At 66.8% G+C, this 55,393-nt stretch carries 55 protein-coding genes (2 of these 55 cut by a window edge); 18 read left to right on the top strand and 37 right to left on the bottom strand.

The annotated features are described in order from the left end of the window. The 7 genes from BLU29_RS17500 to BLU29_RS17470 form a co-directional block, all read right to left on the bottom strand. Positions 1-82, bottom strand: partial view of an ATP-binding protein gene (locus tag BLU29_RS17500; RefSeq protein WP_091060688.1) — the beginning only. Its footprint begins 1,265 nt before the window's first position; 82 of the gene's 1,347 nt are visible here — the first part of the coding sequence; the start codon lies at positions 80-82; its stop codon lies beyond the left edge, outside the window. 17 nt (positions 83-99) lie between these two features. Further along, positions 100-453: a four helix bundle protein gene (locus BLU29_RS17495; RefSeq protein ID WP_091060686.1), complete on the bottom strand. Its 354-nt coding sequence runs from the start codon at positions 451-453 to the stop codon at positions 100-102. Positions 454-499: 46 nt separating this feature from the next. Beyond that, positions 500-1,867, bottom strand: a complete 1,368-nt coding sequence (locus BLU29_RS17490) for a sigma-54 dependent transcriptional regulator (protein ID WP_091060683.1) — start codon at positions 1,865-1,867, stop codon at positions 500-502. Positions 1,868-1,966: 99 nt separating this feature from the next. Next, positions 1,967-2,233 (bottom strand): hypothetical protein, encoded by a 267-nt coding sequence (locus BLU29_RS17485; protein WP_091060681.1) that lies wholly within the window; start codon positions 2,231-2,233, stop codon positions 1,967-1,969. Positions 2,234-2,422: 189 nt separating this feature from the next. Continuing rightward, positions 2,423-3,637 carry an ABC transporter permease gene (locus tag BLU29_RS17480; RefSeq protein ID WP_091060678.1) on the bottom strand — a complete coding sequence of 405 codons (1,215 nt, stop codon included), beginning with the start codon at positions 3,635-3,637 and terminating at the stop codon, positions 2,423-2,425. A 4-nt stretch (positions 3,638-3,641) separates the two neighbouring features. Beyond that, complete coding sequence (locus BLU29_RS17475; RefSeq protein WP_091060677.1) at positions 3,642-4,409, bottom strand: ABC transporter ATP-binding protein; 768 nt, start codon at positions 4,407-4,409, stop codon at positions 3,642-3,644. Positions 4,410-4,429: 20 nt separating this feature from the next. Further along, positions 4,430-5,803, bottom strand: coding sequence for an efflux RND transporter periplasmic adaptor subunit (locus BLU29_RS17470; protein WP_091060674.1), 1,374 nt, complete (start codon positions 5,801-5,803; stop codon positions 4,430-4,432). Positions 5,804-5,982: 179 nt separating this feature from the next. On the opposite strand from BLU29_RS17470, the gene BLU29_RS17465 reads away from it, so the two are divergent. After that, positions 5,983-7,545: a peptidase S10 gene (locus BLU29_RS17465; RefSeq protein WP_091060672.1), complete on the top strand. Its 1,563-nt coding sequence runs from the start codon at positions 5,983-5,985 to the stop codon at positions 7,543-7,545. A 637-nt stretch (positions 7,546-8,182) separates the two neighbouring features. Here BLU29_RS17465 and BLU29_RS17455 read toward each other — a convergent pair. The 6 genes from BLU29_RS17455 to coaD form a co-directional block, all read right to left on the bottom strand. Further along, positions 8,183-9,610, bottom strand: a complete 1,428-nt coding sequence (locus tag BLU29_RS17455) for an efflux transporter outer membrane subunit (protein WP_091060668.1) — start codon at positions 9,608-9,610, stop codon at positions 8,183-8,185. Continuing rightward, the gene (locus BLU29_RS17450) at positions 9,610-12,732 is read right to left on the bottom strand and encodes a multidrug efflux RND transporter permease subunit (protein WP_091060665.1); all 3,123 of its coding nucleotides are present in this window, start codon (positions 12,730-12,732) and stop codon (positions 9,610-9,612) included. The genes BLU29_RS17455 and BLU29_RS17450 overlap by 1 nt, the downstream gene beginning before the upstream one ends. After that, positions 12,729-15,815, bottom strand: a complete 3,087-nt coding sequence (locus tag BLU29_RS17445; RefSeq protein ID WP_091060663.1) for an MdtB/MuxB family multidrug efflux RND transporter permease subunit — start codon at positions 15,813-15,815, stop codon at positions 12,729-12,731. The genes BLU29_RS17450 and BLU29_RS17445 overlap by 4 nt, the downstream gene beginning before the upstream one ends. Before the next feature lie 21 nt (positions 15,816-15,836). Beyond that, positions 15,837-17,114, bottom strand: coding sequence for an MdtA/MuxA family multidrug efflux RND transporter periplasmic adaptor subunit (locus BLU29_RS17440; RefSeq protein WP_091060660.1), 1,278 nt, complete (start codon positions 17,112-17,114; stop codon positions 15,837-15,839). Between the two features lie 13 nt (positions 17,115-17,127). Next, the gene (locus BLU29_RS17435) at positions 17,128-17,775 is read right to left on the bottom strand and encodes a TetR/AcrR family transcriptional regulator (protein WP_091060659.1); all 648 of its coding nucleotides are present in this window, start codon (positions 17,773-17,775) and stop codon (positions 17,128-17,130) included. 79 nt (positions 17,776-17,854) lie between these two features. After that, positions 17,855-18,337: a pantetheine-phosphate adenylyltransferase gene (gene coaD / locus BLU29_RS17430; RefSeq protein WP_091060656.1), complete on the bottom strand. Its 483-nt coding sequence runs from the start codon at positions 18,335-18,337 to the stop codon at positions 17,855-17,857. Positions 18,338-18,536: 199 nt separating this feature from the next. Between coaD and pgsA the strand changes: the two genes are divergently transcribed. Both pgsA and BLU29_RS17420 read left to right on the top strand, forming a co-directional pair. Beyond that, positions 18,537-19,139 (top strand): CDP-diacylglycerol--glycerol-3-phosphate 3-phosphatidyltransferase, encoded by a 603-nt coding sequence (pgsA, locus tag BLU29_RS17425; RefSeq protein WP_091060655.1) that lies wholly within the window; start codon positions 18,537-18,539, stop codon positions 19,137-19,139. A gap of 2 nt (positions 19,140-19,141) precedes the next feature. After that, entirely contained in the window at positions 19,142-19,660 is a 519-nt protein-coding gene (locus tag BLU29_RS17420) for a phosphatidylglycerophosphatase A (RefSeq protein ID WP_091060653.1), read from the top strand. 1 nt (position 19,661) lies between these two features. Here the strand turns inward: BLU29_RS17420 and BLU29_RS17415 are convergent, their stop codons facing one another. The 4 genes from BLU29_RS17415 to BLU29_RS17400 all read right to left on the bottom strand — a co-directional run bounded on the left by BLU29_RS17415 (position 19,662) and on the right by BLU29_RS17400 (position 22,504). Continuing rightward, positions 19,662-20,558, bottom strand: coding sequence for a hypothetical protein (locus BLU29_RS17415; RefSeq protein ID WP_091060650.1), 897 nt, complete (start codon positions 20,556-20,558; stop codon positions 19,662-19,664). An 11-nt stretch (positions 20,559-20,569) separates the two neighbouring features. Beyond that, the gene (locus BLU29_RS17410) at positions 20,570-21,082 is read right to left on the bottom strand and encodes a transcription termination/antitermination NusG family protein (protein WP_091060648.1); all 513 of its coding nucleotides are present in this window, start codon (positions 21,080-21,082) and stop codon (positions 20,570-20,572) included. Positions 21,083-21,234: 152 nt separating this feature from the next. Further along, entirely contained in the window at positions 21,235-21,663 is a 429-nt protein-coding gene (locus BLU29_RS17405; RefSeq protein ID WP_091060646.1) for a type II 3-dehydroquinate dehydratase, read from the bottom strand. Positions 21,664-21,751: 88 nt separating this feature from the next. Continuing rightward, the gene (locus BLU29_RS17400; RefSeq protein WP_091060643.1) at positions 21,752-22,504 is read right to left on the bottom strand and encodes a Nif3-like dinuclear metal center hexameric protein; all 753 of its coding nucleotides are present in this window, start codon (positions 22,502-22,504) and stop codon (positions 21,752-21,754) included. A gap of 370 nt (positions 22,505-22,874) precedes the next feature. Here BLU29_RS17400 and BLU29_RS17395 point away from each other — a divergent pair, with 370 nt between their 5' ends. Together BLU29_RS17395 and BLU29_RS17390 are read left to right on the top strand one after the other, a co-directional pair. Beyond that, on the top strand, positions 22,875-23,354 hold the full coding sequence (locus BLU29_RS17395; RefSeq protein WP_091060641.1) for a cytidine/deoxycytidylate deaminase family protein: 480 nt from the start codon (positions 22,875-22,877) through the stop codon (positions 23,352-23,354). Positions 23,355-23,382: 28 nt separating this feature from the next. Beyond that, positions 23,383-23,946 (top strand): YqgE/AlgH family protein, encoded by a 564-nt coding sequence (locus BLU29_RS17390; RefSeq protein WP_091060639.1) that lies wholly within the window; start codon positions 23,383-23,385, stop codon positions 23,944-23,946. An 18-nt stretch (positions 23,947-23,964) separates the two neighbouring features. Here BLU29_RS17390 and BLU29_RS17385 read toward each other — a convergent pair whose 3' ends face one another. Continuing rightward, on the bottom strand, positions 23,965-25,260 hold the full coding sequence (locus BLU29_RS17385) for a Xaa-Pro peptidase family protein (RefSeq protein WP_091060636.1): 1,296 nt from the start codon (positions 25,258-25,260) through the stop codon (positions 23,965-23,967). A gap of 180 nt (positions 25,261-25,440) precedes the next feature. On the opposite strand from BLU29_RS17385, the gene ykgO reads away from it, so the two are divergent. The 5 genes from ykgO to BLU29_RS17360 all read left to right on the top strand — a co-directional run bounded on the left by ykgO (position 25,441) and on the right by BLU29_RS17360 (position 28,575). Continuing rightward, entirely contained in the window at positions 25,441-25,566 is a 126-nt protein-coding gene (gene ykgO, locus BLU29_RS17380) for a type B 50S ribosomal protein L36 (protein WP_091060633.1), read from the top strand. A gap of 19 nt (positions 25,567-25,585) precedes the next feature. Beyond that, the gene (locus BLU29_RS17375) at positions 25,586-25,840 is read left to right on the top strand and encodes a type B 50S ribosomal protein L31 (RefSeq protein WP_091060630.1); all 255 of its coding nucleotides are present in this window, start codon (positions 25,586-25,588) and stop codon (positions 25,838-25,840) included. A 169-nt stretch (positions 25,841-26,009) separates the two neighbouring features. After that, positions 26,010-26,660 (top strand): HAD-IB family phosphatase, encoded by a 651-nt coding sequence (locus tag BLU29_RS17370; protein ID WP_091060627.1) that lies wholly within the window; start codon positions 26,010-26,012, stop codon positions 26,658-26,660. Then, positions 26,657-27,997, top strand: coding sequence for a putative Na+/H+ antiporter (locus BLU29_RS17365; protein ID WP_091060624.1), 1,341 nt, complete (start codon positions 26,657-26,659; stop codon positions 27,995-27,997). Before BLU29_RS17370 ends, BLU29_RS17365 begins: the two co-directional genes overlap by 4 nt. A gap of 110 nt (positions 27,998-28,107) precedes the next feature. Then, a complete protein-coding gene (locus BLU29_RS17360; protein ID WP_091060621.1) occupies positions 28,108-28,575 on the top strand; it encodes a transposase in 468 nt (155 codons plus the stop codon). A gap of 101 nt (positions 28,576-28,676) precedes the next feature. On the opposite strand, the gene BLU29_RS17355 is transcribed toward BLU29_RS17360, so the two are convergent. After that, entirely contained in the window at positions 28,677-29,945 is a 1,269-nt protein-coding gene (locus tag BLU29_RS17355; protein ID WP_231962271.1) for a Glu/Leu/Phe/Val dehydrogenase, read from the bottom strand. A 148-nt stretch (positions 29,946-30,093) separates the two neighbouring features. Between BLU29_RS17355 and BLU29_RS17350 the strand changes: the two genes are divergently transcribed. Continuing rightward, the gene (locus BLU29_RS17350; RefSeq protein WP_157693971.1) at positions 30,094-31,473 is read left to right on the top strand and encodes a hypothetical protein; all 1,380 of its coding nucleotides are present in this window, start codon (positions 30,094-30,096) and stop codon (positions 31,471-31,473) included. A gap of 149 nt (positions 31,474-31,622) precedes the next feature. Further along, positions 31,623-33,641 carry an excinuclease ABC subunit UvrB gene (uvrB, locus tag BLU29_RS17345; protein ID WP_091060613.1) on the top strand — a complete coding sequence of 673 codons (2,019 nt, stop codon included), beginning with the start codon at positions 31,623-31,625 and terminating at the stop codon, positions 33,639-33,641. Positions 33,642-33,726: 85 nt separating this feature from the next. Here uvrB and BLU29_RS17340 read toward each other — a convergent pair whose 3' ends face one another. Then, a complete protein-coding gene (locus tag BLU29_RS17340) occupies positions 33,727-34,407 on the bottom strand; it encodes a hypothetical protein (RefSeq protein ID WP_091060612.1) in 681 nt (226 codons plus the stop codon). A gap of 189 nt (positions 34,408-34,596) precedes the next feature. Between BLU29_RS17340 and BLU29_RS17335 the strand changes: the two genes are divergently transcribed. The 6 genes from BLU29_RS17335 to BLU29_RS17310 all read left to right on the top strand — a co-directional run bounded on the left by BLU29_RS17335 (position 34,597) and on the right by BLU29_RS17310 (position 39,043). Continuing rightward, on the top strand, positions 34,597-34,872 hold the full coding sequence (locus BLU29_RS17335; RefSeq protein WP_091060609.1) for an acylphosphatase: 276 nt from the start codon (positions 34,597-34,599) through the stop codon (positions 34,870-34,872). Next, entirely contained in the window at positions 34,869-35,639 is a 771-nt protein-coding gene (locus BLU29_RS17330) for an ABC transporter ATP-binding protein (protein ID WP_091060608.1), read from the top strand. Before BLU29_RS17335 ends, BLU29_RS17330 begins: the two co-directional genes overlap by 4 nt. Beyond that, entirely contained in the window at positions 35,636-36,397 is a 762-nt protein-coding gene (locus BLU29_RS17325) for a hypothetical protein (protein ID WP_091060605.1), read from the top strand. Before BLU29_RS17330 ends, BLU29_RS17325 begins: the two co-directional genes overlap by 4 nt. Before the next feature lie 265 nt (positions 36,398-36,662). After that, complete coding sequence (locus tag BLU29_RS18775) at positions 36,663-37,301, top strand: hypothetical protein (protein WP_157693970.1); 639 nt, start codon at positions 36,663-36,665, stop codon at positions 37,299-37,301. Between the two features lie 186 nt (positions 37,302-37,487). Continuing rightward, entirely contained in the window at positions 37,488-38,156 is a 669-nt protein-coding gene (locus BLU29_RS17315) for a hypothetical protein (RefSeq protein WP_091060601.1), read from the top strand. Next, positions 38,156-39,043, top strand: a complete 888-nt coding sequence (locus BLU29_RS17310; RefSeq protein WP_091060599.1) for a 1,4-dihydroxy-2-naphthoate polyprenyltransferase — start codon at positions 38,156-38,158, stop codon at positions 39,041-39,043. Before BLU29_RS17315 ends, BLU29_RS17310 begins: the two co-directional genes overlap by 1 nt. 129 nt (positions 39,044-39,172) lie before the next feature. Here BLU29_RS17310 and trxA read toward each other — a convergent pair whose 3' ends face one another. The 17 genes from trxA to BLU29_RS17225 form a co-directional block, all read right to left on the bottom strand. Next, complete coding sequence (gene trxA, locus BLU29_RS17305; protein WP_091060596.1) at positions 39,173-39,496, bottom strand: thioredoxin; 324 nt, start codon at positions 39,494-39,496, stop codon at positions 39,173-39,175. 175 nt (positions 39,497-39,671) lie between these two features. Continuing rightward, complete coding sequence (locus BLU29_RS17300) at positions 39,672-39,926, bottom strand: hypothetical protein (RefSeq protein WP_091060594.1); 255 nt, start codon at positions 39,924-39,926, stop codon at positions 39,672-39,674. Then, complete coding sequence (locus BLU29_RS17295; RefSeq protein ID WP_091060591.1) at positions 39,895-40,704, bottom strand: segregation/condensation protein A; 810 nt, start codon at positions 40,702-40,704, stop codon at positions 39,895-39,897. The genes BLU29_RS17300 and BLU29_RS17295 overlap by 32 nt, the downstream gene beginning before the upstream one ends. A gap of 98 nt (positions 40,705-40,802) precedes the next feature. Further along, positions 40,803-42,188, bottom strand: a complete 1,386-nt coding sequence (locus tag BLU29_RS17290; RefSeq protein ID WP_091060590.1) for an NAD(P)/FAD-dependent oxidoreductase — start codon at positions 42,186-42,188, stop codon at positions 40,803-40,805. A gap of 93 nt (positions 42,189-42,281) precedes the next feature. Continuing rightward, the gene (locus tag BLU29_RS17285) at positions 42,282-43,655 is read right to left on the bottom strand and encodes an exopolysaccharide biosynthesis polyprenyl glycosylphosphotransferase (protein ID WP_091060587.1); all 1,374 of its coding nucleotides are present in this window, start codon (positions 43,653-43,655) and stop codon (positions 42,282-42,284) included. A 94-nt stretch (positions 43,656-43,749) separates the two neighbouring features. Continuing rightward, positions 43,750-44,943, bottom strand: a complete 1,194-nt coding sequence (locus BLU29_RS18230) for a glycosyltransferase family 4 protein (RefSeq protein ID WP_172830294.1) — start codon at positions 44,941-44,943, stop codon at positions 43,750-43,752. Beyond that, complete coding sequence (locus BLU29_RS18455; protein ID WP_091060585.1) at positions 44,936-45,769, bottom strand: glycosyltransferase family 2 protein; 834 nt, start codon at positions 45,767-45,769, stop codon at positions 44,936-44,938. The genes BLU29_RS18230 and BLU29_RS18455 overlap by 8 nt, the downstream gene beginning before the upstream one ends. After that, complete coding sequence (locus BLU29_RS17270) at positions 45,762-47,213, bottom strand: O-antigen ligase family protein (protein ID WP_172830293.1); 1,452 nt, start codon at positions 47,211-47,213, stop codon at positions 45,762-45,764. The genes BLU29_RS18455 and BLU29_RS17270 overlap by 8 nt, the downstream gene beginning before the upstream one ends. Beyond that, entirely contained in the window at positions 47,200-48,327 is a 1,128-nt protein-coding gene (locus tag BLU29_RS17265; protein WP_091060579.1) for a glycosyltransferase, read from the bottom strand. Before BLU29_RS17265 ends, BLU29_RS17270 begins: the two co-directional genes overlap by 14 nt. 37 nt (positions 48,328-48,364) lie before the next feature. After that, positions 48,365-48,760 (bottom strand): GxxExxY protein, encoded by a 396-nt coding sequence (locus BLU29_RS17260; RefSeq protein ID WP_091060578.1) that lies wholly within the window; start codon positions 48,758-48,760, stop codon positions 48,365-48,367. Between the two features lie 31 nt (positions 48,761-48,791). Continuing rightward, a complete protein-coding gene (locus BLU29_RS18635; protein WP_091060575.1) occupies positions 48,792-49,343 on the bottom strand; it encodes a hypothetical protein in 552 nt (183 codons plus the stop codon). Then, on the bottom strand, positions 49,340-50,527 hold the full coding sequence (locus BLU29_RS17250; protein WP_091060573.1) for a glycosyltransferase family 4 protein: 1,188 nt from the start codon (positions 50,525-50,527) through the stop codon (positions 49,340-49,342). The genes BLU29_RS18635 and BLU29_RS17250 overlap by 4 nt, the downstream gene beginning before the upstream one ends. A gap of 65 nt (positions 50,528-50,592) precedes the next feature. Continuing rightward, positions 50,593-51,768, bottom strand: a complete 1,176-nt coding sequence (locus tag BLU29_RS17245) for a glycosyltransferase family 4 protein (protein ID WP_091060570.1) — start codon at positions 51,766-51,768, stop codon at positions 50,593-50,595. A 7-nt stretch (positions 51,769-51,775) separates the two neighbouring features. Continuing rightward, positions 51,776-53,227, bottom strand: a complete 1,452-nt coding sequence (locus BLU29_RS17240) for a hypothetical protein (protein ID WP_091060568.1) — start codon at positions 53,225-53,227, stop codon at positions 51,776-51,778. Between the two features lie 9 nt (positions 53,228-53,236). After that, positions 53,237-54,559 (bottom strand): glycosyltransferase, encoded by a 1,323-nt coding sequence (locus BLU29_RS17235; RefSeq protein WP_091060566.1) that lies wholly within the window; start codon positions 54,557-54,559, stop codon positions 53,237-53,239. Then, positions 54,556-55,179 (bottom strand): class I SAM-dependent methyltransferase, encoded by a 624-nt coding sequence (locus BLU29_RS17230; protein ID WP_157693968.1) that lies wholly within the window; start codon positions 55,177-55,179, stop codon positions 54,556-54,558. The genes BLU29_RS17235 and BLU29_RS17230 overlap by 4 nt, the downstream gene beginning before the upstream one ends. Positions 55,180-55,186: 7 nt before the next feature. Further along, positions 55,187-55,393: the end of a PIG-L family deacetylase gene (locus tag BLU29_RS17225; protein ID WP_091060562.1), read on the bottom strand. 519 nt of this gene lie beyond the right edge of the window; only the last 207 of its 726 coding nucleotides appear in the window; its start codon lies beyond the right edge, outside the window; the stop codon is at positions 55,187-55,189.

Raw genomic sequence — 55,393 nt, 5'->3', positions numbered from 1 at the left:
CGACCGCCGGCAGGCCGCTGAGCAGCGTGTAGTAGAACACGCGTTGCTCGTGGGCGGTGCGGCGCTGGGATGGCTTTGCCATGCGATAAGCGGTAAGCTTTAAGCCTTAAGCTTCTGAATGAACCCCCCGAGCATGCGGCGGATCTCCAGAATCTCGCCGGTAACTTTCCTTGCCGACGATGGTTCAATGTAACCGAGCTCACCGCTCAACAGAATAAAATAGTCGAGTTCGGAGGCCGATCCGAGCGCGATGATCAAAAAGCGCTTCAACTCTGCGTCACCATCGCGACCGGCACCCTCGGCAATATTTGCCGGAATAGAGGAAGACGCGCGGCGCATCTGGCTGGTGAGCCCAAACATTTCGTCTTTGGGGAAAAGCTTGGTCAGCCGGTAGATTTCAAGAGTAAGCGCGTGACTTCGCTGCCAGGCCTGAATCTTGCGATAGTCTTTCACTTACACGCAAGTTGGCTCAGGAAGCTTACCGCTTAAAGCTTATAGCTTACAGCTTGTAGCGCTCCAGGCGCCGGTAGAACGCGCTGCGGCTGAGGCCGAGTTCCTCGGCGGCCTTGCGGGCGTTGCCGTCGCAGCGGGCGAGGGTTTTCTTGATCAGGAAGGACTCGACCTCCTCGAGGCTCATGTCCTCGAGGCGCGGGGCGGACTGGCCGGCGTTCAGGCCGAGATCGGGCGCGCGCACGACCTTGCCCTGCGCCATGAGCACGCCGCGCTCGACGGAATGGTCGAGCTCGCGGACGTTGCCGGGCCAGGAATAATTCTTCATCGCCTCGAGCGCCGCATCGTCGAAGCCGGTGATCGGCTTGCTGTAGCGGGCGACGTGGGCCTTCAGGAAATGCTGGGCGAGCAGCGGGATGTCCTCGCGGCGCTCGCGCAGCGGCGGCAGGTGGAGGTGGATCGTGTTGAGCCGGAAGAGGAGATCCTGGCGGAACTTGCCGGCGGCGACCTCGGCGTTGAGGTCGGAGTTGGTGGCGGAGATGAGGCGGACGTTGGTGCGGCTGGTGCGGGAGGAGCCGACGCGCTCGAACTCGCCGGTCTCGAGCGTGCGCAGGATCTTCGCCTGCTGGCTCATCGGGATGTTGCCGATCTCGTCCATGAACAGCGTGCCGCTGTCGGCGAGTTCGAAGCGGCCGGCGCGGTCGACCTTGGCGTCGGTGAACGCGCCGCGGACATGGCCGAAGAGTTCGCTCTCGAACACGCCCTCGGGCAGGCCGCCCATGTTGACGGCGATGAAAGCCTTGCCGGCGCGGACGGACACGGCGTGCAGCGCCTGGGCGACGACACCCTTGCCGGTGCCGTTTTCGCCGGTGATGAGAACGTTGGCATCGGACGGGCCGACCCGGGAAATGATCTCCAGCACCGGGCGCATGGCGGCGGACTGCGCGATGAGGTTGGGGCCGCCCTTGCCGCGGAGAATCTGGTTTTCCTGCTCGAGACGGCGGTAGGCGCGGACGGCGCCGGCCAGCTCGATCTGGGTCTTGACGATGGTCAGGAGGCGGGGGTTTTCCCAGGGCTTGGTGATGAAATCCTTGGCCCCGCGGCGCATGGCCTCGACGGCGATCTCGACGCTGGCCCAGGCCGTCATGACCACGACCGGCAGGGTGACATCGGCCGCCTGCAGCTTGGCGAGCAGGTCCAGGCCTTCCTGGCCTGACGTCGTATCCCGCGCGTAATTAAGATCGATGATGGCGAGGCTGAAATCACGGGCCTCGATCGCCTTCAGCACGGCGGCGGGTGACTTGACGGTCTCGATCTGGTAGCCTTCGGCCTTCAGGAGGAGGCGCAGGGCTTCGAGCACGTCGGGCTGGTCGTCCGCAACCAGGATGCGGTGGGGTGCAGGATCGTTGGCGGCCATTGCAGGAAGTGACAAGTGACGGGTGGTAAGTGTCAAGAGGGCATCAGCCTTCGCCGCGCCTGCGGCGGTCAAGGCTGTATCCACTCATGATGCTGCGCTTCAAGCGGCGACACGCCCGACGCAGGCCGACGCGCGCACCGTGCGGCGCGGCACCGGACGCAGAACCGTGGCCGGCAAGGGCAGCGGTTTCGGGCGGCGCGCGTAGTCGGAAAACGCGAAGCGGATCAGGGCGAGGGAGGCAAGCACCGCAAGAAAAGGTTCGAACGGGAAACGCGCGGCGAGTTCGGTGTTGGCGAGAACGAAGACAGCGAGGCCGGCGGTGCCGGTGAGCAGGACGATCGGGAGAAACTGTTGATGGCTCTTCATGGAGGAAGTTGGGTTGAGGCCGCGATCATTGCTCGCGCCGTGCCAACTTTCCCGGGCGACGCCTAACCACCAAGCTCGCAGGCAGATAAACCGTCCGGGCTGGTCGCCTGCGTCGTTTGGCCAATCCCGGATTCCACCAATCGCGGGAGTCCTGAATCCCGCGATTGGGAAAAGACCGCGGCCCCGCGCCTATTCGTAGCGCAGGGCGTCGATTGGATCGAGCTGGGAGGCCTTGCGCGCCGGATAGAAGCCGAAGAACACGCCGACCGCGGCGCTGAACACAAAGGCGACAATGATCGAGCTGGTCGACACCAGCACCGGCCAGCCGTTGAATTTGGAAACGAGCTGCGAAGAAGCGATGCCGAGCAGGATGCCGATGATGCCGCCCATCGAGCTGAGGATGACCGCCTCGATGAGGAATTGCAGCAGCACGTCGCTGCCGTGCGCCCCGACGGCCATGCGGATGCCGATCTCCCGCGTGCGCTCGGTCACCGACACGAGCATGATGTTCATGATGCCGATGCCGCCGACGACGAGGGACACGCCGGCGATGGCGGCAAGCAGCAGCGTGAGCGTCTGGGAGGTGGCGGTGGCGGCCGCCGCGATCTCCTGCTGGTTGCGGACGGTGAAGTCGTCGGTCTGCTCCGTCGTGCGGTGGCGCTGGCGGAGCAGCGCGGTGATGTAATTCTGGACGTCGTCGATGGTGTCGGCCGTGGCCGCCTGCACGTTGATCGAGCGCAGCATGGTCTGCTTGGTGACGCGCTTCATGGCGCTCGTGTAGGGAATGATGACCACGTCGTCCTGGTCGGAACCCTGCACCGAGAGGCCCTTGCCCAGCAGGACACCGATCACGCGGAACGGCTGGTTGCGGATGCGCAGGGTCTGCCCGATGGGGTCGCCGTCGGGATAGAGCTGCTTGACGATGGTCTGGCCGATGACGGCCACCTTGCCGACGCTGCGGATGTCCTGGTCGGAGAACATGGCCCCTTCCGTGAGCGGCCACTGGCGGATGTTCAGGTAGTCGGCGCTTTCGCCGAAAATGTTGGTGGACCAGTTGAGGCCGTTGGCGAGCACCTGGGCGTTGGCGCGGACCTCGGGGCTGATGCCGGCGAGATTGGGCGTCTCCCGGGCGATGGCCTCGGCGTCCTCGATGGTCAGCGTGCCGGCCCCGAAGGCGCCGCTGCGCGCGCCGCCCTGGTTGAAGCTGCCGGAGAAGATCAGGAGCACGTTCTGGCCGAGGCTGGCGATCTGCGCCTCGACGGTGGACTTCGCGCCGTTGCCGATGCTGACCATGGCGATGACGGCGCCGACGCCGATGATGATGCCCAGCGCGGTAAGGATGGAGCGCATGGTGTTGCGCCGGAGGGCCCGGAGGGAAACGGTGACGGTGGAGCCGATGCGCATGGGGTCAGTCGGAGCCGGTGAGCTTCGCGGCGGCCTCGGCCTCGAGGATCTTCTTCAGCTCGACGTCGGCGATGAAGCGATTGGCGACCTGGATGTCGTTCACGACCTTGCCGTCGCGGACGATGAGGTTGCGCCGGCAGTAGTGGGCGATGTCGAGCTCGTGCGTGACCATGACGATGGTGATGCCCTGGTCGTTGAGTTGCTGAAAGACGCCCAGCACCTCGATGGAGGTCTTGGAATCGAGGTTGCCGGTGGGCTCGTCAGCGAGGAGCACCTGGGGTTCGTTGACCAGGGCGCGGGCGATGGCCACGCGCTGCTGCTGGCCGCCCGAGAGCTGGCTGGGGAAGTGGTCGGCGCGGTTCGCGAGGCCGACGATGTCGAGGCAGTGCATGGCCCGCTCGCGCAGCTTGGCGGAAGAGCCGCGGTGCTTGCCGTAAAGCATCGGCAGCTCGACGTTTTCCAGGGCGGTGGTGCGGGCGAGCAGGTTGAAGCCCTGGAACACGAACCCGAGCTTCTCGTTGCGCAGGTCGGCGAGCTGGTTGCGGTCGAGGCCGCTGACGTCGACCCCGTCGAGCAGATAGGTGCCTTTCGTCGGCCGGTCGAGGCAGCCGAGCGTGTTCATGAGGGTGGACTTGCCGGAGCCGGAGGCGCCCATGATCGCCATGAACTCGCCGCGCTGGAGCTCGAGCGAGATGCCGCGCACGGCGTGCACCTTCACCTCGCCGGAGTCGTAGATCTTATGGATGTCCTTGAGCTGAACGACGGGGGCCATCGGTCGGGGGAGGCTGGGGATCAGAAACGCCGGCCGCCGCTGAAGGGGTTGTTGCCCTGCGGGGCCTGTGCCTTGGCGCTGGGCAGACTCACGCCGGTGACAACGACGTCCTTTTCCTGCAGGCCGTCGAGCACCTCGGTGACGATGCTGTCGGTGATGCCCAGCTTCACGTTCACGGCCTGGAGCCGGCCGTCCTTCGGGTCGCCCACGAGCTTGTAGAGGGTGCGCGTGACGGGCGCGTTGCTGCTGGCATCGCGATTGCCGCCGCCGCGTCCGCCGAAGGCGGGCAACTCGAGCCCGCGTTCCTTGGCCAGCTGGGCGATCCTGGCGATGACCTCGGGGGAGGGCGGGCCGTTGCCGCGGACGAAGCCCGCGTCGGCCATCAGCTTGCGGCGCTCCTCGTCGGTCGCGGGCCGCGTGGCGCCCTCGACCGGGGTGGCGCCGGGCTTGACGGCGTCGGCCACCGGCAGCGCGGTCACGCCGTCGGGCAGGCGGACGCGCAGCGCGCTGTTGGCGATGCGGAACGCGTTCGGGCGGCTGGCGACGACGATGGAGGCGTTGGCGGTCATGCCCGGCCGCAACTTCAGGTCGTCATTGCGGACGTCGATCATGGTGTCGTAGATGACGACGTTCTGCGAGGTCTTCGGCGAATTGCGGATCTGGGAAACGGTGCCGCGGAACTGCCGGTTGGGATAGGCGTCGACGGTGAAGTTCACCGCCTGGCCGACCTCAATGTTGCCGATGTCCGCCTCGGAGACGGCGGCGTCGATCTGCATGTTGCGAAGGTCATTGGCGATGATGAAGAGCGTGGGCGCGCTGAGGCTGGCGGCGACGGTGTTGCCGACGTCGACCTGGCGCGAAATCACCGTGCCGTCGATCGGCGAGTAGATGGTGCAACGGCTCAGGTTGACCTTGGCCGTCTCGTTGTTCGCGTTCTGGATCTGGACCTGGGCGTCGGCCTGGGCGAGCTGGGCCTCCACGGTGTCGAGGTCGCTCTGCGCGATGAGATTCTTCGCGAAAAGCTCCCGCGAGCGCCTGGCGTTGGCGAGCATGAGCTGATAGTTGGCCTTGGCGTTGGCGAGCTGGCCCTCCGACTGGAGCAGGGCGGTCTTGTAGCTCGAGGGGTCGAGTTCGGCGAGTACCTGGCCCTGCTTCACGGGCGAGTTCCAATCCACGTAGAGTTTGAGGATGTTGCCGGAAATCTGGCTGCTGACATTGACGTTCAGCACCGGGGCGAGGTCGCCCGTCGCGGTGACCGTCTGCGTGAGGGCGCCCTTGGACACCGTCGTCGTGGAAAACTCAGGTGCCTTCGCCTCCTCGACGTAGCGGATGTAATAGAAATAGCCGGCCGCGACCAGACCGAGGAGGATGAGGGCAAAGAGGACTTTTTTCATGCAGCGGAGAATCAAGGGAGCGCATCCGTCGGGCGAAGGCAATCACGCCCGCCCGCAGACAGTCAGTGTCCCGAAGAGACGCCGTTTTTCCCGGAAGGTTTCACGCCTGTTCTTCCGGCCGCAGGATTTCCTGTTGCCTCCTGCGCGGGCGCGGCATTCGCTCGGGTGTCATATCCCCTATGAAAACACTACGCCTGCTACCGTGTCTGTTGCTGCTGTCGTTGGTCCTCACCGCCCGGGCGGAGGACGAACCGAAGGAAAAGGAAAAGGGCGGCGACAAACCCGCTGCGCCCGCCGAGGTGAAGGAACCCAAGCTCTCGGTGACCGAGCACGAGATCACGATCAACGGCAAGGTCATCAAATACAAGGCCACCGCCGGCTACCTCGTCCTCAAGGACGACAAGGACAAGCCCCGCGCCAACATTTTCTTCGTCGCTTACACCAAGTCCGACGAGCCCGACGCCGCGAAGCGCCCGCTCATGTTCTCCTTCAACGGCGGCCCCGGTTCCGCGTCCATCTGGCTGCACATGGGCGCCCTCGGGCCGAAGCGCGTTGTCATGACCGACAAGGGCGAGTCGCTGCCGCCGCCCTACAAGTGGCAGGACAACGAGTTCTCCTGGCTCGACGAGACCGACCTCGTGTTCATCGACCCGGTCACGACCGGCTACAGCCGCCCCGCGAAGGACGTTGACGCGAAACAATTCCACGGCTTCACCGGTGATATCGAGTCGGTGGCCGACTTCATCCGGCTCTGGACGACGCGCAACGAGCGCTGGACCTCGCCGAAGTTCCTCGTCGGCGAAAGCTACGGCACGACGCGCGCCGCCGGCCTTTCCGACTACCTGCAGCAGAAATACACCCTCTACCTCAACGGCATCATCCTGATCTCCTCGATCATGAACTTCGAGACGGCGAGCTTCGCCCCGGGCAACGACCTGCCGTATCAGCTCTTCCTGCCGACCTACAGCGCCGCCGCCTTCTACCACGGCAAGCTCAAGGGCGACTACGCGAAGGACCTGCAGGCCACCCTGGCCCGCGCGAAGGAATTCGCCGCCAAGGACTACACGCTCGCGCTCATGCAGGGCGACGGCCTGTCCGCCGCCGACCGCGACAAGACGGCCAAGGAACTGGCCTCCCTCACCGGCCTCCCGCTCGACTACATCACGAAGCAGAACCTCCGGGTGAACATCTTCCAGTTCGTCACCGAGCTGCGGAAGGACGAAAACCGCACGATCGGCCGGCTCGACAGCCGCATCAGCGGCATCGCGCCCGGCGCGGGCGGCGATGGCGGCATCGGCGGGGCGGCCGGCTTCTTCGACCCGAGCCTCGAGGCCATCAACGGCGGCTACACGAACGCGTTCAACGACTACGCCCGCCGCGAGCTGAAATACGAGAACGACCTGCCCTACGACATCCTCACGGGCAACGTGCAGCCGTGGAGCTACGCCAACGCGCAGAACCAATACCTCAATGTCGCCCAGACCCTGAAGGCCGCGATGACGAAGAACACGTTTCTGAAGGTCTGGATCGCCAACGGCTATTACGACCTCGCCACGCCGTTCTTTGCCACGGAATACACCGTGAAGCACATGGGCCTCGACCCGGCGGTGCGGAACAACATCAAGCTGACCTACTATGAGGCCGGCCACATGATGTATATCCACCTCGACTCGATAAAAAAGCTGAAGGCCGATTTCAGCGCCTACATGGCCGACACGCTCAAGTCCGCCGGGGTGAAGTAAACTGCGGCGCAACGCGGTGGATTTCCCCACGATATGGCCGGCGCCAACGCGCCGGCCTTTTTATTCGCGGTGGATCCAATACCCCGGAGCTGGCCTCGGCTTGGTCGGAGTGTAGGAGCCTGCTTGCAGGCGAACTTGTTTACGGTCCGTCGATGAGCACTCGGAATCGCCTGCAAGCAGGCTCCTACAAGGAATGGAATGGATGGGGATGGGCACGATGAGTTGGCGGCGGTCTTCATCAAATGCCCCGGAGCTTGCTCCGGCTTGGTCTTGAGATTCCACGGCGAGGTCGCCGTGGCTCCAGGACGGAAGAGCTGGAGCGCGGGCGACCTCGCCCGCGTGGGATTGGGCCAATGCCTCGGGACTTGCTCCAAGGGTTGGCTGTAGGAGCGTGCTTGCACGCGATCGCTGACTCATATCAATCGCCTCAAGCTACTACACTCCACACCAAGGTCGCCAAGACCGCGAAGCAGATCCTGCGATGAGAAATATCTCTGCGTTCTTTGCGGCCTTCGTGTAAAAGCTTTGGGTGTTTGGTATCAGAGCGATCGCGCCCAAGGTCGCTTTCGCGAAAATCCGGCAGGGAAGGTCGCCTGCAAGCAGGCTCCTCCAGTCGGTCGCGGCGGACCGCCCGGGATCACTTCGCCGCGGGCGCCACGCCCGCGGCATCGTGCCAGTCCCCGCCGGCGGCCTTGAGGAGCGTGACACCCGCGTTCAAGCGACGGCCGAGCAATTGCACCGCGGTGCGCTCGGCGGTGAGCTGGGTGGACTGGGCCGTCACGACCTCGAGATAGCTGATGGCGCCCGCCTTGTATTGATTGAGCGTGATGGCTGTGGACTGCCGGGCGGCGGCGACCGCCTCGTCCTGCACCGCGGCCTCGCGGGCGAGGAGGTTGGTGGCGGCGAGATTGTCCTCCACCTCCTGGAAGGCCGTGAGCACGGTCTGGCGGTAGGTGGCGAGGCTTGCCTCGTAGGCGGCATGGGCGGCAGCGACCTGCGCGCGGGTCTTGCCGGCGTTGAAGAGCGGGGCGAGCGCGGAGCCCCCGACCGACCAGATCTCGTTCGGCGTGGAGAAAAGCCCGGCCAGCTTCGAGCCCGAGTAGCCGGCCGAGCCGGTGAGGGAGATGACCGGGAAGTAGCCGCCCTGGGCGATGCCGATGCCGGCGCTGGCGGCGGCGAGGCGGCGCTCCGCCGCGGCGATGTCGGGCCGGCGCTCCAGCTGCTGCGAGGGAATCAGCGCCGGCACGGCCGGCGGCGCCACGCTCAGGTCGGCGGGCGCCAGCGAGAAACCCGCCGGGGGCTGGCCGAGCAACACGGCGATGGCGTGCTCGAGCTGCGCGCGGGTCAGGCTGAGATCGATGGCCTGGGCCTGGGCCGTCTTGAGCTGGGCCTCGGCGGTCGCGACGTCGGCGCGGGTGTCGACGCCGGCGGCGTAGCGGTTATGGGTCATCTGCAGCGAGCGCGCGTATTCGGCGACCGTGCGGTCATAAAGCCGCTGTTGCGTGTCGGCGACCCGCAGCGAAAAATAGGTCTGGGCCAGGGTGGCGTGCAGGCTGAGGCGGACGGATTCCAGGTCGGCAGCGCTCGCGGCGGCGGTGGCGCGGCCGGCTTCCAGGCCGCGGCGCACCGTGCCCCAGAGATCGAGTTCCCAGCTTGCGGCGAGGCCGGCGCCGAAGGAATTCTGGATCTGGGCGGGCGTGGCGTTCTTGGCGGCGGACCGGTCGCGGGTGGCCGAGCCGGTGGCGTTGACCGCCGGATAAAGCGCGGAATAGGCGACCGTCACGGCGTCCAGCACCTGCCGATACTGCGCCTGGGCGGCGAGCAGGGTGTTGCTGTTCGCCTCGAGTTTGTCCTGCAGGTCGTTGAGCACGGGATCGCCGAAGGCCTCCCACCATTTGCCGCGCGGCTGTTCCGCCGCCGGCGCGGCGGGCTGCCAGTCGCCGGATTCCTTGAAGGCCGGCGCGGTCACCGCCGGACGCCGGTAGTCGGGTCCGAGGGCGCAGCCGGCGAGGGCGAGCAGCGCGAGCGGCAGGGCAAGGCGGGGAAAAAGAAGTCGGGCTTTCATCAAGAGGGCTGGTTGGCGGGCAAGGCCGGGGAAGCGGGGGAGACGGCCGGGTGCCGGCGGCGCCACAGGCTGCGGCCCCACTCGCCCAGGCGGTCCATGTAGAGATAGACCACCGGCGTGGTGTAGAGGGTGAGGATCTGGCTGACGACCAGTCCGCCGACAATGGCGACGCCGAGCGGCTGCCGCATCTCCGCGCCGTTGCCGTGGCCGAGGGCCAGCGGCACGGCGCCGAACAGGGCCGCCATGGTGGTCATCATGATCGGGCGGAAGCGCAGCAGGCAGGCGCGGAAGATCGCGTCGCGGGCCGAGGCGCCGGTCGCACGCCGCTCGGCGAGGGCGAAGTCGATCATGAGGATCGCGTTCTTCTTCACGATGCCGACGAGCAGGAGCACGCCGATCAGGGCGATGATGGTGAACTGCTGGCCGAAGAAGATCAGCGCGAGCAGCGCGCCGCCGCCGGCCGAGGGCAGCGTCGAGATGATGGTCAGGGGATGGATCAGGCTTTCGTAGAGCATGCCGAGCACGAGATAGACCGTGACGAGGGCCGCGAGGATGAGGAGGGGCTGGTTGCCGATGGCGTCCTGATAGGCCTGGGCCGTGCCTTGGAAGCTGCCGTGGATGGTCGAGGGGACGCCGATCCGGGCGAGGGCGTTTTCCACGGCCTTGGCGGCGGCGGAGAGCGAGCCGCCCGGCGGGAGGTTGAACGAGACGGTGGTCGACACGAACTGGCTCACATGGTTGACCGCGAGGGAGGTGTTGGTCGGCTGCCAGTGAGCCAGGGCCGAGAGCGGCACGAGCTTGCCGGTGGTGGAGGCGACGTAGGTGTTGTCCAGTTCGGTGGGGCTCTGCCAATACTCCGGGGACACCTCCATCACCACATGGTATTGGTTGAGCGGGTTGTAGATGGTCGAGACCTGCCGCTGGCCGAAGAGGTCGTTGAGGGTGGAGTCGAGCGTGGCGATGCTGACCCCGAGGCGCGCCGCGGCGTTGCGGTCGATCACGAGCGAGGTTTGCAGGCCGAGGTCCTGGGCGTCGGTGCTGACGTCGACGATCTCGGGCAGCGCGCTCAGGGCGGTCCGGATGCGCGGCTCCCAGTCACGGAGTTCCGCCAGGTCATCGGCGCTGAGCGTGTATTGATACTGGGCGTTCGTGCGGTGGGAGCCGATGCGCACATCCTGGTTGGCCTGCAGGAAGAGCGTGGCGCCGGGCATGTGCGCCAGCTTGCGTCGCAGCCGGGCGATGACGAGGTCGGCGGAGAGCAGGCGGATGCCCAGCGGCTTCAGGTTCACGAAGAAGAAGGCGTTGTTGCGCTGGCCGCCGCCCGTGAAGGCGACGACGTGCTCCACGTCGGGGTCGGCCTTCACGATGGCCACGTAATCGGACAGCTTGGCCTTCATCGCCTGGAAGGAGATGCTCTGGTCGGCGATGAGGCTGCCCGAGATGCGGCCGGTGTCCTGCTGGGGCATCAGGCCCTTGGGAATGATGACATAGAGCCAGACATTCAGGCCGACGGTGACGAGCAGGCTAAAGAGCATGAGGCGGTGATGCCGCAGCGACCACCGGAGGGTGCGTTCATAAAAGCCCAGCAGGCGGTTGAAAAGCTCCTCGATGTAACGGGAGAAGCGGCCCGGTGGGTTTTCGCCCGCCGGCTGCAGCACCCGGGCGCACATCATGGGCGTGGTGGAAAGGGAGACCACGAGGGAGACGAGGATGGCGGTCGAGAGCGTCACGGCGAATTCGCGGAACAGCCGGCCGATGATGCCGCCCATCAGGAGGATCGGCACGAACACGGCGCAGAGCGAGATGCTCATCGACAGCACGGTGAAGCCGACCTCGCGTGCGCCCTGCAGCGCGGCGGCGAGGGGCTTCATGCCCGCTTCGATGTGGCGGGAGACGTTTTCCAGCACAACCACGGCGTCGTCGACGACGAAGCCGGTGGCGATGGTCAGCGCCATGAGCGAGAGGTTGTCCAGGCTGTAGCCGCACAGATACATGATGCCGAAGGTGCCGATCAGGGACACGGGCACAGCCACGGCGGGGATGACCGCCGCGCGCCAGCGGCGGAGGAAGAGAAACACGACCAGGATCACAAGGGACACCGAGATGAGGAGCGTGCGCTCCACGTCCCGCACCGAGGCGCGGATGGACGTGGTGGTGTCGACGGAGATATCGATGTTGATGCTGGCGGGGATCGAGGCCCGCAGGACCGGCAGCAGGGCCTTCACGCGGTCGGCGGTGGCGATGACGTTCGCGCCCGGCTGGCGGCGGACGAGGACCAGCACGGCCGGCCTGCCATCCGACATGCCGGCGTTGCGCAAATCCTGTACGGAATCGGTGACGGTCGCGATGTCGCCGAGGCGCACGGCCGCACCTTTGCGGTAGGCGACGATGATCGGCATGTAGTCGGCCGCCTTTTTCGCCTGGTCGTTGGCGGCGATCTGCCAGTGCCGGTTGGAGCCGTCGAGGGAGCCCTTGGGGCGGTTGGCGTTCGTGGAGGCGATCGCGGCGCGCACCGTGGCCGTGGGGATGCCATAGCGGTTGAGCACGGTGGGGTTGAGCTCGACGCGCACGGCCGGCAGCGAGCTGCCGCCGACATCGACCTGGCCGACGCCGTCGACCTGCGCGAGGGTCTGGGCAAGAATGGTGGAGGCGGCGTCATACATTTCCCCCTGCGACATGGTCGCGGAGGTCAGGCTGAAGATCACCATGGGGGACTCCGCGCTGTTGGACTTGCGGTAGACGGGGTTGCTCGGCAGGCCGGTGGGCAGCAGGCTGCGGGCGGCGTTGATCGCGGCCTGTACGTCGCGGGCGGCGCCGTCGATGTCGCGGTTGAGGTCGAACTGCAGGTTGATGTTGGTCGAGCCCAGCGAACTGGAGGAAGTCATCTCGTTCACCCCCGCGATGCGGCCGAGGGCGCGCTCGAGGGGCGTGGCGACGGTCGAGGCCATCGTCTCGGGACTGGCGCCGGGCAGGTTGGCGGAGACCGACACGGACGGGTAATCCACCTGCGGCAGGGGCGACACCGGCAGGAGATTGTAGGCGAGGATGCCGGCCAGGGCGACGCCGATGGTCAGCAGAGTCGTGGCGATGGGCCGCCGGATGAATGGTTCCGAGATGGTCATGCCGTGGCGGGTGGCGTTTTCCGGGTCCGGCGGGCGAGCCGGTCAAACATCAGGTAGATGACCGGCGTGGTGAACAGCGTGAGCACCTGGCTGAAGATGAGTCCGCCCACCATCGTGATGCCGAGCGGATGACGCAGTTCGGAGCCGACGCCGGTGCCGAGCATGAGCGGCAGCGCGCCGAGGAGCGCCGCCATCGTGGTCATCAGGATTGGGCGGAAACGCAGCAGGCAGGCCTGGTAGATGGCCTCCTCGGGGGCCTTGCCCTGGTCGCGCTCGGCCTCGAGGGCGAAATCAATCATCATGATGGCGTTCTTTTTCACGATGCCGATGAGCAGGATGATGCCGATGATGCCGATCATGCCCAGGTCGGTGTTCGCGAGCTGCAGGGCGAGGAGGGCGCCGACGCCCGCCGACGGGAGCGTCGAGAGGATCGTGATCGGGTGGATGTAGCTCTCATAGAGCACGCCCAGCACGATATACATCGTGACGATGGCGGCAATGATCAGGAACAGCGTGTTGTTGAGCGAGGCGCTGAAGGCCAGGGCCGCGCCCTGGAAGCCCAGCCGGATGCTGGCCGGAATATCCATGCTCTCCTCGCAGGCCTTGATGGCCTTGACCGCGTCGCCGAGCGAGTAGCCGGGCGCGAGGTTGAAGGAGATGGTCGCGGCCGGGAACTGGGCGACGTGGTTGATGACGAGCGCCGCGTGGCGTTCGCTGACCCGCGCGACCGAGGTCAGCCGCACCTGCGCGCCGGTGACGGAGGTGACATAGATGTTGTCGAGCGACGTCAGGCTGCGCTGCAGCGCCGGCGGCGCCTCCAGCACCACGCGATACTGGTTGGCCTGGGTGAAGATGGTCGAGACGAGGCGCTGGCCGAAAGAATTGTAGAGCGCGTTGTCGATGGCGGCGACGGTGACACCCAGTCGCGCGGCGGAGTCGCGGTCGATTTCCAGGTAGGCCTGGAGCCCCTGGTTCTGGAGATCGCTGGCGACATCGGTGATCGCCGGCAGCTGGCCCAGGCCTTCAAGCAGCTTGCCGACCCACTCGGCTAGCGCCTCCGGGTCCGCGGACTCGACGCTCAGCTGGTATTGGGTGCGGCTGACCGTGCTCTCGATGGAGAGGTCCTGCACGGGCTGCAGGTAGAGCGTGATGCCCGGCAGGCGGGCGAGCGCCGGCTGGAGGCGGCGGATGACCTCGATCGCGCTGCTCTTGCGCTCGTGCTGGGGCTTGAGGTTGATGAGGAAGCGGCCGCTGTTGAGCGTGGTGTTGGTGCCGTCGACGCCGATGTAGGAGGACAGGCTGGCGACATCCGGGTCGGCCAGGATCAGGCGGCCGAGGGCCTGCTGGCGCTCCGCCATCGCGGAAAATGAGATCGACTGCGCGGCCTGCGAGATGCCTTGGATCGCCCCGGTGTCCTGCACCGGGAAAAATCCCTTTGGAATGACGGCGTAAAGCAGGACGGTTAGGACGAGTGTGCCCGCGGCGACGCCCAGCGTCAGGGTCTGGTGCCGCAGGACCCATTGCAGCAGCTTTCCGTAGCGGGCGATGACGGCGTCGAAGAAATGCCCGCTCGCGCGGTAGAAGCGCCCCTGCTTCTCCTCGGGCGTGTGGTGCAGCAGCTTCGCGCACATCATCGGGGTGAGGGTCAGGGAAACAACCGCCGAGATCAGGATGGAAACGGCGAGGGTGATGGCGAACTCGCGGAACAGCCGGCCGACCACGTCGCCCATGAACAGCAGCGGGATCAGCACGGCGATCAGGGACACGGTCAGCGAGATGATGGTGAAGCCGATCTGCTCGGCGCCCTTCAGGGCGGCCTGCATGGGCGTGTCGCCCTCCTCGAGGTAGCGCGCGATGTTCTCGATCATCACGATGGCGTCGTCGACCACGAAGCCCGTGGCGATGGTCAGGGCCATGAGCGTGAGGTTGTTGATGCTGAAGCCGGCGAGATACATCACGCCGAAGGTGCCGACGAGCGAGAGGGGGACGGCCACGCCGGGGATGATGGTGGCGGGGACGTTGCGCAGGAAGAGGAACACGACCATCACGACCAGCGCGATGGAGATCATGAGCTCCACCTGCACGTCCTCGACCGAGGCGCGGATGGTCACCGTGCGGTCGGTCAGCGGGATGACCTCGACGGAGGCCGGCAGGCTGGCCGACAGCGCGGGCAGGAGAGCCTTGATGCGGTCCACGACGGCGATGACGTTGGCGCCCGGCTGGCGCTGGATGTTGAGGATGATGGCGGCACGGTCGTTGGCCCAGGCGGCGAGCTGGACGTTCTCGGCGCTGTTGACGATCTCGGCCACGTCGCCGAGGCGGATGGGCGCGCCGTTGCGGAAGGCGATGACGAGCTTCTTGTAATCGCCGACGGACTTGAGCTGGTCGTTGGCGTCGATGGTCGAGGCGCGGGTCGGGCCGTCGAAGCTGCCCTTGGCCTGGTTGACGTTGGCCGTGGCGATGGCGGTGCGCACGTCGTCCAGCGTCAGGCCGTTGGTGGCGAGGGCGCGCGGGTCGGCCTGCACGCGCACGGCCGGGCGCTGGCCGCCGCTGATGCTCACGAGGCCCACGCCGGGGATCTGCGAGAGCTTCTGCGCGAGGCGCGTGTCCACCAGGTCCTCGACCTGGGGCAGCGGCATGGCGGTGGAGGTGATGCCGAGCGTGAGGATCGGCGCGTCGGCGGGGTTGACCTTGTTGTAGATGGGCGGGGTCGGCAGGTCGTTCGGGAGCAGGTTGGTGGCGGCGTTGATCGCGGCCTGCACCTCCTGCTCGGCCACGTCGAGGGTCAGGTCGAGGCTGAAGGTCAGGGTGATGATCGACGCGCCGCCGGAGCTCGTGGAGGCCATGCGGTCGAGGCCGGGCATCTGGCCGAACTGGCGCTCGAGCGGGGCGGTGATGGATGAGGTGATGACCTCGGGACTGGCGCCCGGGTAGAGCGTGACGACCTGGATGGTGGGATAATCCACCTCCGGCAGCGCGGAGATCGGCAGCAGCCGGTAGGCGAAAATGCCCGCCAGCAGGATGGCGACCATGAACAGCGACGTCGCGACCGGACGCAGAATGAAGGGCTTCGACGGATTCAAGGGAACGCGCGGCGGACCGGCTTAGTGGGACGGGTTCGTGCTGCCGTCGGCGGGCCGCTTGCCGGTCCGCGGGCCGCCCTTGGCGGCGGCCGGCACCCCGGTATCACGGCTGACCAGTTCGACGGCAGCGCCATCCTTGAGCTTGTCCACGCCGTCAACCACGACGACGTCGCCGGGCTGCAGGCCCTTGTTGATCACGATCTGGCCCTTTTCCGAGGGACCCGTCTCGACGACGCGCACGGAGACGGTGTTGTTCGCGCCCACGACGTAGACGTAGGTTCCCACGGTGCCGCGCTGGACGCCGGCGGTCGGGATGACGGTGACGCCCTTGAGTTCATCGACGACCAGCTGGACATTCACGAACTGGTTGGGGAAGAGGGTTTCGTCGGTGTTGTCGAATTCCGCGCGGAGCTTCACGGTGCCCGTGGCCGGGTCGATCTGGTTGTCGACCGTCGCGAGCTTGCCGGCGGCGAGGCGCGTGCGGCCGTCGCGATCGAAGGCCTCGACCTGCATCGTCTCGCCGGTGCCGAAGCGCTTCATGACCTTGAGCACCGAGTCCTGCGGGATGGAGAACAGCACGGTGATCGGGTGAAGCTGGGTGATGACGGCGATGCCACCGGCGTCGGAGGCGTGGACGATGTTGCCCAGGTCGACATTGCGCAGGCCGATGCGGCCGGGGATGGGCGCAGTGATGTGGGCGTAGCTGAGCTGCAGGGCGGCGCTGGCCACCTGGGCCTGGTCGACCTTCAGGGCGGCCTCATACTGGCGGACGAGGGCGGCCTGGGTTTCCACCTGCTGTTCGGCCACGGAGTCCTGCGCCAGCAGGGTCTGGAAACGCTTGAGGTCGACGCGGGCGTTTTCGAGCAGGGCGTTGTCCTTGGCCTGCTGGGCCTCGGCCTGCATCTTCTGGACTTCGAACGGCCGCGGATCCAGCTCCGCCAGCGGGGCGCCCGCCTCGACCGTCTGGCCTTCCTTGAAAAAGAGCTTCTGGAGCTCGCCATCCACGCGGCTGCGCACGGTGGCGGTGCTCACGGGAGTGACGGTGCCCAGCGAGACCAGGCGCACGTCGAGGTCGGCCGTGCGGGCCGGCTCGGCCGTCACCGGCATGGGGCCGCCGGCGGCGCCGCGGCCCGCGGCGGCCGGCTTGGTGAACGGCCGCACGAAGAGCGCATAAGCCACGGCCAGGCCGACGATGGTCAAAAGGGTCCAGCGAAGCCAATGGCGGCGGGGCGCTGATCCGCCGGCAAGGCCGGCATCCGCGGGTGGAACGAGGGGTGAAACGGGAGGCTGCATGGGCATGAGGGGAAGGGGGTCAGGCGGGGGAACGGGCGGCGGGTGCCGGGATGGACTGGCCGTCGTCCAGACCCGCGACAAGGGCCCGCACGATCGGTTCGACCATGGCCCGCGGGTCGCCAAATGGCTCGTTGGCCAGCATCCATGGCAGGATGAAAGGTGCGCTGGCGAGCAGGATCATCCGGCTGCGGACCTTCACGGCGGCATTGGCCAGGCTGCCCGGGCCGGCCTCACCCGCGAGAATGGCCACGATGCGGGTCTCGATCAGGTCGAGCAGTTCCCGGCGCAATTTCTGATGCTCGCGGGCGACGGCGAGATCGAGCTCGAAGAGCATTGGCGTGCGCTTCATTTTCCGGCGGACCGTGTCGATGTTTGCGCGAAACAGCGCGATCAGGCGGTCGGACACGCGGGGGCCGGCCGTCGCCACCGCCGCGTCGCAGACCGCGAGCAGGGTGGTGCGTTCCGCGACCGCCACGGCGCAACCGATGGCCAGCTTGCTTTCGTAGAACCGGTAAAGGTTGGCGGCCGACATGCCGCTGGTCCGGGCGATGTCCTGCATGGCGGTCTTGGCGTAGCCGAACTGCCGGAACAGCTCCCGGGCGGAGGCCACGATGCGCGCGCGGGTCTCCTCCTGGCCTGAATCCTGAATATTCTGTTTAATATTCACGGCGGTAGGACGCCGGGCACCCGCCGGCGGTTACATCCGGGAATTCGCGCCGGGTGCGGTAGCCCAACCCGGCGGACGCCTACTTCTTCGGGTAGGCCTTGCGCAAGGCCTGCGCCACGTTGGCGGGGACGAACTTCCGGACGTCGCCGCCGAGCTTGGCGATCTGCTTGACCAGCGAGGAGCTGGTGTAGCTGTAGGACTCGTTCGGCATGACGAAAATCGTCTCCACCTTCGGCTCGAGGTGGCGGTTCATCAGCGCCATGTTGAACTCGAACTCGAAGTCGGAGAGGGCGCGCAGGCCGCGGATGATGGCCACGGCCTTCTCCTTGCGGGCGAACTCGACGAGCAGGCCGTCAAAGCTCGTGACGTCCACATTCGGCAGGCCGCGGAGGTTGGCGCGGATCAGTTCGACGCGCTTTTCGGGGCTGAACAGGGGCTTCTTGGTCGAGTCGATCGCGACCGCCACGCGCACGTGCTTGAAGAGCTTGGCGGCGCGTTGCAGCACGTCGAGGTGGCCGTTGGTAAACGGATCGAAGGTTCCGGGGTAGATGCAGAGTTTCATGCGGCGGACCGGAATGAGGATTGCAGGGCACCAAGGGATGGCGAGGAAGTTTTGTGTCAAAGTGGAGGGATTGTAGGGCGGGATCACCGCATCCCGCCTCGAAGGTGATAGCGTCTTCGAACCAAGGCGGGATGCGGTGATCCCGCCCTACAATAATCAATGGATTGCCAAGGTTGCGGGGGTTGTCTGGACTGCGCGGGTGAAGTTCACCCTGCCCAACGTCCTGACCATTTCACGCGTCCCGATGATGTTTGTCATCGTGGCCCTGATGTATTCGGACTGGCACGGGGCGGCCACGTGGGCGTTCTGGTTGTTCATTGCCGCGGCCCTGACGGACTGGCTCGACGGCCTGCTCGCGCGCCAGGCGAACCAGGTCTCCTCCTTCGGCCGGTTCATGGACGCGGTCATCGACAAGGTCATGGTCATCGGCCTGATGATCGCCCTGGTGAACGGCGGTTACTTCGAGGGCTACCGCATCACCGCCATGCTGCTGCTGTTGCTGATCATCGCGCGTGAGTTCACCATTTCCGGCCTGCGCATGGCGGCGGCCACCCGGGGCCTCGTGGTCGAGGCCGACGCCGGCGGCAAGGTGAAGACCTTCGTGCAACTCAACGCCATCGGCTGGCTGCTCGGTGCGCGGATGTTCGCCCGGGATTTCAGCGACCTGTTCACCGGCAGCGAGGACACCATGGTCCGGGTGGTGCACTGGGGCGGCCTGGGCCTTTACGTGCTGTCGGCCGTGCTGACCGTCACCTCCGGCTACGCCTACTTCCGGCGGCACGGGCACGTGGTGAAGGACTGAACATGGAACTGCCGGAACCCCGCTGGCCGCGGCTCTTCTCCACCCGGTTTGTCTGCACGGTGGCCACGCTGGGCCCGATCGGCGCGCGGCTGCCGGCCCCGGGCACGTGGGGGTCGCTGGCGGGGCTGGGCTATTTCGTGCTGGTTTTCCGGCACGCGCGCTGGGAGGTGATCTTTGCCTGGACCGTGCTGCTCAGTTATTTCGCGGTCGCGTTTTGCGGCGACGCGGCGCGCCGGATGGGCCGGACCGATCCGGGCGAGGTGAACCTCGACGAGTTCGTGGTGATGCCGCTGGTGTTCCTCGGCTGGCGCGCGGGGTATGCGGCCAGCCTGCCGGAATGGGTGGGGCTGCTCGCCGGTTTCGGGCTGTTCCGCTTCTACGACATCCTCAAGCCGCTCGGCATTGCGCGGCTGCAAAGCTGGCCGGGCGGCTGGGGCATCGTGGTGGATGATTTCGTCGCCGCGCTGGCGGCGTGCGGCACGCTGCACCTCGGCGCGGCGCTCTGGGTGTGGCTGCGCTGAATCAGCGCGCCTTGCCGCCCATCGTCCGCTCGCGGATGTTTTCGAGCACCTGGCGGAAGGTGATCTCCGCCCGCACCCGGGTGTTCAGGCCGAAGTCGTAGCCGTCCGGCCCCCACGACGAGCGCACCCCGAGGCCGACGATCCACTGGGTCTTGAAGTTGAAGGTGTATTTCTTGGGCACATACCACAGGACGCTGGGCTGCAGGTTGACGAACTGGTGCGACTCGTCGCCAATGAGGGTGGTCGTGGTGTAGGTGGCGGAGAGCGTCCACTTGAACTGGCCGAGGTCGTAGACCGCGCCGCCGGTGAACGAGGCGGAGTTGTCATGCGGTTCGTTCTTGCCGAAGGTGCCCGGGGAGGAGCTGGGCGTGATGAGGTCGAGGCCCACGCTGGCGAACGTGGTGAGCTTGGCGTTGCGCCGCGAGTGCCGCTGGATCGTCAGGCTCGGCTGGTAGTGATTCACGCCGTCGGTCATGTCGAGCGGCGGGGTGCCGTGAGGGTGGGAAAAGTCAAACGACACGCTGGCCTCGTGCTGCGGCCGGAGCCAGTCCTTGAAGACGTATTTGGTGCCCAGCCGCAGTTCACCGATGCCGTTGCCCGGGTTGGCGCCGCCCAGCCGGTGGTTGATATAGGTGTCGGCTTCGACGCTCACCTCGAAATCGTCGTTCAGCGCCCAGCGCAGGCCCATGTCGGTCCGCAGGTAGTCCCGGCGGATCAGGTCGCTGACATGGGGATGAAAGATCAGCTTGATCGTGCCCGGGGGATCCAGGTTGGGCAGCTGGAAGTCGAACAGCCCCCGGACCCGCGGCGGCTCCGGCGCGGGGCTGACCGCGGAGGAGGTCTGGGCCTGCGTGGCGGCGAGGCCGAGCAGGAAGAGGAGGATCTGGCGGCGGAGCATGAAGGAGGGGCTCAGGGCAAAAGCTGCAGGCTTTCGAGCGGCAAACGCACGAGCAGGCCCTGCTGCAACACGTCCACTGACACCACAATGCCCTGCGGGTTCGCGGGGTTGTCCACGTAGCCCTCGAGGCCGTGCAGCGGGCCGCCCTGCACGCGGACATGGGTGCCCTTGCGGACCAGGGGATGGATGGCGGCCTCGAAGCCGGAGGCGCAGATGACTTTCACGTCCTCCAGCTGACGGAGGAAGATTTCCTCGTTCTCGACCAGCATGGCCCGGACCAGCAGGTCCTGCTGGTAGATGCGGTCCTTGCGGGCGGGCTCGAGCCGGGCGAACACGTAGCCGGCGAAGAGCGGCTTGGTGAAGGTCTTCTTCTGCGTGCCGTAGCGGCGCACGCTCTGGATGAGCGGCAGGTAGTGCGCGAACTGCTCGCGCGCCATCAGATCGTCGAATTTCTTCTCGCAGCGCGGCTTCGTGTGGCAGGCGAACCAGCGCGGGCCGGCGAAATCAGGCAGGTGCTGGCCCATTACGAAAGCGGGTGTTGTGGGGCAACGGCCACCGTCCACCCGCTGTCATTCTGAGCGCAGCGAAGAATCCATGCGTTTACTGGTGATATCATGTTCGATGCCGTGGATTCTTCACTGCGTTCAGAATGACAATACGGTGCCGGCCCATGCGTTCAGATCTTCGCGAGGAGCTGCAGCGCCTCGCCGTAGCCGGGGAACCCCTTGCCGGAGATCATGGCAACGCAGGCGCCGGCCGTCATGGACTTATGCCGGAATTTCTCGCGCTTCCTGATGTCAGAAATGTGGACCTCGACGGCGGGCAGGCCCGAAGCCTTGAGGGCGTCGTGCAGGGCGATGCTGGTGTGGGAGTAGGCGCCGAAGTTGACGATGAAGGCGTCGATCCCGCGGTCGGTGAGGGCGTGGATCCGGTCCACCAACGCGCCTTCGTGGGCCGACTGGAAGAACACGGTCGCGAAACCGAGGCTCTTCGCCTCGGCGCGGATGAGCTTCTCCAGATCCTTGAGGGTGGCGGTGCCGTAGATCTCCGGCTCGCGCTTGCCGAGCCGGTCGAGGTTGGGGCCGTGCAGGATGGCGATTTTCATCGGAAAACGACTTTACACGAAGAACGCAAAGGAAGTGAAGCAACCTCAAAGCATGTCTTGGTGATCTTTGCGTCCTTGGGGTGGAAAATCACAAGGGGTTCTCCGTTTCGATGAATTCCCAGGGCAGGTGGAATTTTTTGGCCAGCTCGGCCGCCAGGGCTTTCACCCCGTGCACCTCGGTGGCGTAGTGACCGCAGCAGATGAGATTGAGCCGGTGCTCCTGGGCGTAGTTGAACCATTCCTCGCGGAGCTCGCCCGTGATAAGCGTGTCGACGCCGGCGGCGACGAGCTGGGGCACGGCGCTGTTGCCGCTGCCGCTGCAGAACGCGACCTGCTTCGGGGCGGCGGGGCCGCAGTCGAGACTGATGACGCGCGGGTAGAGCTCCTCGAGGCGGGCGCAGAGCTGGGAGCGCTTGAGCTTGTTGGGCGCGATCCAGCCGATGAACTCACCCTCGTGCGGCAGGAACCGGCGCCTGGGTTTCAGGCCGAGCTGGCGGGCGAGGAGGACGTTGTTGCCGAGCTCCTCGTGGGCGTCGAGCGGCAGGTGGCTGGAGTAGACGGCGCAGTTGCCGCGCACGAGGGCGGCGAAGCGGCTGTAGACCGAGCCGGTCAGCGGCTGGACGCCGCTCCAGAACAGGCCGTGGTGCACGAGGAGGAAATCCACGCCCCGCTCGGCGGCGCGCTCGAACGGCACCAGCCCCGCGTCCACCGCCGCGCCGATGCGGGTCACGCGGCCGTCGTTGGCCACCTGCAAGCCGTTGTGCGCGCCCGGAAAGTCCCGGAAGGCCGGGCGGCGGGTGCGTTTGTCGCAATAATCGACGAGTTGCTGGAGCGAAGCCATGCCGCAGGTTGAGGGGCGGGGATGCGGCGCGCAAGCCGGGGGTGAGTTCATGTGCCGGAGACGGGACCATCAGTCCCGCTTTGCAGAGTTGGTCCGAGAGTTGGAGGCGGGGCCATCAGCCCCGCGAGGCATGAGCACCGAAGCCAGGCGTCGAAGCCATCAACTCGCGGGACTGATGGTCCCGCCTCCATTGCACAGACGTCTTTTGCTTGGGAGGGCTGGTCTCCGCACCAGCCGCAGCCGGCCCGGAGACCGGCCTTCCATCGCCAATCAGCGGGGCTGATGGCCCCGCCTCCATTGTTGTTCCCGGGTTCGCGGCCGCGGACGTTTACGGGTTGCCAGACGGCAGCCGCTTCCCACCGTTGGGGTCATGGCAGCTGGCAAGAAGCAGAACCCGATCGACCTCATCGCGCAGGCCACCGAGGCCTTCCCCCACCGGCCGAGCTGGGACGAGTATTTCATGGCCACGGCCAAGCTCATCGCGTCGCGATCCAACTGCGAGCGGCTCACTGTCGGCTGCGTCATCGTCACGGCCGGTGACCGCAAGAACCGGCTGGTCGCCGCCGGCTACAACGGCTGGCTCCCGGGCACGCCGCACGCCTCGCGGATGCGCGACGGCCACGAGCAGGCGACGGTCCACGCCGAGCAGAACGCCATCGCCGATGCCGCGCGCCGCGGCTCGAGCGTCGACGGCTGCACGGCCTATGTGACGCACTACCCGTGCATCAACTGCGCCAAGATCCTGGCGGCCGCCGGCATCGCCGAGGTCAAGTATCACCAGGACTACCACAACGATCCGCTGGTGCGCCCCATCCTCAAGGACGCCGGGGTGAAAATCAGCAAGCTCTGAGGGCGCAGCATCCGCTCCGGGTCTCCCCATGAAGGAACGCCGCACCGCGCGGAAAGCCGAGAGCCTCGCCGGCCAGCTGCTGCTGGCGCACCCGGCGCTGCGCGACCCGAATTTCAAGCGCACCGTCATCCTCCTGTCCGCGCACAGCGGCGACGGGTCGATGGGTGTCGTGCTGAACCGGCCGCTGGACAAGCAGCTGGGCGAAGTGAACGCCGGGTTCGCGTTCGGCCCGCTGGCCGGGGTGCCGGTCTACGCCGGCGGCCCGGTCGAGCCCGGGCAGCTCGTCATCGTTTCGTGGCAGTGGCTGGAGGCCGACCATGCCTTCCAATTGCACTTCGGCCTCGAGCCGGACAAGGCCCTGGAGTTGGTCGGGTCGCCCGGCGTGACTCTCCGGGCCTTCCTGGGCTACGCCGGCTGGAGCAAGGGGCAGCTCGAAAACGAGCTGAAGCACGACACCTGGTTGGTTTCCGCGGTCGAGGGTGAGATGCTCGGCCAGAGCGACGGCGTCGCGCTCTGGCGGCAGATTTTGGGGTCGATCGATCCGGAACTGAAGCTGATGGCGGACGAGCCCGATGATCCGTCCGTAAACTGAGCGGGGATGGCGTCCGGCTCAACCGAACGGCCGGTCGAGCGACGGGCTTTGCGGCGTGAAGAACTCCGCCCCGTGTTCGGTGATGTGCAGGCAGTCCTCCAGACGGATGCCGAACTCGCCGTAGATGGCGATGGTCGGCTCGTCGCTGAAGCACATGCCCGGCTGGATGGGGGTCTGGTTGCCGCGGACGAAGTTGGTCCACTCGTGGTAATCGAGGCCGATGCCATGTCCGGTGCGGTGCGGCAGGCCGGGCAGCCGGTAGTCCGGCCCGAAGCCCGCCTTGGTGATGACCGCCCGCGCGGCCGCGTCGACGCTCTCGCAGGGCGCGCCGATCTTGACCGCCGCAAACGCCGCGTCCTGCGCCTCGCGCTCGAGGTTCCAGATGTCGCGCTGGCGCTGGGTCGGCCGGCCGAAGACAAAGGTGCGCGTGATGTCCGACTGGTAGCCGTCCAGGGTGCAGCCGCCGTCCATCAGGATGACGTCGCCCTCATGGAGCACCTGCGGCGTGATGCTGCCGTGGGGGAAGGCGGTGAACTTGCCGAAACTGCAGAAGATGCCGCCCTCGGCGCCGCCCAGCGTGGCGAGGGCCGCGGCGCAGTTGCCGGCGAACTCCTGCTGCGGCATGCCCTCGCGCACCGTGAGCCAAGTGGCGCGGTAGGCGGCGAGCGTGATTTCGTTGGAGCGCTTGAGCAGCGCGATCTCCGCGGGCGACTTGAACATCCGGCAACCGGCGGTGACCGGGTCGGCGCTCACGTAGTCGAAAGCCGGCGCCTCGCGGCGGATGCCGTCGAACAGGAAGAACCGCACACGCTCCTCCATGCCGATCCGGCCGGAGCGGAGGCCGCGGTCGTGGAAAATCTCCGCCACGCGCCGGTAGGGGCTCTCGTCCTCCTCCCAGGTGCGCACGTCGCCGCCGGGCTTGATGAGTTCGCGAGCGCGTTCCTCCTCGAACTTGGGGCAGACGTAGGCCGGCTCGCCGGTCGCGGGGATGACCACGGCGAACATGCGCTCGCTGTTGCCCCACCTGATGCCCGTGAAGTAATAAAAGCTGGAGCCCGGCTCGAGGTAGATGGCGCCGATCTTGTGCTCGGCCATCAGCTGTTGGGCCCGGGCGATGCGGGTGCGGCGCTCGTCGAGGCTGATGGGGGCGACGCCGTCAGTCATGCGCCGCAGGGCACGGATGGGCTCGGGCAACGTGGCCTGGCCCGTTGGCGCGCTGATCATGTTCTGGGCATGGGCGACCGGGGCGCCCAGGAAAGCCACCCCGGCGGCACCGGCGGAGAGGCGGATGAATTCTCTGCGGTCAAGGCACATGGGATATAGGGTTAGGGTGAGACTGCCGGGCCGGCCGGGGAAGACGAGTCCTAATAGACGCAGGCAGGGCAGTTTACGCGTCCGGCGGCGGTTTGGTCCGGGCGTCCGATCGATTAAAAACGGCCGCCAAATCTTTTCCTTTGACAGGGTAGGCCGCCGCCATCTTCTTCCTTAGTTTTTATGAAAGTCGTCTCCTCCATCAAATCCGCCAAGATGCGTCACCCGGCCTGCCAGGTCGTCCGGCGCAAGGGCAAGATCTACGTCATCAACAAAGTCGAACCGCGTTACAAGGCGCGCCAAGGCTAATTAAATCCCCCCTTTTACCGTGAAGACCGAAGGCCATCCCGTCCTCAACCACGTCTGTTTCCTCGACATCGGAACAGGCAAGAAATTCCTGACCAAGTCCACGATGAAGTCCGCCCGCACCGAGAAGATCGACGGCCAGGATTATTTCGTCATCGTGCGCGACGTCACCATGGACTCGCATCCCGCCTACACCGGCGAGAAGCGCATGGTCGACACCGCCGGCCGCGTGGAGAAGTTCACCACGAAGTTCAAGCGCGCCACCAAGGTCAAGTAAGCCGGCTTCCCGCCCGCTTCCCGAAGCCCTCCCGTCGCGGAGGGCTTTTTTATTGTCACAGAGAACACGGAGATGAGCACAGAGTTCACGGAGGGATGCCCCAAGCCAGATAGGCTAATCTTTCGGCTTTTCTCTCTGTGCGCTCTGTGTCGGAGTCTCGGTGCCCTCTGTGACAAAATCACCCAAACTGGTCATCTTCGATTGCGATTCGACGCTCAGTGCCATCGAGGGCATTGACGAGCTGGCGCGGGTGCGCGGCCCGCAGGTGTTCGCCGCGGTCGAGGCCATGACGACCGCCGCCATGGAGGGCAAAATCGCCGTGGAGGATGTCTTTGCCCGCCGGCTGGCCATCATCCGGCCGCGCCGCGCGGATGTCGCCGCCGTGGGCCGCTTGTATGTGGAGCGGGTTGAACCCACCGCCTTGGCGACCATCGTCGAGCTCAAGGCCGCCGGCTGGACCCCGCTGATCCTGAGTGGGGGCTTCCGGCCGATCATCGCGCCGCTGGCGGCGCATCTCGGCATCGCCCGGGTCGAGGCGGTGGACCTGTTTTTCGACGCGGCGGGCAACTACACCGGCTACGACGACAAATTCCCCACGACCCGCTCCGGGGGCAAACCCGAGCTGATCACCGGGCTCAAGCGCGAGCTGACGCCGGCTCGCGTCGTGATGGTGGGCGACGGGGTCAGCGACCTCGAGACCAAGCCCGTGGTGGATCTCTTCGTCGGTTTCGGCCGCTACACGCCGCGCGCCAAGGTGAAGGCCGGGGCGCACGCCTTCATCAACAGCCTGGCGGAGCTGCCGGCCTTGCTTCAGGGATGAGCTTCCCGCGCGAGCTCTCCGCCTACGCCGACCCGGCCCATGCCGGGATGTGGGAGGTGATCCAGTCGCGCGCCGCGGCCGAACCGTTCAACGTGGCGGTGACGGCGATCTTCGCCCTGGCCGTGCTGCACACTTTTTTCTGCCCGAAACTGACGCACGCGGCGCATGCCGCCCCCAAGGGCAGCCCCCGCGCCCGGATGCTGCACGTGCTGGGCGAGGTGGAGATGGTGTTCGGCCTGTGGGTGGTGGTCCTGGCGGCGGCTTTTCTCTGGGCCAAGGGTCCCGGTGCCTTGGGGCAGTATTTCGGCAGTGTCAGCTTTACCGAACCGTTGTTTGTCATCGTCATCATGGCGCTGGCCTCGACCCGGCCGGTCATGCGGCTGGCCGAGCAAAGCCTGCGCCGGGTGGCCGCGCTCGGCGGCGGCCGGCCGGTGGCGTGGTGGCTTTCCATTTTGACGGTCGCGCCGCTGCTGGGCTCGTTCATCACCGAGCCGGCGGCGATGACGATCGCGGCGCTGCTGCTGGCGAAACAATTCTATGACCTGCGGCCGTCGCCCAGGCTGATGTATGCGACGCTCGGGCTGCTCTTCGTCAACATCTCGATCGGCGGCACGCTCACGCACTTCGCCGCCCCCCCCGTGCTGATGGTCGCCGCAGCGTGGGGCTGGGACATCGCCTACATGTTCACCCATTTCGGCTGGCACGCCGTCGCAGGCATCCTGCTGTCCAACGTCGTTTATCTGCTGGTGTTCAAATCCGAGCTGCTCGCGCTCCGGGCCCCGTCCACCGCGGACGGCGACGGGACGCGGGTGCCGGTCTGGGTGACCCTGGTGCACCTCCTGTTTCTCGGGTTCACGGTCTGGGCGGCACACCATCCCGCGTGGTTCATTCCCGGTTTTGGGCTCTTTCTCGGCTTCGTCCGGTTGACGGCCCGGCATCAGGACAAGCTGGCGTTTCGCAGCCCGTTGCTCGTGGGATTCTTTTTGGCCGGCCTGGTCGTCCACGGCGGCCTGCAAGGCTGGTGGATCGAGCCGGTGCTCGGCGGTCTCGGCCAGGCGCCGCTGTTTGTTGGGGCCACGATCCTGACGGCCTTCAACGACAACGCCCTCATCACCTACCTGGCCACGCTGGTGCCGAATTTCACCGAGGAGCTGAAGTTCGCCGTCGTGTCCGGCGCTGTCACCGGGGGCGGTCTCACGGTGATCGCCAACGCGCCGAATCCCGCGGGGCAGTCGATCCTGCAGCGTTATTTTCCCGACGGCGTGTCGCCGCTCGGCCTGCTGCTCGGGGCGCTCGTGCCGACCCTGCTCGTGGCATTTTCGTTCATGGTGCTGTGATTGGAGGCGGGACTATCAGTCCCGCGAGATGCGAGCAATAATCTGGAGGCGGGGCCATCAGCCCCGCTATATCACTGTCAGCGAGGATCGGGCCGTCCCAGCAGCCGCTTATGCATCTTCCCCATCTTCCGGCCTTTCAGAGGACGCCCATCCTGTTCCTGACCGTTTGCACGCGAGGGCGGCAGCTACTGCTGGCCGATCCCACGCCGCATGGGATACTGCATGACGTCTGGACCCGGTCGGCCGACCTGAACGGGTGGTTTGTCGGACAATACATGCTGATGCCCGACCATGTGCATTTGTTCGCCCAAGCGGGCGCAGAGGCCCTGCCGTTGGCTGTTTGGACGCGGACTTGGAAATCGATTTCAGCCACCCGCATCAACCGGAGCATTGGTTGCAGTGGTGCCATGTGGCAGCCGGATTATTTCGACCGCTATCTTCGCTCGCTGGAGGATTACAGGCAAAAATGGGAATACGTTGCCCAGAATCCCGTGCGCAAGGGGTTGGTGGCGAATGCCGACGACTGGCCATACCGCGGATTAATACATGATTTGTGGCATCGTGCCTCGCGGGGCTGATGGCCCCGCCTCCATTGGGAGCTGATATTTCCGCGCAGGTGATAACCAGCGGGACTGATAGTCCCGCCTCCAGTCAAAACCGAGCGGTCTGAGCCCGCGCCTTACGGAAACAGCCCGCGCTTGGCCTTGGCCTCGGAGACCCGGGCGATGCCGAGCACGAGCGCGGCGGTGCGGCGGCTGCAGTTGTATTTCTTCTGCGTCTCGTCGACCGAGGCCTTCGCCTTGGCCAGCATGCGGTGCAATTTGTCGAAGACCTCGTTCTTCGTCCAATAATAGTTCTGCAGGTTCTGCAGCCACTCGAAGTAGGAGACGATGACGCCGCCCGAGTTGCAGAGCACGTCGGGGATGATCTGGATGTCGCCGCGCTCGCTGAGGATCTGGTCGGCCTCGTTGGTGGTCGGGCCGTTGGCGCCCTCGGCCAGCAGGCGGCACTTGAGCTTGCGGGCGTTCTGCCCGGTGATGACGCGTTCCAGCGCGGCGGGAATGAGGACGGTGCAGGGCAGCTCGAGGAGCTGCTCGTTGGTGACGGACTCGCCGCCGGGGAAGCCCTGCAGGGATTTGTTCGCCGCGACGTAGGCGAGGGCGGCCTTGAGGTCGATGCCCTTGGGATTGTGGATGCCGCCGGTGAAGTCGGAGATGCCGGTGATCTCGGCGCCCCAGTGGTAGAGGGCGAGGGCGGTCTCGCTGCCGACGTTGCCGAAGCCCTGGATGACGACGGTGGTCTTCTCGGGCGGGATGCCCATGTCCTGCAGGTAGGCCTTCACGAACCACGCCACACCTTCACCAGTGGCCTCGCGGCGGCCGAGCGAGCCGCCGAGCGCAATCGGTTTGCCGGTGACGACGCCCGGATCATAGAAGCCCTTGTGGTTGGAATAGGTGTCCATCATCCAGCCCATGACCTGCTCGTTGGTGCCGACGTCAGGCGCCGGGATGTCGATGTTGGGCCCGATGAAGGGCGTGATCTCCTGCATGTAGCGGCGCGAGAGGCGTTCGAGCTCGGTCAGGGACATGTCGCGGGCGTTGACGACCACGCCGCCCTTGGCGCCGCCGTAGGGCAGGCCGACCAGCGAGCATTTCCAGCTCATCCACATGGCCAGCGCGGCGACCTCGCCGAGGGTGACGTCCTGGTGGAAGCGGATGCCGCCCTTGGCCGGACCGGTGGAGAGGTTGTGCTGCACGCGGTAGCCCTCGAAGATCTCGACCTTGCCGCTGTCCATGCGGACGGGCATCGAGACGATGACACAGCGGCGGGGGCGCTTGGTGCGTTCGCGGAGTCCGGCCTCCATGCCGAGGATGTCGGCGGCGGCGTCGAACTGGGTGCAGGCCTGCTGGAAGACAGGCGAATTGTAGATGGTTTCGTTAAGAGCCATGGGGATGGGGGCGGGGAGGCCCGTTGGTTTTGCCGCAGATTGCGTCATTCGGTGGCGTTTAGCAATTGGCATCGAATTCAATGAAACTATCTAATCACTAATGAAGTCTGCATGATTTATGGGGGCTCTCGGCCGATTTATCTCGTGGTTGACGCACAAGCTTATCTTTGGGGCGGTTCTGGCCGTGGTCGGCCTGGCCGGCTTTGGCTTTTGGGTCTACCTGCGCGATCAGGTGGATTTCGATGTGCGCCGGCTGGAGATCGTCCGGGCGCTCACCGGTGAAACGGCCAAGCTCCAAGCCGCGCTGTCCGATGTGGAGGCCCGCATGGCGGCGGCGCGCGTCGAGCTGGGCGCGCAGCAGGATCGCGCCGCCCAGGCCGCGAAGGTGGCGCGGGATCTGGAGGGCCTCAGCGGCGGGCTGAACCGGCTGACCACCGACGCGGCCCAATTGAAGGAGAACGACGAGCGGCGGGCGCGCATGAGGCAGATGGAGGCGGATTCGCTCAAGCGCGTCGCCGACCTGCAGGACGGCCTCAAGCGCACGCAGTGGGAAAAGGATGGCCTGGAGATCGCGCTCGGCCGGATGCAAATGCAGCTGAAGTCGGTCGAGGAGAACAAGTCCAAGGTGCTGCACTATGCCCGGGAGGCCTGGGCCCGGCACGGACCCTATGTGCTGCTGATCGTCGGGCTGTATTTCCTGGGGCCGCCGCTCGGCCGGGTCTTCCTCTACACGGTCTTCGCGCCGTTCGTGTCGGGACGGTCGCCGGTGTTGCTGGGGGCGGCGACGGAAGTGCTGCCCGAGATCACCGTGAGCCGCTCCTCCATGGATCTGACCCTGGGCCCGGGCGACACGCTGTGGGTGAAGGAGAAATTCCTGCAAGCCTCGGACGAGGGGCTGAACAAGCGGACCAAGACCGTGCTCGACTGGAGCATGCCGGTCACGTGCGTGGCGGCCGGACTCAGCGAACTCATCGAGATGCACAACCGCACGGACGCGGCGACCTACCGCGCGACCTTTTCCAGCAAGGAAAATCCCAACACCGAGCTGGTGCTGGTCTCCGTCCCGCCCGGGGCCTCGCTGGTCATGCGCCCGAGCTTCCTGGCCGGGGCGGTCGGGGTCGGCGGGGGAAAGGTGCGCATCCGGCGGCACTGGCGCCTGTTCAAGATGCAGTCGTGGGTCACCGGGCAGTTCCGTTATTTCGAGTTTGTCGGTCCCTGCCGCCTGCTGGTGGCCGGCAGCCGCGGGGTGCGCGCGGAGGTGCTGACCCCCATGCCGGGCAACCTGGCGCCGGCCCGGCGCACGAACCAGGACGCGACGATCGGTTTCACCCCGGGCCTGGCCTACCGGCCGGTGCGGGCCGAGACCTTCTGGGCGTATTTCCGCGGCATGAACCCGCTGTTCGACGACCTCTTCGAGGGGGAGGGCGTTTTCCTCTGCCAGGAAACCTCGGCCAAGGGCCCGCAGGAACAGGTGCGGAAATTCTGGGCCGCCCTGTGGGGCGGCGTGCTGCGGATCTTCGGGCTGTAGGATTATTCTTTCCTTGGAGGCGGGACTATCAGTCCCGCGAGTTACCGTCATCGAAGCTCAAGCCTCGCGGGGCTGCTAGCCCCGCCTCCACCCAAACGTTGCGAATCCTCCTAGCCTTTTCCGGTTTCCTGGCTTCTGAATATACCCGCATGCCGTTGTTCCAGCTCAAGTCCGACTACCAGCCGACGGGCGACCAGCCCGCGGCCATCGCGCAACTGGTGCGGTCATTCCGGGCGGGGAACAAGGACCAGACGCTGCTCGGCGTGACCGGCTCCGGCAAGACGTTCACCATGGCGAACGTCATCGCGCAGCTCGACCGGCCGGTGCTGATCATCTCGCACAACAAGACCCTCGCGGCGCAGCTCTACTCGGAGTTCAAGGGCTTCTTCCCGGAGAACGCCGTCGAATACTTCGTCAGCTACTACGACTACTACCAGCCCGAGGCCTATGTGCCGTCGAGCGACACCTTCATCGAGAAGGATTCCTCCATCAACGAGGAGATCGAGCGCCTGCGCATCTCCACGACCAGCTCGCTGGTGAGCCGGCGCGACGTGATTGTCGTGGCGAGCGTCTCGTGCATCTACGGCCTCGGCTCGCCCGAGGATTTCGCCGCGATGCGCATCGCCCTCGCGCGCGGCGGCAGTTTCAACCGCAACAAGTTCCTCGAGCGCCTGGTCGAGAACCTCTACGAACGGAACGACTACGAGCTGAAGCGCGGCGCGTTCCGCGTCCGCGGCGACACGGTGGACGTGATGCCGGCCTACCTGGAGCACGGCCTGCGGGTGGAGTTCTTCGGCGACGAGATCGAGGCGCTGACGGAATTCGAGCCCGTGAGCGGCGCCGTGCTGCGCAAGATCGAGCAGTTCGACCTCTACCCGGCCAACCAATACGTGACGACCAAGGGCCGGCTCGACAACGCCATCGCCGGCATCAAGCGCGAGCTCGACGAGCGGGTGGCCTTTTTCGAGAAGAACCAGCAATACCTCGAGGCCCAGCGCCTCCGCATGCGGACGAACTACGACCTCGAGATGCTGCAGGAGATGGGTTTTTGCAGCGGCATCGAGAACTACTCCGCGCACCTGACGGCGCGGAAGCCCGGCGACCGCCCGTTCTGCCTCATTGATTTCTTTCCGAAGGATTTCCTGCTGATGGTGGACGAGAGCCACGTGAGCATCCCGCAGATTGGGGGCATGTATAACGGCGACATCGCCCGCAAGAAGACGCTCGTGAACTTCGGCTTCCGGCTGCCCTCGGCGCTCGACAACCGGCCGCAGAGCTTCGCGGAGTTCCAGTCGATCACCGGCCAGACGCTCTACGTGTCGGCCACGCCGGCGGCGTTTGAGCTGGAGCGTTCCCAGGTCATCGCCGAGCAGGTCATCCGCCCGACCGGCCTGCTGGATCCGGAGATCACGCTGCGTCCGACCAAGGGTCAGGTCGAGGACCTGATCGGCGAGTGCCGCAAGGCGGTGGAGTCCGGCGAACGCGTGCTCGTGACCACGCTGACCAAGCGCCTCTCCGAGGACCTGACAACCTTCATGCGCGAATCGAAGATCCGGGTGGAATACCTGCACTCCGACATCGACGCCCTCGAGCGCGTCGAGATCCTCCGCAATCTCCGCCAGGGCAACTTCGACGTGCTCATTGGCATCAACCTCCTGCGCGAGGGCCTCGACCTGCCGGAGGTCGCGCTCGTCGCCGTGCTTGATGCCGACAAGGAGGGTTTCCTCCGCAGCGCCACCAGCCTGATGCAGACGGCCGGCCGCGCCGCGCGCCATGAGAAGGGCCGCGTCATTTTCTACGCCGACGTCGTGACCGAGTCGATTCGCCGGACCATTGACGAGGTGACGCGCCGCCGGGCAAAGCAGCTGGCCTACAACGCGGAGCATGGCATCACGCCGCGCAGCGTGAAGCGCGGCGTCCAGGCCAGTCTCCACACCTACGATGGCAGCGGCACGGAGGCGACGCTCGCCGTGGCCGAGTCGGCCGACGACGTGGCGGCGGTCATCGCCGAGCTGGAGGACGAGATGCAGGAAGCGGCCAACAAGCTGGAGTTCGAACGGGCCGCGCTGCTGCGCGACCAGATCAACTCGCTCAAATCGGGCGACTTCAAGACCACCGGCCGCACCGAGGCGGCCTACCCGGCCAACAAAAAGCGCCGGCCCAAGTAGCCGGCGCGGGGGGAATTCCACGGCGAGGTCGCCGTGGCTCCAAGGATCGTCTGGCTGGAGTGCGGGCGACCTCGCCCGCGATTGTTCACTCCGACAGCGAATCGTCGCTCCCGCCGCTCTGGCGGCACTCGTTCATGACGCGCAGCCAGATCTCGCGCAGGTCGAAGAGGCGGGGCAGGGCGTATTCGCGGTAACGCATGGCCAGCGGGGTCCCGGCGACATCGGGCTGGCTGAGCCGGGCGAGCGTCAGGTTGAGTTCCTTGAGGGCCCGCTTGAAAAGGCAGACGGCGAGCGTGTAGTCGCCCATCTCGAGCGCCTGCACGGCCTGCAGGGCCTGTTCGTTGCCACGGTAGAGCAGGGCCTGGAGGGTGATGCCCAAGGCGGCGGGCACGCGCTCCGGCTGGGCCGCCACGCGTTCCCAGTGGGCCAGCAGGCTCACATAGAGTGCACGGGTGGAAATGTAGACCGGGTTGCGATGCAGGGTGTAGGGATCCCAGTCGCCGGCGAATATCTCCTCGTCTTCCTCTTCCTTGGTCTCCTCCTCGGCCGCGCTCTCGGGCGTCTCGGCGAGTTCCCAACCCATGCGCCGGGCGGCCTCGTCGATGCGGTCGATGGCTTCGGGCAGCTGGTCGTAATGCTTGATGTAGGCGCGGACGGCGGCCTCCTGCGTGGTCAAATACTTCTGCCAATCCAGCTCGGTCCAGGCGAGCTCGCCGCGGTCTTCCCAGTCGTTATCAAACAACCCGTCGGAATCAGAATTGGTCATGTAATGAAGACGCCTTGCGGCGTCAGGGCAGAGAGTGCTTAGACCGTGCCCGCTGGCAAATAAAATTCCGGGCGTGGCCTGCCTGTAGCGGCGGTCTATGACCGCCGGTCTGGCGGAACGGCGCTCATAGAGCGCCGCTACAGTGGTTCCGGCCTTGAGTCGCGCCGGCCGGAGGTTTTTCCTGACCGCATGTCGGAAGTCCATCATGCCACGGTCTTTTTCACGGGGCGCGTCCAGGGCGTGGGGTTCCGTTACCAGGCCCTGCAGGTGGCCAAGGGCTTTGAAGTGTCGGGTTTTGTGCAGAACCTGCCCGACGGGCGGGTGCAGCTCGAGGCCGAGGGGGCGGCGCCCGAGGTGCGCGAATTCATCACGGCCGTGCAGGAGCGGATGGAGGGCTACATCCGCCAGACCGAGCAGAGCGAGGCCAAGCGCGCCGCGCAATACGCGGGGTTCACCATCCGATGAGCCCGACGGCGACGGATGCCTGGGCGTGCGAATTGCGCGGCTTCGCCAAGAGCTACCACTCCGGCTGGGCGACCGCCCCGGTGGCCGCGGTGCAGGGACTTTCGCTGCAGCTTGCGCCCGGGCAGGTGCTCGGGCTGCTTGGGCCCAATGGCTCGGGCAAGAGCACGACGCTCAAGGCCCTGGCGGGATTGCTCGCACCCACCGCCGGGGAATGCCGGGTTTTCGGCCATGCCGCCGGCAGCGATGCCGCCCGGGCCCGGGTGGGCTATTTGCCCGAGACGCCGCGCTTCGCGCCGCACCAAACGGGGCGGGAATTTCTTCACTACTGTGCCGGGCTCAGTTCGCTGCCGGCCGCGGCGGTCGCCCGGCGGGTGGACGAAGTGCTGGCCTGGAGCGGACTGCGCGAGGCGGCGGACCGGCGGCTGGCGACTTATTCCAAGGGCCTGGCGCAGCGGCTCGGCCTGGCGCAGGCCATCCTGCACGATCCCGGGCTGGTGCTGCTCGACGAGCCCGCCAGCGGTCTCGACCCGGAGGGCCGGCTGGCGCTGGGCCGGTTGATCCGTGACCTCGCGGCCCGCGGCAAGGCCGTCGTGTTCAGCTCCCACCTGCTCGCCCAGGCGGAAACCTTGTGCGACCGCCTCGCCCTGCTGGGTCGCGGGCGGTTGCTCGCGGAAGGCACCCCGGCCGGATTGCTCGGCGCCGGGGTGACGGTGGCGCCGACGCCCTCGCGGCTCGAGCAGCTCTATCTGGAGAAAATGCGGTCATGAGCGCGACGTTGCACCGGATCCGGCTCATCGCCGGCCACACGCTCGGCACCGCCCTGTGGATGAAACTGAGCCTGCTCCTGGCGGCCGTGGCGGCGCTGCTGGTGCTCGGCGCGCTGGGGTTGCGGGAATTCAACTTCGGCACCGCGGAGTTGAAGTTCATCGGGGACTTCGGCCTGGGGGCGATCGGTTTGCTCGGCACGCTGCTGGCGGCGCTGGCCCCGGCGCAGTTGTTCTTCGGCGACCTGGCGGGCGGCGCGGCCGCCTGCGTGCTGACGCGGCCGGTGCGCCGGTGGGAATATGTGGCCGGCCAGCTCGGCGGCGTGGCGGCGTTGCTGGCCCTGTTCACCGCGACGCTCGGCGCGCTGCTGGCGGCGTTGCTGTGGTGGCGCAGCGGCCAGCTGGGCGTGCCCCCGGTGTCCCTGCCGGTGCTGCTTTCCGCCTGCGCGCTGCAGTGGATGAAATTCACCGTGGTCGCCACCATGACGCTGTTTGTCTGCAGTTACGCCGGCACGGCGCTGTTCGCGAGCTGTGCGGGCCTGCTCTTCGCGGTGATCGGGCATCTGCGGCCGTTCGGCGGCGGCGCAGTCGTCTGGCTGCGCGTCTGGCCCAATCTCGCGCTGTTCGATGCCGAGGCCCTGCTGGCCGCGGGCCAGCCGCTCGCGGGCTCCCTGTTGCTCAGCCTGGCGGGCTACTGGGCGGCGTGCCTGCTGCTGTTCGGTGTTCTGGCCTCCCATGCATTCAAGCACCGCGAGTTTTAGGCAGTGCCTTCACTCTACCCATTTGCTTACAGCAAGCACCCGGGCATCCAACGTGACCCCACACCGAAATTATCGAAATCGTCATCCTGAGCAGCGCGAAGGATCCAGTAGGATGGGCGCCAGCGGTCATGCTGCTGGATTCTTCACTGCGTTCAGAATGACAAACCAGGATTTAAGGATACTTCCTTGTCTGATCCGGTGGGGGCTGCCTGTGGCCGCGTTGCTCGCGGCGGGATTTCTGCTGCGGGCGCTGGAAACGCCGGCGATGGCGCCGGCCCCATGGCGCGGCGACCAACTGGCCGCGTTGGCGGGGCAGGGCGGTGTCGTCGCGGGGCTCGGCGGCCTGCGGTCCGTGGCGGCCGGCGGCTTCTGGCTGAGGGCGAACCTGGCGTGGGAACACCGCGATCCGGTGGAGACGGCGGCCTTGCTCGAGCTGACCGTCGCCGCCGATGAGCGACCGGTCTATTTCTGGCTGAACGGGGCGCGGATGCTGGCGTATGACGTGCCGGAGTGGCTGCCCGTCACGGCGCCCGCCGCGATCCGGCAGCAGGCCGGTGAAAGGCAGGCCCAGCTGGCGCTCCGCTTTCTCGAAAAAGGGCTGCGCTGGCACGGTGCCGCCGCCGAACTGTATGTGGAGATGGCCAACATCCACCTCCGCCGTCGCGGCGACCTGGAGGCGGCCGCGCGCTGCTACCGGCTCGCGGCCGAACAGCCCGGGGCGCCGTATTACGCCGCGCGCATCCATGCCGAGCTGCTCCGGGAACTGGGCCGCCCGCAGGCCGCGCTGGATTGGCTCCGGCGGGTGCTGCCCGCGTTGCCGGCGGACGATCCGTCGGCGCGGCGCGAGGTGGTCCGGGCGCGGATCAATGCCCTGGAGGCGGAAATCCGACACACCCTGCCCTGACGGGCACCCCCCTCCAGAGGGGACCCAAGCTGGAGTCACGTTGCCTTGATCCCCTCTGGAGAGGGGTGGCGCGCAGCGCCGGGGTGTGTTGGTTGACGGGCATAAAGCCCGCTCATGTCGAAGAGACTCCGCATGACGATGCCTTTGACATGGTCCCCGGGGCCGCTTGGACTGGCCTGACCCATCATGCCCGACCAACTGACGATCAACTGGCCTTACCTGCTCATGGCCGTGGCCATGCTCTGGTTTCCCCGGCAGTGGCTGCGCACCGGGATCCGGGTCCTGAAAAAGCGCCGCAAGCCCGATGGCGCCTTGGAGCGGCTGGCCGGCATGGGCGCGCGCGACCCGGACGACAAGTCGGTGCAGCCGGGCCGCGAATTTGCGAACTTTCGCAATTACCTCGACCTGTTCCGGGCCCTCGCCGGCGGCTACAGCCTGTCGCAATTCGCCTTCACCGCCGGCAATGACGACGCGGAGCAGGCGGCGTTTATCGCGCAGGCGGCGGTCCTGCTGGTGGCGGTGCTGATCCAGTCCGTGCGCTTTGACGGCCGGCTGAGTTTCTTTGCGCCGATTTTCTACTTTGTGGGCATGAGCGTGGGGGCCAGCGGCCATTACACGGGGTTTTTTGCGTTCGCCCTCGTGCTGGCAATCAACCCGATCATACCCAATCCGCGCCTGTTTCTCATCGCCTACGGCCTGCTGCTGCTGCCGTTCGGGTTCGTGTTCGGGGCCGACCTGGAACTGCTCGGGGTGAATGCGGCGCTGATCCTGCTGCCACCGCTGCTCAGCCTGCTGTCCAAGCGGCCGCTGGTCATCTTCACCAAGAAGGCGAAGACGGCGGCCACGCCTTCCTGATGGGGCCGACCGCATGGCGCCACTGGGCGGAGGCGGCGCGCCCCAAGACGCTGCCGGCGGCGGTGATCCCAGTCCTGGTCGGCACCGCCCTGGCGGCGGCGCACCGCACGGCGGACTGCGGCAAGGCGGCCATCTGCCTGCTCTTCGCCCTGCTGGTGCAGATCGGCACCAACTTCGCCAACGACTACTTCGACTTCGTCAAGGGTGCCGACACGCCGGCGCGGGTGGGGCCGCGGCGTGCCGTGGCGGCGGGACTGATCGCGCCGCGGACCATGCTGCGCGCCACGGGGCTGGTGCTGGGTGTGGCCTTCCTCGTGGGCCTGCTGCTGGTCCGCGAGGGGGGCTGGATCCTGCTGCCCATCGGCATCATCAGCATCGTCTGCGCGATTGCGTATACCGGCGGGCCGTTTCCGCTCGGATATAACGGCCTCGGCGACCTGTTTGTGTTCATCTTCTTCGGGCTCGTGGCGGTGGACACCACCTTCTATGTGCAGGCGGGCGGCCTGGCGCCGGACGCGACCTCCTGTGCGGCGGCGGTCGGCCTGCTCGCCGCGAACATCCTCGTCGCGAACAATTATCGCGACGCGGAGACGGACGCGCGCGCGGGCAAGAGGACCCTCGTGGTGCGCTTCGGCCGGAAATTCGCCGTCTGGCAATATGCCCTGTCGCATATCGTCGCGCTGCTGTGTCCGGCCGCCCTGATCATTCATGGCTACCGCTGGCCGGTGTTGCTGCCGCTGGTCCTGGCGCCGTGGGCGTTCGGCCTGACCCGGCGGCTGGCAGCGTCACGCGAGCCGGCGGAGCAGATCGCGCTGCTCGCGGCCACGGCCAAGTATCTCGCGGCGTTTGGTGTGCTGTTGAGTGCGGGACTGATTTTGGGACGATAGTGGAGGGCCCGCGTTCCTGCGGGCCGCGATCAACCCCATAGTCAGAGCGCACGGCCCGCAGGGACGCGGGCCCTCCAAAGAAAAACGGCGCTCATAGAGCGCCGCTACAGTGAGAAACTGGAATCGAGTTCAGATCTTGCCAGCTAGCTTCGCCTTGAGCGAAGCCTTGTCCATCATGCCGACGAACTGCTCGGCCAGCTGACCGCCCTTGAAGAGGAGCATGGTCGGGATGGCCCGGACGCCGTATTGCGCGGCGAGGTCGCCGTTGTCGTCCACGTTGACCTTGGCGATCTTCAGCTTGCCCTCGAGCTCGACGGCCAGCTCGTCGAGGATGGGGGCGATCGCCTTGCACGGTCCGCACCACGGCGCCCAGAAGTCCACGAGGACGGGCGTGGCGCCGGCGACGGCGGACGGGAAGGTGGCGGTGTCGAGGTGGGCGATTTTTTCGGACATGCGGGGAGTAAAGTTGGCGGCCGGGAAAAGGCAAGCCGGGGGGCGAAAAGGGTGGTGTCCTGGTTTGAAATTGCAGGGCGGGATCACCGCATCCCGCCTTGAGCGTGATATCATTGTCGAACTGAGGCGGGATACGGTGATCCCGCCCTACAACAAGACATAGTCCGCGCCCAGCCTACCGCGGCGTGGACTTGTGGATGATCTCGGCCAGCTCCCGGGGCTCGACGGCGTGCAGGTGCTTGCCGCGGGTCTTCAATTCCTCGAAGGTCTTGATCACGGTCTCGGTCATCTTCGTGTGGGTCTCGTCCGAGCCGCCGACGATGGTGAACTGCTCGGCCGAGGTCAGGCGCTTGTGGCCGTCCTCATTGTCGAGGCCCAAGCCCAGCAGGTGGGCGGACTTAGTTTTGCGGCGGCGCGGAGTCTTCTTCATCTGAAACGGGCACCGTGTGCGGGTCGGCCGGAGTTTCAAGCGGGATTTCCTCGACGGCGGTGCAGAGGATGTCGGTGAAGGCCTCGGTCTGCTCCAGGCGCAGCTTCTTCAGGCGGGTCAGCTCCAGCACGGCGAGGAACGTGGCCACAAGCCGGCGGAGCGAGATCTTGCCGGGGAAGAGGGCGGAGAAGACGAAGGACTTCTCGGTCTTGAGGCGGTCAAGCACGTATTCCATCTGGTCGGCGACCGTCACCTGCTCGGCGTGGATCTCGCCGACGACCAGCTTCTCGGCCAGGCGGCGCAGGACGAGGTTGAAGGAGTTCCAGAGGTCGATGCGGTCGACGTGCTTCAGGGGGCGCTCCGAGGCGGGCGCGAAAGCCGAGGCGGCGCGGCCATGCTGGTTCTGGGCGTCGAGCGACATCTGGTTGAGGGTGCCGGCGGCCTCCTTGAACTTCTTGTATTGGAGGAGCTGGTGGACGAGCTCCCAGCGCGGGTCGAGGTCGTCCTCCTCGGCGTTGGGATCGACGGCCTGCTGGTGCTTGGGCAGGAGCATCCGGCTTTTGATCTCCATGAGCGTCGCCGCCATGACGAAGAACTCGCCGGCGACCTCAATCTGCAGCTCCTTCATCGCGTAGATGACGTCCAGATACTGCTTGGTCACCGTGGAGATCGGGATGTCATAGATGTCCAGCTCGCTCTTCCGGATGAGGAAGAGGAGCAGGTCCAGGGGACCCTCAAAGACGGGGAGTTTGATGCGATAATCAGCTTCGGCGACCACGGGGCGAGTCGAGGGGCCGCGGGCGCGGCGTGCAACCGGAAAAACAGCAATATAAAAGGCGCGCCGGATGGGCGCGCCTTGGCGGGGAAGGGCGGCGATTATTTCGCCAGCTTGTCCGCGATCTCCTCGAGCGGGTAGGTGACGATCTCGGCCAGCGTCGGGTGATACCAGGGAGCGCGCAGCATGTCGCGCACCGTGGCGCGCAGGGCGAGGGCGGTGGAAAAGGCGTGGATCAGCTCGCCGGCGTCCTTGCCGACGATCTCGGCGCCGAGGATGCGTCCGCGCTTCGGCTCGGCGATGATCTTCACGTAGCCGTAGTTGGCCTCCATCAGGATGGACTTGCCGTGGTCGTTGAAGGGATGGGAGGCGGTGAGATAGCTGACGCCGGCCGCGTCGAGATCGCGTTCGAGCCGGCCGATGGTGGCGAGCTGCGGATCGGTGAAGACGACGTTCAGGAGCAGCGACCAGTCCACGGGTTTGAGGCCTTTCGCCTTGACGGCGTGGCGGGCGGCGAGGATGCCCTGTTCGATCGCGATATGGACAATCTCGTGCGGGCCGGAACAGTCGCCGGCGGCGTAGATGTGCGGGGTGCTGCTCTGCTGCCAGCGGTTGATGATGATCTGGCCGTCGGGCCGGGTTTTCACGCCGGCGGCGGCGAGGTTAAGGCCGGCGGTGTTGGGTTCGCGGCCGAGGGCGTTGAAGAGGTGTGCGGCGCGGCGCGTCACGAGTTTGCCGTCGTGGTGGAATTTCACCGTGGCGCCGTGCCGGTCCGCGGCGACGGACTGGAGCCTGGTGTCGGTGAACAGCTCGATGCCCTCGTCGCGGAAGGCCTGCTGCACGACGCAGGAGGCGTCGTCGGAGTGGTCGCGCAGGATGTTGGGGCTGCGCTGGACGAGCGTCACCTTGCTGCCCATGCGGCTGAGGTATTGGGCCAGCTCGCAGGCGACGATGCCGCCGCCGAGCACAAGCACGCTCTTCGGCAGGAAGTCGAGGTCGAGCACGTCGTCGCTGGTCCAGGCCTTGGCCTCCTTCAGGCCCGGCACCGGCGGGACGCTGACCTTGGAGCCGGTGCCGATGAGGAAGTGCCGCCCGCGGAGCTTGGTGCCGTCGGATAGCTCCAGCGTATGCGGGTCCAGGAAACGCGCGTAGGCCCGGTAGAGGTCGAACTTGCCACCGGTGAGGGCGTCCACGCGGTAACGGGCGAAATCAGCGATGATGCGCTTCTTGCGGGCATGCACCGCCTTCATGTCGGCGCGGGCGCCGGTGACCCTCAGGCCGAAGCGGCCCGCGTGCCGGGCGTGGTGCAGGACCTCGGCGGCGTAGATCAGGGTCTTGGACGGCATGCAGCCGCGCAGGATGCAGAGACCGCCGAGCTGCCGGGCGCCATCGATGACGGCAACCCTTTGGCCAAGCCCGGCGGCGACGCGGGCGGCGTTGAAGCCGGCGCTGCCGCCGCCGATGCAGATGAAATCGTAGGTTTTCAAAAAAGGAGAAGATGCTCCGCGGATTACGCGGATGAACGCTGATTAAGGAAGAAAGCCATCCGGGGCATCCGCGCAATCCGCGGGAGGCGTATTTCACCGGCCCTTGCCAAAAAGCATGATGTGAATCGTCTTCAGGACGATGGAGGCATCGAGCACGAACGAGAAATAGCGGATGTAGTAGAGATCGTATTCCAGTTTCCGGAGCGTGTCCTCGAGGTTGGCCCCGTAGGGATAGTTCACCTGGGCCCAGCCGGTGATGCCCGGTTTCACCAGGTGACGGAAGTGATAACACGGGATCTGCTTCTCATACTCCTCGACGAGCCGCACCCACTCGGCGCGCGGCCCGATCAGGCTCATGTCGCCGACGAGGACATTCCAGAGCTGCGGCACCTCGTCGAGCCGGCTGGCGCGGAGGAAGCGGCCGAGGCGGGTGATGCGGTTGTCGTTCTTCTGCGTATAGTCGCTGCCGGTGCCGCCCACGCGCATGGTGCGGAGCTTGACGATGGCAAAGAGCACGCGGTTCCGGCCGACGCGCGGCTGGCGGAAGAAGACCGGCCCGCGGTCATCGAGCCAGATCGCCGCCGCCACGAACGGGAAGAACGGCAGCGCCAGCAGCAGGCCGAAGGCGGCCAGCCCGATGTCGCTGATGCGCTTGAGGCGCTCGAAGACCGGTTCGCGGGCAATCTGGAAGCCTTCCTGAAACAGCCAGGTCTGGTTCAGCCGGTAGAGCGGGATTTTCCGCCAGTAAACCTCATGAAACAGCTCGAGCGTGTAGGTCGGCACGCCGGAGAAATGCAACTCCATCAGTTTCTGGGCCACCGCCGGCGGGAGGGCCTGGCTGGTCTCGCGGAGGATGATGGCGTCGAGATTGCCCTCGTATTCCTCGAGGTAGTGCGCCACGTCGCCGAAGGGGGGCGCGGAGGCCGCGGGGGTGGCCGGGGTGAGGGCGCGGGCGAAGGTGGAGTGCGTGGCGTAGAGCACGGACTGCTGCATGCCGGTCTTGCGGCATTCTTCCTTGAAGGCCACGCAGTTCTCCGGCGTGCCCAGAAACAGGAAATAGCGCTGCTGCTTGTGCGCCAGCTGCCGCTGGTAGAAAAACCGCCGGTAGAGCAGGGTGACCGGGATCAGCGTCAGGCAGGAGCCCGTGATGACGAGGCGGCTGACCTGCAGGGCGAAACCCGCCGGAATGAAGGCGTAGGTGAGCAGCAGCGTGAACAGCAGGACGAAGACCAGCGCGATGGTGTGCAGGCTGGTATAGGTGACCGACATCATGTCCGTCCGCGGATTGTAGCCATCGATGAGATAGACGGCCAGAAAGTGCATCAACGCGGGCAGGGCCAGCGGCACCAGGATGAATCCCTCCCACTGCAGCACGCCCCACGCCCAGGCGACGCTGTTGAACGCCACCACCACCGCGAGCGCGTCCAGCAGGACGAGGATGAAGGTGATGGTTCTTCCCTGGATCATGGCGTGAGCATTACGCGGCGGTTTCCCCTCATAGCAACTGAACTTCGGGTCCCGGCCTCGGTTTGTGCCGTAGGTCGGGCTTTATGGGCCCGACCTACTTTCCTCGGGCGTGGTGCAGGATCGTCTCCCAAGCCGCCAGGGCCGAATCAAAGGTGAAATGGCGCTCGTAGGCGGCGCGCGCCTGCCGGCCGAGGTGCGCACAACGCGCCGGGTCGGCGCGCCATTCGGCGATCAAGCCGGCCAGGCGGGTCCCGTCATCGGGGCCGACGGCCGCGCCGCATTGCGCGCGCGCCAGAAACCGGGCGATTTCGCCTTCCGGCGGCCCGACGAACAGCACGGGACGGGCGGCCGCCAGGACGCCGGCGAGCTTGCTGGGATAGACCAGCCGGCCGAACGCGGGCTTGAGCGTCACCAGCTGGACGTCCGCGGCGGCGAGGGCGGCGGCGAGTTCGGCGCGTGGCGCGGGCGGGAGCAACCGGACATTGTCCAGCCCACGCGCGGCGGCCGCCGTGCGGATCTCCTCGAAGCGGGCCCCGGTGCCGATGAACAGGAAGACGATGTTGCGCTGCGCCTTCAGGCGTTCGGCGGCCGCGAGCACGGCGGTGAACTCGTGCACGCGTCCGAGGTTGCCGGAGTAGGCGATGACGAACTTGTCGCCCACGCCCCAGGCCAGGCGACGCGCGGTGATGGCTTCCGTTGCGGCCGGTTCATGCAGCTCGCGCGGCGCCCAATTGGGCACGAGGGCGATGCGGTCCGCCGGCACCTGGCGCTCCCGCACCAGTTGCGCCATGTCCTCGCCCAGGGTCACGCAGGCGCGGGCCGCGCGCCACGCCGCATCGCGCCGGGCCCGCAAGGGACTGAGCGGCAGGGCCGCGAGCGCGCCGACATGCGCCGAGACAATCTCCGGGTAGATGTCCTGGATCCAGTGGACGACGGACGCCCCGCGCTGCCCGGCCAGGCCGGTCAGGGCGGCCCCGAGCATCGGCGGGTCGGTCATGACCACGACAACATCACCCGGCTGGAGCAGCGCGGCGAGCTGCCGTCGGGCTTCGCGACGAAAATGCCCGTAATTGACCAGTCGCGAGAACAAGCCGCCGTGCCGGTCGCTCCCGCCGGTGCGATGAATGGTCACGCCCTTGTGGCGGGTCGAGGCCTCGCCGGCGGCGATGACGTGCACCGGCCAGCCGCGGGCGGCCAGACCCTCCGCCAAGTCGGTGAGCAGCTGGGCCGTGGCCGCGGTCGAGGGCCAGTAGACGCGGTTGACCAGGATCAGGCGCGGTTTATCCATGCCCGGCAGCGCGCTGGCGCTTGATTTCGGCCGCGGCGATCCGCTCATAGCGGGCCAGCAGGAGGCAGTAGCGCCAGGCGCCGGCACCATCCAGGAAGCCGCCGCGCAGCACATACTGGTAGAGCAGACGCATGAGCGGCCGGGCCGGCAGGTGGTAGCTCAGGCGCTTGAGCGCGCGCCGGCGCGCGAGCGGCGCGCCGGCGAGGAGTTTTTGCAAGGTCTGTCCGAGCGTCTCGGGCGCGGCGAGGAACTGGCTCGCCTCTTGGCGGGCGTAGCGCTGGTGACGGGCCTCCCACTCGGCGATGTCGTCGACGGAAATGTCGTGCAGATAATTGCCCGCGAGCCGGCCCATGCGCATCTCCGGCGCCTCCCGCTGGCCGTGGCCGGTCTGGATGAAACGGAAGCCGCGGGCCCGCACGCAGCGCGCCTGCCAGGCGGGGAAATCGGTGCAGCGGCGCAGCCAGTTGCCGTGAAACATCATGCGCGGGGCGATGTAATAACCGTCCAGCGGGGCGGCCGGGTCCAGCGTGGTGCACTCGGCCGCCAGTTCGGGCATCATGATCTCATCCGCATCGAGGTGAAGCACCCAGGGGTGCTTGAACGCGATCGTCTCGTGGGCATGGTTGCGCTGGCTGGCAAAGTCCCGGAACGGGTTGACAAAAACGCGGGCGCCGGCGGCCCGGGCCACTGCCGCGGTCCGGTCGGTCGAGCCGGAGTCGAGCACGACGATATCGTCAAAGCGCGCCACGGCCGCCAGGCAGGCGGGAAGTTTTTTCTCCTCATTGAGCGTGAGGATGAGGATGGAGACCGGCGGGGAGTCAGCCATGGCTGGAACCCGCCTCTTCCCGCTGGGCCTGCAGTTCCAGCTGTGCGTAGCGCAGGGCGCAGTAGAACAGGGCGCAGAAGGTGAGCATGACGGCGGGATTGGCGAAGGGGAATTCGACCCACGCGTAGAGCAGCACGAGGCCGCAGCCGGTCAGGAGATAGCGCGGCACGGTCGATCCGGCCCGGCGCCAGGGGATCGCGCACAGGGGCAGCAGGACGAGCAGGGCCAGCAAGCCGGTGCCCACGAAACCGACCTCGGCCAGCGATTGCAGCCAGTCGTTGTGGGCCTCGGCGTAGAAGGGGATCCAGAAGACGATCTCCGTGGTGCGCTGGGTGTTGAAGACACGGAAGACGTGGGCGTAGCTTTCCAAACCCCAGCCGAACCAGGGCTTTTCTGACGCCATGCGCCAGGTGTCACGATAAAGCGTGAGCCGGGAGCCGAAGGTGACTTCCCGGGCGCCCGGCGCGAGCTGCGCAGTGGTTTGCTCCAACCGCTGGGCAATGGCGCCGCGGCCCAGCCACGCGATGGCGGTGGCGGCGAGCAGCGCCGCCAGGACAATGCTTGCGACCGGCAGCAGGACCGACGCGTGCCGCTCTCGCTGCCGCCGGACGACCCGGAGCAGGAAGTGCGTCAGGGCGCCCAGCAAGAGCAGCCCGATGAGCACGGTGCAGGAGCGCGAGGCGCTAAGCGGCACCGAGGCGGCCAGCAACAGGGTGACGACGGCCCCCATCAGGACGGGGGAATGCCAGAGATCGCGCTGGCCGCCGCGGCGAAGGGCGTGGAAGAGCAGGGCGAGGCACACGGCCGTGTTCAGCAGGGTGAACGCGCCCCAGTGGTTGTGGTAGATGAAGGTGGAGAAGAAGCGGCTGTTGGGCGACGCCACGAGGCCAAACCACAGTCCCTTGGCCCCGGCGAGTTTCTGAAAGGTGCCGAACACGGCCAGCGAGACGGCGTTGCCGCCAATCAGGAAAAGGACGCCGCGCACGAACCGGCGGCCGGGCAGCACGAGGAACAGGTTGAAGCAGGACAGCACGATGACGTTGAACTGCCACAGCTCCTTCCACGCCAGCCCCGGCAGTGCCGCGGTCGGCAGCCAGGGGATGGGATTGGCCATGACCAGCGAGCGCTCACCCGCAATCATCTGCTCCTTGAAGCCCGGGTTGAAGCAGCTGATGATCACGAGCAGGTCGTAGAGCCACAGCGGCCAGAGATAGCGCAGCGCCGGCCAGGGCTGGTCGCCGGTGGATTTGTTCCGGCGCACGCAGGCCACGATGAACAGCAGCACGCCCCCGGCACCCCAGCCGGCGATGCCTTGCCGCACCCAGGGCGCCTGCCCGCCGAAGGCCCACGTGGTGAAAACCAGGAGGCTGCCGAAGTGAAACAGCACCAGCTTTTCCAGCCAGCCGGCGCTGCGACGGCGATGGGTGGGGTCAGCGGCGCTCATGGCGGAGGTGGCGGTAGAATTCATTGAGCAGGCCGGCGGCCCGCGCCCAGGAAAACTCACGGGCGGTCCAGTCGCGGCCGCGCCGGCCCATTGCGGTCAGTTCGGCGGCGGGGGTGGCCAGCGCCGCCGTTAGCGCGGTGCCGTAGTTTTCCCACGGCGTGCACCAGCCGCAGCCGCTCTTGGCGAGACCTGTCCAAGGGGTCGTGTCGGTCACCAGCGCGGGCACTCCGGCGGCGAGGGCCTCGGCGATGACCAGGCCGAAATTTTCCGAATGGGACGGCAGCACGAACAACGAGGCCGCCGCGTAGGGCGGTGGCCGGCCGGCGCCGTCAAAGACCGCCACGCGGTCCTGCGCGCCTGCCGCGGCCACATTCGCGGCGAGTTCGGCGGGAGTGTAGTCCTCCGCGACACCCACAACGAGCAGCAGCCAGTCGCCGCGCGAGGCGGCCAGCCAAAGGTCGATCAGCTCGCGCACGCGCTTTTTCCGGTGCAGGCGCGAATAGAAGAGCGCGACGGGCCGCGCCCGGGTCGCGGGGCAGAGCTGGTGCCAGGCGGCGCGGGCGGCGGCGAGTTCGGCCTCGCCCGGCAACGACACGCCGTTGGGCGAGACGCAGACCGGCTGCTTGAACCCGAGGGCTTGGATGTCAGCGCGTTCCTCCGGGCTGGTGGCATGCCAGCCGGCCGCGGCGGCGAAGGCGCCGGGATGGACCAGCCACTCGGCCAGGCGCTTGCGGCCGCGCCGGTGCCGGTAGGCCCAGCCACTCATCATGCCGCGCGGCGAGATTACCAGCGGCACGGATTGCCGGCGCGCCGCCTCGCCGGCATAGCGCAGCGGCAGCAGCCAGAGCGAGTGATGGTGCACGATATCGGCGGGAGTGTCCTGCAGGTAACGGCGCATCTCCGGCGAACGCGAAAGCCAGCGCGGGGCCACTCGCGGAAAGGTGCGGACCGTCGCGAGGTCCTCGCCGCCCGCCACCGTCTGGCCCGCCTCAAGGGTGGCCAGCAACTCGACCGATTCACCCAGCGCCGCCCCGGCGTTGGCGAGGGCGCGGACCGACCGCGAAGGCCCGCCGTGACGCTCCTCAAGGCTGGGCACAATATGGCAGACGCGCATTAGAGTTGAACCACGACGACACTACGGCACAACGCAGTCACAACACCACGCGCCTGATGCCATCCTTAAGCAGCACCGTGTTGAAATTGATGAGCAAGCCGAGACGGAAGCCCGTCAGCTTTAGATAAGTGAGCACCTGCGCTTGATGAATCGGCAGCAACGCCTCCACGGCTTTGAGCTCCAAGACGACTTGTTCCTGCACGACGACATCGAGCCGTAAACCGGTTTCCAACTTCAGGTCATCATAGATCACAGGAAGGATTTTTTGGCTTTCGAATCGAAGTCCTGATTTTTTCAGTTCGTGCAGGAGACAGGCCTCATAAACAGATTCGAGCAGCCCCGGTCCCAGTTGCCGGTGAACCCTAAAGGCACATTCAATAGCGCCCGACGCGACCGATTCGGTCTCAACCGAAAGGGAGGTGATGGGCTTCATCGTGGTGTCGTCGTGCCGTCGTGGTGACAATTCAGACCGGGTCGGGCCGGGGCTTGACCGGGCGACACGGCGAGCCGACGCAAACCTGCCGGGCGGGCAGGTCCTTCACCACGACCGAGCGGGCGCCGACGACGCAGAGTTCGCCGATCGTGACGCCGGGGCCGACAAAGACGTCGGCCCCGAGCCAGACGTTGGGGCCGATGACGATCGGCTTGGTGACCAGCGGCATGGACCATTGCGTGAAATCGTGCGTGCCGGCGCACAGGTGGCAGTGCTGGCTCAGGTTGGCGCCGGTCTCGAGGCGGATGCGGGCGAGGTTGTAGAGGTTGACGTGCGGGCCGACCATGCTGTGCGGCGCGAGCGAGAGGTTTTTCGGAAAGACGACGCGGGCGGTGGGGAAAATCACGACCGGACCGGTGATGTCGGCGCCGAACAGGCGCAGCAACGCCGCGCGGAAACCGTGGAACGGGCGGGGACTCCAGCGGAACAGCGTGGATTGGACGACCAGCCACAGCCAGCGGCCAATGACGGCCGACTTCGGGTAGGGCGTGGTGCAATCCTGGCCGAGGTAGGGGGCGCTCACGAGGCGGAGGATGCGGGCTTTGCGGGGGCGGTCAACTGCTCGAAGTCGGCGAGCAGACGTCCGGCATACGCGGCGTAATCATAGGAACTGACGTCCTGCCGGGCCGCCGCGGCCAGACGGGTCCGCAGGTCGGCGTCGGTCAACAGGCGGCGGAGGGCATCGGCCAGCCGGGCCGCAGCATCGGGGGCGTCGTGATCGAAGACCAGGCCGTTCTGCCCGTCGCGCACGAAATCGGTGAAGCAGGCGAGCCGCGACACGACCGGCACGGCGCCGGCGGCCATGGCCTCGGCCACGGCGACGCCGAAAGTCTCGCCCTGCGCGGCGAGGCTGGGGTAGCAGAAAACCTGCAGGCGGTGATAGACCCCGGCCAGCGTGCGCTCGTTGAACTGCGGGTCCAGCAGATGGAAGCGCTCGGTGGGCATCACGGCGGAGAGCTGCCGCATCAACCGGCTGCGGAACCCGGGGCCGGAACCGCCGCGGGCCACATCGGTCGGGCCGCACAGCAACAGGCGCCAGGGTGGCAAGCCGGGTTGGGCGGCCAGGAGTTGGAGCGCCTCGGTCAGGAGCATGAGCCCCTTCTCCTCATGGATGCGACCGACAAACCCGAACACAACCTCGGTGGCTGCGAACGGCGGCATCGTCGGCGGGGCGCTGCCGGCGGATTCGTTCAGCATCCGCCAGTCGATGGGATAGCCGTAGAGCTGCGTGACCGGGGCCAGGCCGGGGTTTTCCGCCAGCACGCGGTCGCGAACATAACTGCTCGCCGCCAGCACCCGGGCGATGGCGCGGTAGCGGCGATACTGGCCCTTCGGCATGCGGCCGGTCATGATGACCACCCGTCCGGCCCGGGGTTTCAGCCAGCCAAGCCAGACCGGCAGCGCAACGGCGTTGACCACGACGATGTCAGCGTTCGGCAGGGCAAAGAACACGCGCCAGCTCCACCAGAAATCGAGCAGCAGGTTGCGCAGCAGGCTGCTCTGGTGGTCCCAGCCGGGCAGGCGCAGATGCCGGATGCCGGCGCCGGTCTCGTCGTGGGGAAAGCCCCGCCAGCGGCGCGAGATCATGGTCACCTTGTGGCCGCGCGCGGCGAACTCCTGCCCGAGCCGGTGCCAGGATTTTTCCGTGGCCCCGCCGCCAACCGGAGGCATGGGCAGGAAGAAACCGCTGACAATGGTGATGCGCATGGGTTCGCGGGCCGTCAGTTGATGTCAACTAATAGTATACTTAGGCTCGGGTGAAGGCGCATGGTTCAGGCCGGTGGCAGGCTGGCCAGGGCGGCGAGCAGGCCGTCGCTGGTCTGCTGGTAGGTGTAACGCCCGGCGGTCGCGCACGCATTTCGGCGAAGCCGCGACATTTCCTCGGGTGGCGTGCGCAAGGCGGTGCGCAGCGCGGCGGCCAAGGCGGCCGGGTCCGCCGCCGGGAAAACCCAGCCCGTTTCGCCGGGCGTGACCAGATCGCGCTGACAGCCGACCAGGTCCGAAACCAGGCAGGGCACGCCGAGGTGCATCGCCTCGTTCACCGCGAGGCCCCACGTCTCATAGTGGCCGCGCGAGGGCAGCACAAAGATGTCGGCCAGCCGGTAGCGCGCCGGCATTTCGCTCTGGTTGGCAAAGGGCAGGAAGCGGACGTGGGTGGCGGGGTGCGCGGCCGCGAGTTTCTGCAGCCGCGACCGCTCGTCGCCGTCGCCGACAAAGAGCAGCGCGTCGGCGGAGGTGGCCACATGTTGGAAGGCCGCGAGCAGTTCCGCGGGCTGCTTGGCGGCCGAGAACTTGCCGGCGAAGAGCACGACGCGCTTGCCCGCGAGGCCGAGATCGGCCCGCAGCCGGTCTGCCGCGGCCTGCGGGGCCGGGTCGGCGGGATCGAAGTGTGCGGCATTGACCGAGTGGGGGGCGAAGAAGAGCTTTTTTTCCGGCACGCCCAACGCCCGGAAGTAGTCCCGGTTGGCGGCGCCGACATAGGTGAGCGCGGCGAACTGGCGGTAGAGGAACCGGAGCAGCTGGCGGCGCAGGAAGGGCAGGCCCGTCCGGCCGAGGAGGTGGGAATCACCGCGGAAAAGCAGGGGAACGCCGTGGCGGCGCGCCCACCAGAGCGCGCGCTGGTGCGAACGCCAGTTGTAGCCGAAGAGCAGCACGGCCCCGGGATGCCACGCGGCGAGGCGGTCGACCAGCGCCGGGTTGTCGAGCCCACCGAAATGGTGCGTGCCCGGATCGCGCGCGACGTTCGGCACGAATTCGGATTCGTAGCCGGCGAGGAGATCCACGTCCCATTGGAAGGTGGTCCCGAACTGCCGGTCGCGCTGCGCGGTGACGCCGAACTCCCAAAGGTAGAACACGCGGAACTCAAGCGGCGTGTTCGCCCGCAGCCAGCGGAACCACGGGCTGTAGTATTGCACCGGGTGCGACAGGATGACGGCGAGGCGGCGCATGAACCGGTCAGTTGCCGAAAAAGCTGCGAATGAGCAGCGGCAGGCCGAGAACCGCGATGACGGCCTGCTGCAATGACGACACCCAAGCCGCCAAGGTCAGCTCGGCATTGAAGGCCCAGGCGGTCAGCAGGACCATCAGCAGCCCGGCAAAGGAGAACATGGGGCTGAAGGTCGACCAAATCTGCAGCTTTTTCAGCCAGAAGCCCCAGAACACCCCGAGCATGAGCGCACCGAACAGGCCGAAATTGGCGTAGGCTTCCGTGACGAGACCGAAGGCGATGGTGGTGGTCGCCGTGTCTTCCTCGCGTTGCAATCCGTAGTAAATGGCCAGTGCGTAGGTGGCGACATGGGAGCGGGGCTTGTCATGCCAGAAGAACCGGGGAATCAGCTGGGGCAGGACATAGGCATAGGTCTTGCCATACAGGTAATCCTGCCGCCCCGGGGTGTAGTCGATGATGAGGCAGAGCAGGTGCATCAGCGACGTGCGCTCGAGCATCTTGTGGCCGATCGTTTTGTCGCCACTGGTCGGCTGAAGCCCGAAATCAATCCACTCGGCATAATAGGCCGGCAGCTGGGTCAGGGTGGGCGCGGGGACGTCCGCCTGCCAGTATATCTCCCGCATCCGGGTCTTGCCGGTGTGCAGCACGGCCAGCACGGGGAAGGTGATGATGACGACAAGCCAGGGAATGCGCTTCCCCCCGCAGAGGTAGCCGAGCAGCGCGATGCCGAGCAGGCTGATGGAGGAGATCAGGATGAGGCCGACGCTCATCATGATCATCTGGGGAATCACCGTGCACAGCACCACGGCCTTTTCGGTCTGCGTCAGCTCGCCCCGCCCCCACCGCTGGCTGCTGACAAAGGTGCACAGGATGCTCACGCCGTAAAAAATGGCGCGCAGGATGCTCTCGAGGTCACCGGGTATCCAGGTGGTGAAGGTGCTGATCCAGATGTAGGTGCTGGAAAGGAGGAGACCGTAGACCATCAGCTTCTCGACCCGGTTGGTGATGAGGGATTCGCGCCAGAACGGGGTCCGGCCCGGCACGCCGCGCGTGCCGACATAGGTCAGGATCGCGCTCAATTGGTAGAGGATCACCGTCAGGCTGGCCTTGGTGATCACGTCCGGGGAATAGCCGGCGAGTTGCTCGCGGGCATTCAACACCGGCATGGCATAGGCGCTGGCGCAAAGGATGAGAATGGTTTCAAAAACCGGAAACCGGCTGCCGCCGGCACGGGCCCACAGGAGCGAGGGGAGCACGGACAGGGTGAACATGATCAACCCTAGTCCCAGGTGGAGAATGTCATCCACCTGGGCCGTGTAGACCAGATACAGCAGAATGACGCCGAGCAGCACCAGGCCGGTGGCAAAGAGGCGGCGGCCGCGCTCGGCGTGGGCGCCGCCGAGCATGGCGTAGTCCATCGCGGTCTCGTCGGGCAGGGGCGTGCGGCTGACGTATTCCATGGATGTAATTCAGGCGCGGCCCGCCCGGGCCACGGCTTCGTCGAACAGGGCGCATTGCCGCCGGGTGGAGACCTCGGCGAGCAGGTGCTCCTGGAACCAGCGGGAATCGCGCGCCGGCTGCTCGTGGCTCGCGTTGCGCTGTTCCGCCACGGCCTGGAAGAATCCGGCGACCTCACCGGCCGGCTCGGTCTCCTTGCCCGGGACCAGCAGGGTGACCAGCCGCGCGCAGCGCAGGCGTTCGAGCAGCTCGCCGAGCAGGCTGCCGTGATGGACAAGGGCCAGGATGGGCCGGTCGGTCATGTAACTGGGATAAATCTTCGAGGGTGAATAGGTGAGGTCGTCCGAGCCCAGCAGCAGCAGGCCGTCGGCGGCCTGCATCAGGCGCAGGGAGTCGAGATAACCGATGCGCACGGGATATTCGGTGACGAGGTCGCCGACGCCATAGAGTTCCGCAATCGGCTTTGCCGTCAAGGGCGCCTGATCGGGAGGGGCGTAACTGGTGCCGGCAAAATGAAGGCGCAGCCGCTGGGCCAGGGCCGGATTTTGCTGCCGCAGGCGCCGCAGGCCGGCAAACAACACGCGCAGGGCATGACTGAAGGAGGGGCTGAGACTGCCGGCGGCGACCCAGTGGATGCAGCCGGCGGGGTTCAGCGGGATCGACGAAGGCGCGGGATGCTGGCGGAGGAAATCAAAATCGGCCTGGGGTCCGCCGAACGGGATCACCGTTTGCAGCCGGCTGGCAAACCACGGATAACGCCCCTGCAGCTCGCGGAAATAATGGTGCGACACGCTCATGAAGCCCGCCGCGTCGCGGAAGGTCCGCTCCTCGCAGAGCCAGGCCGTGAGCCGCGCGAACTGGTATTTCCAGCCGCCGGGCGGCGGCGGCGCGCCCGGCCGCTCATAGTAGTCGCTGCGCCAGGGATCCTGCAGGTCGATCACATAGGGCACGCCCGTCTGCCGGCGCCAGATGCGCCCGAGCGGGGTCACGAGATATTGCGTGGTGCTGAAGAACACCAGGTCGAAGGACTGCTGGGTGAGCAGCTCCAGCCCGCGCGGGCTGAGGAACGCGGCGCAGCGCAGGCCGATGTTCTGGATGCCAATCAGGCGGGTGAGCGCCGTCGGCAGCGCCCCGCAGTAGTGGATCGGCACATCGCCGGGCAGGCCCGCCAGCAGGGATTCGTCCCGCCAGTCGGAGCGGTGCTTGGGATGCACGGCGAGCACCACCGGATCCCAGCCGAACTGGCGGTAATAGGGCAGGCTCATCCGCACGCGCTGGCAGTCCGGGGCGTTCACCGGCGGAAAGTGGGGGCTGATGATCAGGACGCGCTTCATGGGCGGGGGCGCAGCACCTTGATGTCCCAGGTTTTTTCGCCGGACGCGTCCGTCACGGCCGCCGCCGCCACGGTGGCGCAGATGCCGGCCAGGCGGCGCCATTGGGCCGCGGCGTGGCCAAAGCGGAACAGCGAGATGAAGAAAAGTCCGCCGGGCGTGAGCACCGCGCGGAACGCCGCCAGGGTGGCGGCCGGATCGCGGGCATACCCGATGCTCTCGTTGAATACGATGGCATCGAAGCGGCCCGCGGGCCGCCAGGTCTCGTAGTCGCCGAGGAGAAATTCCACGCGGGGCAGGGCGAGGGTCCGCGCGCGCTCGAGGCCCGCGGTTGACAGATCCACACCCACATAGCGCGAGAACGGGTGGGGTTGGAAAACCTCGGCCAGCCGCCCGTTGCCGCAACCGAGGTCGAGCACGGCCGGCTTTTCGGGGTAGTGGTGGTGAATGGCGCCGGCGAGCGCCAGGTAGCGCGGCAATTCGGTGGAGTCGGAGAAATGATCCCAGCTGCCGCTGCGGTATTCGCGGTCGAACACCTCCGCCGGGGCCGGGCGGCCGAGGCCCGCCGGGTCCCCGACGAATTTTTGCCACAGGCGCGAGGGGAGGCGTTTGAGGGAATCCATGGCGGGTTCAGGGCTGCCGGTGAAAGTAGAATTCGACCGGGCCGGTGCACAGCGCGGCGAGCACGCTGGGCAGGGCCGGCGGCCGGCCGGCGCACTGGCTGGCGTGGCAGGTGAGGGCCGCGCGCTTCCGGGCGCGGACGGCCCCCAGCTTGAGATGGAAGTTTTGCGCGGGTTGCGCCAGCTGCCCGGCCAGACGGGCGGGATTCCACCACGC

It is taken from the genome of Opitutus sp. GAS368 (assembly GCF_900104925.1).
In the GTDB taxonomy this organism is placed as follows: domain Bacteria; phylum Verrucomicrobiota; class Verrucomicrobiia; order Opitutales; family Opitutaceae; genus Lacunisphaera.
The sequence above is the reverse complement of the archived record's forward strand: the minus strand, read 5'-3'. Positions and strand labels throughout refer to the sequence as shown.

Excerpts from the sequence above, each read along its gene's own strand:
- BLU29_RS17490 (WP_091060683.1), bottom strand. The coding sequence starts at position 1,867 with ATGGCCGCCAACGATCCTGCACCCCACCGCATCCTGGTTGCGGACGAC.
- BLU29_RS17485 (WP_091060681.1), bottom strand. The coding sequence starts at position 2,233 with ATGAAGAGCCATCAACAGTTTCTCCCGATCGTCCTGCTCACCGGCACC.
- BLU29_RS17480 (WP_091060678.1), bottom strand. The coding sequence starts at position 3,637 with ATGCGCATCGGCTCCACCGTCACCGTTTCCCTCCGGGCCCTCCGGCGC.
- BLU29_RS17475 (WP_091060677.1), bottom strand. The coding sequence starts at position 4,409 with ATGGCCCCCGTCGTTCAGCTCAAGGACATCCATAAGATCTACGACTCC.
- BLU29_RS17470 (WP_091060674.1), bottom strand. The coding sequence starts at position 5,803 with ATGAAAAAAGTCCTCTTTGCCCTCATCCTCCTCGGTCTGGTCGCGGCC.
- BLU29_RS17465 (WP_091060672.1), top strand. The coding sequence starts at position 5,983 with ATGAAAACACTACGCCTGCTACCGTGTCTGTTGCTGCTGTCGTTGGTC.
- BLU29_RS17455 (WP_091060668.1), bottom strand. The coding sequence starts at position 9,610 with ATGAAAGCCCGACTTCTTTTTCCCCGCCTTGCCCTGCCGCTCGCGCTG.
- BLU29_RS17450 (WP_091060665.1), bottom strand. The coding sequence starts at position 12,732 with ATGACCATCTCGGAACCATTCATCCGGCGGCCCATCGCCACGACTCTG.
- BLU29_RS17440 (WP_091060660.1), bottom strand. The coding sequence starts at position 17,114 with ATGCCCATGCAGCCTCCCGTTTCACCCCTCGTTCCACCCGCGGATGCC.
- coaD (WP_091060656.1), bottom strand. The coding sequence starts at position 18,337 with ATGAAACTCTGCATCTACCCCGGAACCTTCGATCCGTTTACCAACGGC.
- BLU29_RS17420 (WP_091060653.1), top strand. The coding sequence starts at position 19,142 with ATGGAACTGCCGGAACCCCGCTGGCCGCGGCTCTTCTCCACCCGGTTT.
- BLU29_RS17415 (WP_091060650.1), bottom strand. The coding sequence starts at position 20,558 with ATGCTCCGCCGCCAGATCCTCCTCTTCCTGCTCGGCCTCGCCGCCACG.
- BLU29_RS17410 (WP_091060648.1), bottom strand. The coding sequence starts at position 21,082 with ATGGGCCAGCACCTGCCTGATTTCGCCGGCCCGCGCTGGTTCGCCTGC.
- BLU29_RS17405 (WP_091060646.1), bottom strand. The coding sequence starts at position 21,663 with ATGAAAATCGCCATCCTGCACGGCCCCAACCTCGACCGGCTCGGCAAG.
- BLU29_RS17400 (WP_091060643.1), bottom strand. The coding sequence starts at position 22,504 with ATGGCTTCGCTCCAGCAACTCGTCGATTATTGCGACAAACGCACCCGC.
- BLU29_RS17395 (WP_091060641.1), top strand. The coding sequence starts at position 22,875 with ATGGCAGCTGGCAAGAAGCAGAACCCGATCGACCTCATCGCGCAGGCC.
- BLU29_RS17390 (WP_091060639.1), top strand. The coding sequence starts at position 23,383 with ATGAAGGAACGCCGCACCGCGCGGAAAGCCGAGAGCCTCGCCGGCCAG.
- BLU29_RS17385 (WP_091060636.1), bottom strand. The coding sequence starts at position 25,260 with ATGTGCCTTGACCGCAGAGAATTCATCCGCCTCTCCGCCGGTGCCGCC.
- ykgO (WP_091060633.1), top strand. The coding sequence starts at position 25,441 with ATGAAAGTCGTCTCCTCCATCAAATCCGCCAAGATGCGTCACCCGGCC.
- BLU29_RS17365 (WP_091060624.1), top strand. The coding sequence starts at position 26,657 with ATGAGCTTCCCGCGCGAGCTCTCCGCCTACGCCGACCCGGCCCATGCC.
- BLU29_RS17360 (WP_091060621.1), top strand. The coding sequence starts at position 28,108 with ATGCATCTTCCCCATCTTCCGGCCTTTCAGAGGACGCCCATCCTGTTC.
- BLU29_RS17355 (WP_231962271.1), bottom strand. The coding sequence starts at position 29,945 with ATGGCTCTTAACGAAACCATCTACAATTCGCCTGTCTTCCAGCAGGCC.
- uvrB (WP_091060613.1), top strand. The coding sequence starts at position 31,623 with ATGCCGTTGTTCCAGCTCAAGTCCGACTACCAGCCGACGGGCGACCAG.
- BLU29_RS17340 (WP_091060612.1), bottom strand. The coding sequence starts at position 34,407 with ATGACCAATTCTGATTCCGACGGGTTGTTTGATAACGACTGGGAAGAC.
- BLU29_RS17335 (WP_091060609.1), top strand. The coding sequence starts at position 34,597 with ATGTCGGAAGTCCATCATGCCACGGTCTTTTTCACGGGGCGCGTCCAG.
- BLU29_RS17330 (WP_091060608.1), top strand. The coding sequence starts at position 34,869 with ATGAGCCCGACGGCGACGGATGCCTGGGCGTGCGAATTGCGCGGCTTC.
- BLU29_RS17325 (WP_091060605.1), top strand. The coding sequence starts at position 35,636 with ATGAGCGCGACGTTGCACCGGATCCGGCTCATCGCCGGCCACACGCTC.
- BLU29_RS18775 (WP_157693970.1), top strand. The coding sequence starts at position 36,663 with ATGGCGCCGGCCCCATGGCGCGGCGACCAACTGGCCGCGTTGGCGGGG.
- BLU29_RS17315 (WP_091060601.1), top strand. The coding sequence starts at position 37,488 with ATGCCCGACCAACTGACGATCAACTGGCCTTACCTGCTCATGGCCGTG.
- BLU29_RS17310 (WP_091060599.1), top strand. The coding sequence starts at position 38,156 with ATGGGGCCGACCGCATGGCGCCACTGGGCGGAGGCGGCGCGCCCCAAG.
- trxA (WP_091060596.1), bottom strand. The coding sequence starts at position 39,496 with ATGTCCGAAAAAATCGCCCACCTCGACACCGCCACCTTCCCGTCCGCC.
- BLU29_RS17300 (WP_091060594.1), bottom strand. The coding sequence starts at position 39,926 with ATGAAGAAGACTCCGCGCCGCCGCAAAACTAAGTCCGCCCACCTGCTG.
- BLU29_RS17285 (WP_091060587.1), bottom strand. The coding sequence starts at position 43,655 with ATGATCCAGGGAAGAACCATCACCTTCATCCTCGTCCTGCTGGACGCG.
- BLU29_RS18230 (WP_172830294.1), bottom strand. The coding sequence starts at position 44,943 with ATGGATAAACCGCGCCTGATCCTGGTCAACCGCGTCTACTGGCCCTCG.
- BLU29_RS18455 (WP_091060585.1), bottom strand. The coding sequence starts at position 45,769 with ATGGCTGACTCCCCGCCGGTCTCCATCCTCATCCTCACGCTCAATGAG.
- BLU29_RS17270 (WP_172830293.1), bottom strand. The coding sequence starts at position 47,213 with ATGAGCGCCGCTGACCCCACCCATCGCCGTCGCAGCGCCGGCTGGCTG.
- BLU29_RS17265 (WP_091060579.1), bottom strand. The coding sequence starts at position 48,327 with ATGCGCGTCTGCCATATTGTGCCCAGCCTTGAGGAGCGTCACGGCGGG.
- BLU29_RS17260 (WP_091060578.1), bottom strand. The coding sequence starts at position 48,760 with ATGAAGCCCATCACCTCCCTTTCGGTTGAGACCGAATCGGTCGCGTCG.
- BLU29_RS17250 (WP_091060573.1), bottom strand. The coding sequence starts at position 50,527 with ATGCGCATCACCATTGTCAGCGGTTTCTTCCTGCCCATGCCTCCGGTT.
- BLU29_RS17245 (WP_091060570.1), bottom strand. The coding sequence starts at position 51,768 with ATGCGCCGCCTCGCCGTCATCCTGTCGCACCCGGTGCAATACTACAGC.
- BLU29_RS17240 (WP_091060568.1), bottom strand. The coding sequence starts at position 53,227 with ATGGAATACGTCAGCCGCACGCCCCTGCCCGACGAGACCGCGATGGAC.
- BLU29_RS17235 (WP_091060566.1), bottom strand. The coding sequence starts at position 54,559 with ATGAAGCGCGTCCTGATCATCAGCCCCCACTTTCCGCCGGTGAACGCC.
- BLU29_RS17230 (WP_157693968.1), bottom strand. The coding sequence starts at position 55,179 with ATGGATTCCCTCAAACGCCTCCCCTCGCGCCTGTGGCAAAAATTCGTC.